Source organism: Streptomyces cacaoi (assembly GCF_006539165.1).
GTDB lineage: Bacteria > Actinomycetota > Actinomycetes > Streptomycetales > Streptomycetaceae > Streptomyces > Streptomyces cacaoi.
In genome coordinates, this window is record NZ_BJMM01000004.1 from 173,014 (window position 1) to 227,527 (window position 54,514).

Here is a 54,514-nt window from a genome sequence, read left to right on the forward strand (position 1 = left end):
AGATCCTCGTGGAGGTCGGCACGGAGAGCTCCGGCGAGCAGCCGCCGGACCCCGGCGGCAGCGGGCGCGGCCTGGCCGGTCTCCGGGAGCGGGTGGACGTCCTGGGCGGCGACTTCCACGCCGGCGGCGGCCCGGACGACCGCTTCGTGGTGCGGGCCCGCATACCCGCGGGGAGCCCGTCGTGACCGCCCCGGTACGGGTCCTGATCTGCGACGACCAGGTGCTGGTCCGCACCGGCCTGGCGACGATCATCGATGCGCAGCCCGACCTGGAGCTGGCGGGCGAGTGCGGGGACGGCCGGACGGCGGTCGACCTGGCCCGCCGGCTGCGTCCGGACGTCGTGGTGATGGACGTCCGCATGCCGGTGCTCGACGGCATCGAGGCCACCCGCCTGCTGGCCGGGTCCGGTGTGCCGCACCCGGTCAAGGTGCTCGTGGTGACGACGTTCAATCTCGACGAGTACGTCTACGAGGCGCTGCGCGCGGGGGCGAGCGGCTTCCTGCTGAAGGACGCGCCGCCGGCCCATCTGCTGCACGGGATCCGGACGGTGGCGGCGGGCGCCGCGCTGCTCGCGCCGGAGGTGACCCGCCGCCTCGTCGGCAGGTACGCCGCCCGCATCCGGCCCGCCGGCGGCACCCCGCCCGAACTGCCGCTGACCCCGCGCGAGCTGGAGGTGCTCCGCCTGATCGCCGAGGGCCTCTCCAACAGCGAGATCGCCGGGAGCCTCCGGATCAGCCAGGAGACGGTGAAGACCTTCGTCTCACGCATCCTCACCAAGCTCGATCTCCGCGACCGCGTCCAGGCGGTCGTCTACGCCTACCGCCAGGGCCTGGTGACCTGACGGGCCCTCGGGCCCCGCGCGGGGAGGCGGCGGCCCGAGGGCGACGCGTCAGCTGCCCGAGACGGCCGCGATGGCCTCGGGGATCGGGGTCCGGCCGCCCACCAGCTCCAGCGTCCGGCCCGCCGTACCGGGCGCGTCCAGCAGCCCGACCAGGACGGCGGCCACATCGTCCCGGGTGATCTCGCCGTACCCGGTGGCGTCGGACAGCAGGACCCGGCCGGTGCCGGTGCCGTCGGTGAGCCGGCCGGGGCGCAGGATCGTCCAGTCGAGCCCCGCGCGGGCCCGTACGTCGTCGTCCGCCGCGCCCTTGGCCCGCAGATAGTCGGCGAAGACCGGGTCCATGCCCTCGGGCGTGCCGGCGAGCGAGGAGTCGGCCCGCATCGCCGAGACGACCAGGAGCCGCCGGACACCGGCCTGTTCGGCCGCGTCCGCGAACAGGACGGCCGCGTCCTCGTCCACCGTCTTCTTCCGGGCGCTGCCGCTGCCCGGGCCGGCCCCGGCCGCGAACACCGCGGCGTCGGCACCCTCCAGATGCCGTGCGACCTCCGCCGTGTCCGCCGACTCCAGATCGCAGACGACGGGCTCGGCGCCCGCGGCGAGCAGGTCGCTCGCCTGTTCGGGGCGGCGGACGATGCCCGCCACCTCGTCCCCGCGCCCGGCGAGCAACCGCTCCAGCCGCAGCGCGATCTGACCGTGTCCACCAGCGATGACTGTGCGCATACGACCGACCGTACGCCCTGACGCCCCGGCCCGGCAGAAGCCCGTCCGCGGACGGCCGTCACCCCTGGGACTGCCGCGGCAGCCCCGGATCGGGCGAGGCCGCCAGATCGCAGTACTCGCGCACCGCGCTGGTACGCGCCACGACCCGGCCGCGGTGCACCACGATCCTGCTGTACGCCAGCGAGAGCGCCCCGGCCAGCTCCGCGCCGCGCACGGCCAGCAGCTCGGCGGGGAACCCCGCCTCCACCCGCACCTCCGGCAGCCCCATCGCGGCCCGCGCCCGGGAGCTGACCGCGTCGTAGGCCCGCTCCGGACGGGCCTCACCGTGCGAGGCCAGCAGAAAGGCCGCCTCCAGCGGATCGCCCCTGCCCACCGGGTTGGCCGCGTCCCGCAGCGCCCCGCTGCCCGCGGCCACGGCGACCCCGGCGGCGGCGAGCACCCGCACCGGCGCCACCCGCGAGGGCGACCCGGGCGACGGCCGCTCCAGCATTCCGCAGTTGCCCTGCGGCAGGCAGACGACGGTGACCCCGGCGGCCGCGAGCCGGTCGGCGGTGCGCAGCGCCACCTGGTGCGGCAGCCGGGCCAGCCCCCCGCACGGCCCGAGCGCGACCCCCGGCCTGAGCCCCCCGGCGGCGGCCGCGAGCCGGGCCAGCCGGGCCGGGTCGTCCCCCTCGGTGTGCAGATCGACGGGGCAGCCGTGCTCGGCGGCGACCTCCAGCACGGCCTCCACGTAGCCACCGGGGTCGGGGTCGAGATCGGGGCAGCCGCCGACCGCGCCCGCGCCCATCTTGACGGCGTCCCGCAGCATGGCCAGGCCCTCGGCGCCCGCGGCCCCGGTCAGCAGCCGCGGTACCGCCACCGCCGTCAGCTCCACCAGCCCGCGCAGCGCCCTGCGCGCCTGGAGCACGGCCTCCAGCGAGCGCAGCCCCGCCACGTCCCCGATGTGCACATGGCTGCGCAGCGCCGTCGCACCGTGCCCGAGCTGGAGCAGCGCGGCCTCGGTGGCGCGGCGCTGCACCTCCTCGGGGCCCGGGGCCGCGGCTCCGGGCGCGGGCGGTTCGGCCGTCAGGGCCGTGTCGTAGTGCGCGTGGGGCTCGGCGGGCGCCGGGAGCAGCAGATAGCCGGCCAGATCGACGCGGGAGCCGCCGTCGTGCGCGGTCCGCAGGCTGCCCGCGGTGCCGACGGCCTCGATGCGGTCGCCGACGAGCCGGACGTCGACGGTGCGGCCGTCCGCGAGCCGGGCGCCGCAGAGCACCAGGGAACGCCCGGGCGCGGTGTCCGTGGTCTCCCGTACGTGGTTCCCCGGCTCCCGCGGCTCACTGTCGGTCATCTCGCCCTCCCGCCCTCCCGTCGCCCGCTACCACCCATCATTGTGGGGTTTCGGCAGCGTCGGGGTTGTCGGGACGAGGGTAGGAGCGGGCGGTGAGGGGAAGGTGGAGGAGGCGAATAGTCGTACCGGCGTGGTGCCAGGGCCTGTTGGGGCAGCGGGGGGCCGGCGGGGGTGCGGACGGTACGGATACCGATTTCACGTTTGGCGGCCAGGCGTGTAATGTCTTCATCGCTCGCCCCAATAGCTCAGTCGGCAGAGCGTCTCCATGGTAAGGAGAAGGTCAACGGTTCGATTCCGTTTTGGGGCTCTGATGTGAAGATGCCGTCCGTCCTCGGGCGGAAGGCTCGCCACATCGTGGCGGTGTAGCTCAGTCGGTAGAGCAAGCGGCTCATAATCGCTGTGTCACCGGTTCAAGTCCGGTCACCGCTACTTCACCGACAGTAGCCGGTTGTGGGGTCGGTCCTCCGATCGGCTACTCTTTCTGCGTTAAAACCCGTCCGTTCGTCAAGGAGCACTCAACGTGGCTGCCACAGACGTCCGCCCGAAGATCACGCTGGCCTGCGTGGAGTGCAAGGAGCGGAACTACATCACCAAGAAGAACCGGCGCAACAACCCGGACCGCCTGGAGATGAAGAAGTTCTGCCCGCGCGACAACAGGCACACCCTGCACCGCGAGACGCGCTGACTTCTTCCGAGCGCTGAGGCCGCCCCCGGAACGCCGGGGTCGGCCTCGTGCTGTTTCCGCTCCGGGGTCCCCGCGCGGTGCGGGGATCGCCCGCACCGATCCCAGGAGGCGCCGCGATGGCCATCGACCAGTCCTTCGTCGGGCGGACGTATCCGCCCTCCCGGCCGTACGAGGTCGGCAGGGAGAAGATCCGCGAGTTCGCGCAGGCCATCGGGGACACCAACCCGGCCTGCACCGACGTCGAGGCGGCCGCGGCGCTCGGCCACCCGGATGTGGTCGCTCCCCCCACCTTCGTCTTCGCGCTCTCCTTCGAGGAGGCGTCGCGCGTGGTGCAGGACCCGCAGCTGGGCCTGGACTACAGCCGGGTGGTCCACCGGGACCAGAAGTTCAGCTACACCCGTCCGGTCCGCGCCGGTGATGTGCTGTCCGTCACCTCGACCATCGAGTCGGTCAAGTCCCTCGCGGGCAACGAGATGGTGGCCGTCCGCGGCGAGGTCGAGGACGGTACGGGGGAGCACGTCGTGACCGTGCACACCACCCTGGTGGCGCGCGCGCTGGAAGAGGAGTGACGCAGATGACAGCGAAGGTCGCCTACGCCGATGTCGAGGCCGGCACCGAACTGCCCGCCTGCTCCTTCCCCGTCGACCGTGCCCGGCTGGTGCGCTACGCCGGAGCCTCCGGGGACTTCAACCCGATCCACTGGAACGAGCGCTTCGCCAAGGAGGTCGGGCTCCCGGACGTCATCGCGCACGGGATGTTCACCATGGCCGAGGCCGGGCGCGTGATCACCGACTGGACCGGCGACCCGGGCGCGCTCGTCGAGTACGGCGTGCGCTTCACCAAGCCGGTCGTGGTGCCGGACGACGAGCAGGGCGCCGTCATCGAGGTCACCGGGAAGGTCGCCGCCAAGCTCGACGACGAGGAGCGCACCGTCCGCGTCGATCTCACGGCCACCAGCGCGGGCCAGAAGGTGCTGGGCCTCGCCCGCGCCGTCGTCCGGCTGGGCTGAGGCACCCGGCGGCGGTCCCGCGCGGCGGGCCCGTCCCGGTGGAGCGGTCCGGGGCCTGCCGGGCCGCTCTCGTACTCTTGAGCGCGTGCAGGAACTTCACGTGGAAACCGGTGTCCCTCTCGCCCCCCTCACCACGCTCCGCCTCGGGGGGCCCGCCGCCCGGCTGGTGACGGCGACCACCGACGAGCAAGTGATCGCGGCGGTGCGCGAGGCCGACGACGCCGGGACGCCGCTGCTGATCGTCGCCGGCGGCAGCAATCTGGTCGTCGCCGACGAAGGCTTCGACGGCACCGTCCTGCGCATCGCGACCTCGGGGCTCACCCTCGGCGGCACCCGGCTGGAGCTGGCGGCGGGCGAGAACTGGTCCCAGGCCGTGGCGCACGCCGTGGAGGCGGGGCTGGCCGGCATCGAGTGCCTGGCCGGGATCCCGGGCTCGGCCGGTGCCACGCCGGTGCAGAACGTCGGCGCCTACGGCCAGGAGGTCTCGCGCACCCTGACCGAGGTCGTCGCCTACGACCGGCGCACCCGCGAGATCGTCACCCTGCCGAACGAGGAGTGCGGTTTCGCCTACCGCGACAGCCGGTTCAAGCAGGACCCGGCGCGCCATGTCGTCCTGCGGGTCCGCTTCGCGCTGGAGGACGCGGGCGGGCTGTCGGCGCCGCTGCGGTACGCCGAGACCGCGCGGGTGCTGGGCGTCGAGCCGGGGGAGCGGGTCCCCGCCGCCACCGCGCGGGAGACGGTGCTCAAGCTGCGGGCCGGCAAGGGCATGGTGCTCGACCCGGAGGACCACGACACCTGGTCGGCCGGCTCCTTCTTCACCAACCCGGTGCTGGACGAGGCGCAGTTCGCGGCCTTCCTGGAGCGGGTGCACGAGCGGCTGGGCCCCGACACCGTGCCCCCCGCCTTCCCCGACGGCGAGGGCCGCACCAAGACCTCGGCGGCCTGGCTCATCGACCGCGCCGGCTTCACCAAGGGCTACGGCAGCGGCCCGGCCCGCATCTCCACCAAGCACACCCTGGCGCTCACCAACCGCGGTGCGGCCACCACGGCCGATCTGCTGGCCCTCGCCCGCGAGGTCCGCGACGGAGTGCGGGCGGCCTTCGGCATCACGCTCACCAACGAGCCGGTGACGGTCGGCTGCGCGCTGTAGCCGTACGCGCGCCCGCCTTCGTGGAAGGGGGCGGGACGGGCCTGCCCCGGCGCGCGCCCGGTGCCTGAGCGCCGCCCTGCGCCGGCTCACGCTCCGGCGAACCCGGCCGTGCGCGGGCTCAGTTGGCAACGCCGTAGATCTTCCGCGCGGTGGAGCCGTCCTGTGCCATGGCCAGCACGGCGCCCGCCAGGTCGGCCCGGGTGATCCGGTGCCGGTGCGGTACGGCCGTTCCCTCGCGCAGCTGCCAGGAGCCGGTGCCGGGCTCGTCCGTCAGCTGGGGCGGGCGCACGATCGTCCACCCCAGCCGGCTGCCGCGGATCTCGTTCTCCATCACGGCGAGGTCCGCGTAGACGTTCTTGAAGGCCCGGCGCACCATCGGCAGCATCGTCGCCCGGAACAGTGCGCTCTCGTCCTGCGGCTGGTCGCCCACGGGCGCGGCGCTCACGGCGACGAACCGTTCCACGCCTTCCGCCTCCAGGGCGCGCAGGATGGCGCGCGTTCCCGTCGAGGCGATGCCGGCGCCCTTGTTCGTGGGCGAACCCAGCCCGGAGACCGCGGCGTCCGCGCCGGCGACGAGCGGCCGCAGCTGTGCGGCATCGGTGACGTCCGCCGTGGCCACCTCCAGCTGTGCGTGACGGATCGGCAGCCGGCCGGGATCGCGTACGACGGCGGTCACTTCGTGGCCGGCCGCCACCGCCTGCTCCACCAGTTGCCGGCCGGTCCCGCCGGTCGCGCCGAAGACCGTGATCCGCATGACGGTTCGCCTCTCGCTGGGCAGTAGGTGGGTGAGTGTTCACTCACCTTTAGGGTGTGCGGATGCCCTCCGAGAAGTCAACGCGGCCGGCGCGGGTGCGGATCATCGACGCCGCCGAGCATCTGCTGCGCACCGTCGGCCTCGCGCGCACCACCACCAAGGAGATCGCCCGCGAGGCAGGCTGCTCGGAGGCCGCGCTGTACAAGCACTTCACCGGCAAGGAGGAGCTGTTCGTCCACGTCCTGCGCGAGCGGCTGCCCCGGCTGAACCCGCTCCTGGACGAACTGCGGGCCGACCCCGGCGGGTCCGGGCACGGCCTGGAGCGCAACCTGCTGGACGTCGCCGAGCACGCCGCCCTCTTCTACGAGCAGAGCGTGCCGATCGCCGCCTCCCTGTTCGCCGAACCGGCGCTCAAACAGCGCCACTTCGAGGGCGTGCGCGAGCTGGGCGAGGGCCCCCGCGCACCGCTGCTCGCGCTGGCCGGCTATCTGCGCGCCGAGCAGGAGCGCGGCGCGATCCGGCCGGACGCCGACCCGGACGCCGCCGCCGCCCTGCTCCTGGGGGCGTGCGCCCACCGCGCGTTCCTCTACGACGTCGCCGGCGGCGAGCGACCGCCCGCGTCCGCCCGGGAGTTCGCGCGCGACGTGGTCCGCACCCTTCTGGACGGCCTGGCGCCCGAGCCGCGGGATTGAGCGCGCCGGCGCCGGAACCCGCCGTGCGGTGGAGCGGAGCCACGGTGCTCCTCAGCCCGCCCGGCCCAGCGGCGGACCGTCCGCTTCCGGCAGGCCGGGCTCGGCGGCCAGCCAGGCGTCGATGTCCGCCAGCGTCCGCTTCCGGACGTCCTCGGGCATGACCGAGGCGCGCACCGACTGCCGGGCCAGCTCGGCCAGTTCGGCGTCGTCGAAGCCGTGTGCGCGCCGGGCCAGCTCGTACTGCGCCGCCAGCCGCGCGCCGAACAGCAGCGGATCGTCGGCCCCGAGCGCCATCGGGACCCCGGCCTCCCACAGCGTGCGCAGCGGCACGTCCTCGTGCTTGTCGTAGACGCCCAGCGCGACGTTCGAGGCCGGGCACACCTCGCAGGTCACCTGCCGCTCGGCGAGCCGGGCGAGCAGCCAGGGGTCCTCCGCTGCACGGACGCCGTGCCCGACGCGGCCGGCCCGCAGATCGTCCAGACAGTCCCGGACGCTGCTCGGCCCGGACAGCTCGCCCCCGTGCGGCGCCGCCAGGAGCCCGCCCTCCCGGGCGATGGCGAAGGCCCGGTCGAAGTCCCGTGCGAATCCACGGCGTTCGTCGTTGGACAGCCCGAAGCCGACGATGCCGCGGTCCCGGTACCGCACCGCGAGCCGTGCGAGAGTACGGGCGTCCAGCGGGTGTTTCATCCGGTTCGCCGCGACGAGCACCCGGATCCCGAGCCCGGTGTCCCGCGAGGCCCGCTCCACGGCGTCCAGGATGATCTCCAGCGCCGGGGTCAGCCCGCCCAGACGCGGCGCGTACGAGGTCGGATCGACCTGGATCTCCAACCAGCGGGACCCGTCCCGCACATCCTCCTCGGCGGCCTCCCGGACGAGCCGCTGGATGTCCTCGGGGGCGCGCAGACACGAACGCGCGATGTCGTACAACCGCTGGAAGCGGAACCAGCCGCGCTCGTCCGTGGCGCGCAGCTTGGGCGGCTCGCCCCCGCTCAGCGCGTCCGGCAGGTGCACGCCGTACTTGTCGGCCAGTTCGAGCAGGGTGCCCGGTCGCATCGACCCGGTGAAGTGCAGATGCAGATGGGCTTTGGGCAGTGTGCGCAGATCCCGCTCTCCTGAAGAGTGCAACATCCCAAGATCCTGCCGCATACTCCGCCGCTGGAACAGCCGGTTCCCCGAGGGCGCCCCACGAACACACGGCCGGGGCCCGGCGAACTCCCGGGCCCCGGCCGTGCGTTCGGGCGCGCTGTGCGCTCCGCTTCCGTGTGCGAACGCCTCAGTCCCGCGCCTCCGCGAGCAGCTTCTGGATCCGCGAGACACCCTCGGTCAGATCCTCGTCACCCAGTGCGTACGACAGCCGCAGATACCCCGGCGTACCGAACGCCTCACCCGGCACCACGGCCACCTCGGCCTCCTCCAGGATCAGCGCCGCCAGCTCCACGCTGGTGGCCGGCCGGCGGCCCCGGATCTCCTTGCCGAGCAGCGCCTTGACCGACGGGTACGCGTAGAACGCGCCCTCGGGCTCCGGGCAGACGACGCCGTCGATCTCGTTCAGCATCCGCACGATCGTGCGCCGCCGCCGGTCGAAGGCCTCCCGCATCCGCTCCACGGCGTCCAGCTCACCCGAGACGGCGGCCAGCGCGGCGACCTGCGAGATGTTGCTGACGTTGGACGTCGCGTGCGACTGGAGGTTGGTCGCCGCCTTGACGACGTCCTCCGGGCCGATGACCCAGCCCACCCGCCAGCCGGTCATCGCGTACGTCTTCGCGACACCGTTGACGATCACGCACTTGTCCCGCAGCTCCGGCACGACGACCGGCATCGAGCTGAACTCGGCGTCGCCGTACACCAGATGCTCGTAGATCTCGTCCGTCAGCACCCACAGCCCGTGCTCGACGGCCCAGCGCCCGATCGCCTCGACCTGCTCGCGCGGGTAGACCGCACCGGTCGGGTTCGACGGCGAGACGAACAGCAGCACCTTCGTCCGCTCGGTGCGCGCGGCCTCCAACTGCTCGACGGAGACCCGGTACCCGGTCGTCTCGTCCGCGACGACCTCCACCGGCACCCCGCCCGCCAGCCGGATCGACTCCGGGTAGGTGGTCCAGTACGGAGTGGGGACGATGACCTCGTCGCCCGGGTCGAGCAGCGTGGCGAACGCCTCGTAGATCGCCTGCTTCCCGCCGTTGGTGACCAGCACCTGGGTGGGCTCGACCGAGTACCCGGAGTCGCGCTGCGTCTTCGCGGCGATGGCGGACTTCAGTTCGGGCAGTCCACCCGCGGGGGAGTACCGGTGGTTCTTCGGATCGCGGGCGGCGGCGACGGCGGCCTCGACGATGTAGTCCGGCGTGGGGAAGTCGGGTTCACCGGCGCCGAACCCGATCACGGGGCGCCCGGCGGCCTTCAGGGCCTTCGCCTTGGCGTCCACGGCCAGCGTCGCGGACTCGGAGATCGCGCTGATACGGGCGGAGAGCCGCCGCTCGGAAGGGGGCTGTGCAGAGGGAGTCGCTGCGGTCATACCGGCATGTTCCCAGACGTGCGAGGCCCCGGACACGGAGGTTTGTCACAGTGGCCGCAGCTCCCTGTTCGACGCCCGGCCGCTGAGCACGTACACTCACACGTCGTTGGCCTTCAGTCCGGACACCGAAGAGCGCACTCCATGCGGTCGGTCGGATGCGGTAAGTTGAAGGAACCACAAAGGGTCGTAGCTCAATTGGTAGAGCACTGGTCTCCAAAACCAGCGGTTGGGGGTTCGAGTCCCTCCGGCCCTGCTACACACACGTCGCCAAGGTGTGTGCTTGCGTACGTACTGAATTGCACCGCCGTGCGGCCGGGCCGGACGCCGCAGGGCCACGACCCGGATCAGGTGAGGACGAGTGACGGAGATCACGGATACCACCGAGGTCCCCGAGCCCGGAGGGTCGTCCGAAGGCAGCGGCAAGAAGCCTCGTAAGGGCGGAAAGCGGGCAAAGAAGGGGCCACTGGCCCGTCTTGCGCTTTTCTACCGGCAGATCATCGCCGAGCTCCGCAAGGTTGTCTGGCCCACGCGGCAGCAGTTGTCGACGTACACGACCGTTGTGATCGTCTTCGTCGTCATCATCATCGCCTTGGTGTTCGTGATTGACTATGGGTTGACCGAAGTCATGAAGCACGTCTTCGGCTGACCTCCCGCGGACCGGCCCCTCGCGGGGCCTTTCCGCATGTTCGACCCCTTTACGCCAGGAAGAAGCAGCCACCGTGTCTGAGCCGAACCTGAACGATGCCGTCGAGCCCAGCGAGGGCGACGACACCGCGCGCGACATCGTCGAGGCAGCGGACAGCAGTGTCGACCGGGCGGAAGCTGCCGAGACCGCCGCTGGCGAGCCGGCCGAGGAGGCCGCCGTCCACACCGAGGACGGAGCGGAAGCCGCCGCCGAGGTCCCCGAGGACGCTCCGGCCGAAGAGGCCGCCGAGGCCGAGGAGGAGCAGGTCGACCCCGTCGCGCAGCTGCGCGAGGAACTGCGCCACCTGCCCGGCGAGTGGTACGTGATCCACACCTACGCCGGCTACGAGAACCGCGTGAAGACCAACCTGGAACAGCGCGCGGTCTCCCTGAACGTCGAGGACTTCATCTTCCAGGCCGAGGTGCCGCAGGAGGAGGTCGTCCAGATCAAGAACGGCGACCGCCGCACCGTCCGCCAGAACAAGCTCCCCGGCTATGTGCTGGTGCGCATGGACCTGACGAACGAGTCCTGGGGCGTCGTCCGCAACACCCCGGGCGTCACCGGCTTCGTGGGCAACGCCTACGACCCGTACCCGCTGACGCTCGACGAGATCGTCAAGATGCTCGCCCCCGAGGCCGAGGAGAAGGCCGCCAAGGCGGCCGCCGCCGAGGAGGAGGGCAAGCCCGCCGGCGGTCCCGGCCGCAAGGTCGAGGTCCAGGTGCTCGACTTCGAGGTGGGCGACTCGGTCACCGTCACGGACGGCCCGTTCGCCACGCTCCAGGCGACGATCAACGAGATCAACGCCGACTCGAAGAAGGTCAAGGGCCTCGTCGAGATCTTCGGCCGCGAGACCCCGGTCGAGCTGAGCTTCGACCAGATCCAGAAGAACTGACCGGAGCCGCACACCGCGGAACCCCCGGCACCACAGCTTCCGGACAGGTCAGGACGGAGCCTTCGGGCCCGTCCTGACCTGCTCGGTTTCAAGCCGCGCGGCAGGAAGAGCTATCGTTGTGCGGTATGCCTCCGCCCGGGTGACGGGCGGGGCACGAATCACCTCTCACCAGGACCCGGAGAGAACATGCCTCCCAAGAAGAAGAAGGTCGCGGGGCTGATCAAGCTCCAGATCCAGGCCGGCCAGGCGAACCCCGCTCCGCCCGTCGGCCCGGCGCTGGGTCAGCACGGCGTCAACATCATGGAGTTCTGCAAGGCCTACAACGCCGCGACCGAGTCGCAGCGCGGGTGGGTCATCCCGGTGGAGATCACGGTCTACGAGGACCGTTCCTTCACCTTCATCACCAAGACCCCGCCGGCCGCCAAGATGATCCTCAAGGCCGCGGGCGTCGAGAAGGGCTCCGGCACCCCGCACAGCACGAAGGTCGCCAAGATCACCCGCGACCAGGTGCGTGAGATCGCCACGACGAAGATGCCCGACCTCAACGCCAACGACATGGACTCCGCGGAGAAGATCATCGCCGGTACCGCCCGTTCCATGGGCGTCACCGTCGAGGGCTGAAACCCGGCCCACGCGGTACCCGTCGTCCCGTACACCGTGGCAGGGCCCTGCGCCGGCCCGGACCACGACTCCCGTCATCAGGAGCAGCAGTGAAGCGCAGCAAGACTCTCCGCGCCGCGGACGAGAAGATCGACCGGACGCGTCAGTACGCGCCGCTCGAAGCCGTCCGTCTCGCCAAGGAGACCTCCACGAAGAAGTTCGACGCGACCGTCGAGGTCGCCATGCGCCTGGGTGTGGACCCGCGCAAGGCCGACCAGATGGTCCGCGGCACCGTCAACCTTCCGCACGGCACCGGTAAGACCGCCCGGGTCCTGGTCTTCGCGACCGGCGACCGTGCTGCGGCAGCGGAGGCCGCGGGCGCCGACATCGTCGGCGCCGACGAGCTGATCGAGGAGGTCGCCGGCGGCCGTCTGGACTTCGACGCCGTCGTCGCCACCCCGGACCTGATGGGCAAGGTCGGCCGCCTCGGCCGCGTGCTCGGTCCGCGTGGCCTGATGCCGAACCCGAAGACCGGCACCGTCACCCCGGACGTGGCCAAGGCCGTGTCCGACATCAAGGGCGGCAAGATCGAGTTCCGCGTCGACAAGCACGCCAACCTGCACTTCATCATCGGCAAGGTGTCGTTCGACGAGAAGCAGCTCGTCGAGAACTACGCCGCCGCCCTTGAGGAGATCAACAGGCTGAAGCCCTCGGCGGCGAAGGGCCGTTACATCAAGAAGGCCACCTTCACCACCACGATGGGCCCCGGCGTCCCGGTCGACGCCAACCGCACCCGCAACCTCCTCACCGAGGAGGACCCGGCGGCGGTCTGACCGCACCCGGCTCACGAAGGCCGGCGTCCGCCCCGACGGGGACCGGACGCCGGCCTTTCGCGTACCGGAAATCCTCCGGCGCCCCCTCGGCGCCGCAGCGGCACGTAAGGTACGGATAAAGATCGTGAGCTGACGTTCGACACAACTGGGGGGATCCCGTGCGGAAGACGCACATAGCCGCGGCAGCGGCCGGAGTCGTGCTGATGACCGGCCTGACGGCCTGCGGCAGCGACGACGGCGGCTCGTCCGCAGACAAGTCCGGGGACAAGTCCGCGAGCAAGGGCGGGGGTTCGCCGGTGCAGGGGGCGCTGGCCGCGCTCCAGAAGGCTTCCACGGCGACGGAGAAGCAGCAGTCGGCGAAGACGGAGGCGCAGCAGACGCAGGTCCTCAACGGCCGGACGCTCAAGACCGAGAACAAGGGCGCCTTCGACTGGTCGTCCGGCGGGATCCGGGGCACGGTCACCGCCACCATGAAGGGCGGGACCGGGGCGCCGATGGACTTCGAGGTCCGCTACCTCGCCGACGGGATGTACATCAAGACGGGCGGGGCCGGAGGCGGCGCCAAGTGGGCCAAGTCCAGCTACGACGAGCTGGGCGACGGCGGCCCGTCCGGCGCGATGCTCAAGGACCAGCTCCAGAACAACAACCCGGCACGCTCCGTGCAGACCCTGCTGGCCAGCCGCAAGGTCGAGGCCGTGGGCAGCGAGACGGTACGCGGCACGAAGACCACGCACTACACCGGCACCCTGACGCTCTCCGAGCTCGTCAAGATGCAGTCCAAGGACCTGAAGGAATCCGACCGGAAGGCCCTTGAGCGCCAGTTCGAGCAGGCGGGGATGAAGAGCGAGAAGATCGATCTGTGGATCGACGGGGACGACCTTCTGATCAAGAAGAAGGAGTCGTCCCAGGGCTCCAAGACCAGCATGAACAACGTCACTTACTACTCGGACTACGGCACCGACGTCGATCTGACGCCGCCGCCGGCCTCGCAGGTCGAGGAGTCCAAGGGCAAGGCACGCCCCGGCCTCGGCTGACGCCGGGACGCTCGGCCGCGTACGGCCCCGGGGGCGATTTGCCGCTCACGGGGCCGTTCCCGTACTCTCATCTGCGAAGCCAAAGACCGCTGGTCGTCGTCGTGCGCGCACAGGGCGCGCGATGGCCGAAGGATTCGCTAGCTGCGGACGACCCGCGTAGGTGACTGAGGAAGCTCCCGTCCCACTCCGTGCGGATGGTCGAGCCACGCCCCATGCGCCTGCGCTGGGGCGTTTGTTTTGTCCAGCCCCTTCCGAGCGGTCCTCATCACCCGGAAGGAGGCCGAGGCTCATGGCGAGGGATCAGGTCGCACCCGACAAGATCGAAGCCGTTGCTGAGATGACGGACAAGTTCCGTACGTCCAGCGCAGCTGTGGTCACCGCGTACACCGGACTCTCCGTGGCTCAGCTCAAGGAGCTGCGCCGTTCGCTCGGTGACAACGCTCAGTACCGTGTGGTGAAGAACACGCTGACCAAGATCGCGGCCAAGGAAGCCGGGATCACCGAGCTCGACGAGTTCCTCACGGGCTCGTCGGCCGTCGCCTTCGTGACCGGTGACTCGGTCGAGGCGGCGAAGGGTCTTCGTGACTTCGCCAAGGAGAACCCCGCCCTCGTGATCAAGGGCGGTGTCGTCGACGGCGCGCTGTACGGCGCCGACGACCTCAAGAAGCTCGCGGACCTCGAGTCCCGCGAGGTGCTGCTCGCCAAGCTGGCCGGCGGTATGAAGGCGTCCATGGCCAAGGCCGCGGCGACCTTCGAGGCCCCGCTCACGAAGTTCGCCCGCACCGCGGACGCCCTTCGCAGCAAGGTCGAGCAGGGCGGTGCCGACACCCCGGCTCCCGCCGAGGCCGAGTAGCGAAACCCACTCGGTCGCAGCGGGCCCGTAAGCCCGCCGAACCATCGATCCGGCACCAGCCGATTCACCGGAAGGACCAGCACCATGGCGAAGCTCAGCCAGGAAGACCTGCTCGCGCAGTTCGAGGAAATGACCCTCATCGAGCTCTCCGAGTTCGTGAAGGCGTTCGAGGAGAAGTTCGACGTCGAGGCCGCCGCCCCGGCCGCCGCCGTCGTCCAGGCCCCCGCCGGCGGTGACGGCGGTGGCGCCGACGCCGCCGAGGAGAAGGACGAGTTCGACGTCATCCTCGCCGGCGCCGGCGACAAGAAGATCCAGGTCATCAAGGTCGTGCGTGAGCTGACCTCCCTGGGTCTGAAGGAGGCCAAGGAGCTCGTGGACAACACCCCGAAGCCCGTCCTCGAGAAGGTCGCCAAGGACGCCGCCGACAAGGCCAAGGAGTCCCTCGAGGGCGCCGGCGCCTCCGTCGAGGTCAAGTGACCTCGTACTGCTGACGACGCACTGACGCATCTGCGTCATCCCGCGTCACCGCCTCCGCCCCGATCCGGGGACCGGAAGCAGCCCAGGGCGGCCACCCGAACGGGTGGTCGCCCTTCGGCGTACCTGTGACGGTTGTGCCCTCCGTCGGTGGGGGCGGGTATGGTGATCTTCGTTGCCTCTGGGGGCCTTGACGTACGGCACGCAGCGCGCAATTCTCGGGACGCGTCGTCACATCGATCCTGGATCCGAGGCATGGATCGCGGACGAAGCGGGAAGTGTTTGCGGCGAGTGGGAAGCGCCGTGACGCGAGCCCGCCCCGGCGATCCGAGGCCGCCGGGCCGGTGGCGCCGATTCGAGAACAACAACCGCAGGAGGTGGGGACCGGAGCGTGAGCCGGTTTCCAGGATTCCGCTCTGGACATCAGTGTGCCTTGTGGCTACACTGACCCTTTGCGCTGCCTATTAGCTGCCCCCTGCCCGTCACCAGGGGCACCGGTATGCGTGTAGAGAGTCCGAGCCCTCGGAAGGACCCCCTCTTGGCCGCCTCGCGCACTGCCTCGACTGCCAATTCGAACAACGGCGCCAGCACTGCCCCGCTGCGTATCTCTTTTGCGAAGATCAAGGAACCGCTGGAGGTTCCGAACCTTCTTGCGCTTCAGACCGAGAGCTTTGACTGGCTGCTCGGCAACGACGCCTGGAAGGCTCGCGTCGAGGCCGCGCTGGACAGTGGACAGGACGTCCCCACCAAGTCCGGTCTGGAAGAGATCTTCGAGGAGATCTCCCCGATCGAGGACTTCTCCGGGTCGATGTCGCTGACCTTCCGCGATCACCGTTTCGAGCCCCCCAAGAACTCGATCGACGAGTGCAAGGAGCGCGACTTCACGTACGCGGCTCCGCTCTTCGTCACCGCCGAGTTCACCAACAACGAGACCGGCGAGATCAAGTCCCAGACGGTCTTCATGGGCGACTTCCCGCTCATGACCAACAAGGGCACTTTCGTGATCAACGGCACCGAGCGTGTCGTCGTCACGCAGCTCGTCCGGTCGCCGGGTGTCTACTTCGACTCCTCGATCGACAAGACGTCCGACAAGGACATCTACTCCGCCAAGGTCATCCCGTCCCGCGGTGCCTGGCTGGAGATGGAGGTCGACAAGCGCGACATGGTCGGCGTGCGCATCGACCGTAAGCGCAAGCAGTCCGTGACCGTTCTGCTCAAGGCGCTCGGGTGGACGACCGAGCAGATCCTGGAGGAGTTCGGCCAGTACGAGTCCATGCGCGCCACCCTGGAGAAGGACCACACCCAGGGTCAGGACGACGCGCTGCTCGACATCTACCGCAAGCTGCGCCCGGGCGAGCCGCCGACGCGTGAGGCCGCGCAGACGCTGCTGGAGAACCTCTACTTCAACCCGAAGCGCTATGACCTGGCCAAGGTCGGCCGGTACAAGATCAACAAGAAGCTCGGCGGGCACGAGCCGCTGGACTCCGGCGTGCTCACCACCGCGGACATCATCGCCACGATCAAGTACCTGGTGAAGCTGCACGCGGGCGAGACGGAGTCCACCTCCGCCGAGGGCGACTCGATCGTCATCGAGACCGACGACATCGACCACTTCGGCAACCGCCGTCTGCGCAACGTCGGCGAGCTGATCCAGAACCAGGTCCGTACGGGTCTCGCCCGTATGGAGCGCGTCGTGCGCGAGCGCATGACCACGCAGGACGTCGAGGCGATCACGCCGCAGACGCTGATCAACATCCGGCCGGTCGTCGCCTCCATCAAGGAGTTCTTCGGCACCAGCCAGCTGTCGCAGTTCATGGACCAGACGAACCCGATCTCGGGTCTCACCCACAAGCGGCGTCTGAACTCGCTCGGCCCGGGTGGTCTGAGCCGTGAGCGGGCCGGCTTCGAGGTCCGTGACGTGCACCCCTCGCACTACGGCCGGATGTGCCCGATCGAGACGCCGGAAGGGCCGAACATCGGTCTGATCGGTTCACTCGCGTCCTACGGCCGGCTCAACCCCTTCGGTTTCGTCGAGACGCCCTACCGCAAGGTGCAGGACGGCGTCGTCACCGACGAGGTGCACTACCTCACGGCCGACGAGGAGGACCGCTTCGTCATCGCGCAGGCGAACGCGCCGCTCACCGAGGACATGCGCTTCGCCGAGGACCGGGTGCTCATCCGCCGCCGTGGCGGCGAGGTCGACCTGATCCCGGGTGACGACGTGGACTACATGGACGTCTCGCCGCGCCAGATGGTGTCGGTCGCGACCGCCATGATCCCGTTCCTGGAGCACGACGACGCCAACCGCGCGCTCATGGGGTCGAACATGATGCGGCAGGCCGTGCCGCTCATCAAGGCCGAGGCGCCGCTGGTCGGCACCGGTATGGAGTACCGCTGCGCGGTCGACGCCGGTGACGTCATCAAGGCCGAGAAGGACGGTGTCGTCCAGGAGGTCTCCGCCGACTACGTCACGGTGGCCAACGACGACGGCACGTACACCACCTACCGCGTCGCCAAGTTCACCCGCTCCAACCAGGGCACCTCCTTCAACCAGAAGGTGCTCGTGGACGAGGGTGCCCGCGTGATCGAGGGCCAGGTCCTGGCGGACGGTCCGTCCACCGACGAGGGCGAGATGGCCCTCGGCAAGAACCTGCTCGTGGCCTTCATGCCGTGGGAGGGCTACAACTACGAGGACGCGATCATCCTCAGCCAGCGGCTGGTGCAGGACGACGTCCTCTCCTCGATCCACATCGAGGAGCACGAGGTCGACGCCCGCGACACCAAGCTCGGCCCGGAGGAGATCACCCGGGACATCCCGAACGTCTCCGAGGAGGTCCTCGCCGACCTCGACGAGCGCGGCATCATCCGCATCGGCGCCGAGGTCGAGGCGGGCGACATCCTCGTCGGCAAGGTGACCCCCAAGGGTGAGACCGAGCTGACCCCCGAGGAGCGGCTGCTGCGCGCGATCTTCGGTGAGAAGGCGCGCGAGGTCCGTGACACCTCGCTGAAGGTGCCGCACGGCGAGACCGGCAAGGTCATCGGCGTCCGCGTCTTCGACCGCGAGGAGGGCGACGAGCTGCCCCCGGGCGTCAACCAGCTCGTGCGGGTCTACGTCGCGCAGAAGCGCAAGATCACCGACGGTGACAAGCTCGCGGGCCGGCACGGCAACAAGGGCGTCATCTCGAAGATCCTGCCGGTCGAGGACATGCCGTTCCTGGAGGACGGCACCCCGGTCGACATCATCCTCAACCCGCTCGGTGTCCCGTCCCGGATGAACCCGGGCCAGGTGCTGGAGATCCACCTCGGCTGGCTGGCCTCCCAGGGCTGGAAGGTCGAGGGCTCCGAGGAGTGGATGCAGCGGCTGAAGGCGATCGGCGCCGACGACGTGTCCCCGAAGACCAACGTCGCCACGCCGGTCTTCGACGGCGCCCGTGAGGACGAGATCGCCGGTCTGTTCGAGTCCACGCTCCCGAACCGTGACGGCGACCGGATGGTCCAGCCGTCCGGCAAGGCGCAGCTGTTCGACGGCCGCTCCGGTGAGCCGTTCCCGGACCCGATCTCCGTCGGGTACATGTACATCCTCAAGCTGCACCACCTGGTCGACGACAAGCTGCACGCCCGTTCGACCGGTCCGTACTCCATGATCACCCAGCAGCCGCTGGGTGGTAAGGCCCAGTTCGGTGGCCAGCGCTTCGGCGAGATGGAGGTGTGGGCGCTGGAGGCGTACGGCGCCGCTTACGCCCTCCAGGAGCTGCTCACCATCAAGTCCGACGACGTCACCGGCCGCGTGAAGGTCTACGAGGCCATCGTCAAGGGCGAGAACATCCCCGAGCCCGGCATTCCGGAGTCCTTCAAGGTGCTCATCAAGGAGATGCAGTCGCTCTGCCTCAACGTCGAGGTGCTGTCCTCGGACGGCATGTCGATCGAGATGCGCGACACCGACGAGGACGTCTTCCGCGCAGCGGAGGAGCTCGGTATCGACCTGTCCCGGCGCGAGCCGAGCAGCGTCGAAGAGGTCTGACGGTGTCGGCCGGGACGCCCGCCGGCGTCCCGGCCTTCCCCGCGACCCCGTTCAGACCATTGACATACGACCCTGAGAGGGATTGACGAGAGTGCTCGACGTCAACTTCTTCGACGAACTGCGAATCGGCCTGGCCACCGCTGACGACATCCGTCAGTGGTCGCACGGCGAGGTCAAGAAGCCGGAGACCATCAACTACCGCACGCTCAAGCCCGAAAAGGACGGACTCTTCTGCGAGAAGATCTTCGGTCCGACCCGGGACTGGGAGTGCTACTGCGGCAAGTACAAGCGCGTCCGCTTCAAGGGCATCATCTGTGAGCGCTGCGGTGTCGAGGTCACCCGCGCCAAGGTGCGCCGTGAGCGGATGGGCCACATCGAGCTGGCCGCACCCGTCACCCACATCTGGTACTTCAAGGGCGTCCCGTCCCGGCTGGGTTACCTGCTGGACCTCGCCCCGAAGGACCTGGAGAAGGTCATCTACTTCGCGGCGTACATGATCACGTACGTCGACGAGGAGCGCCGCACCCGCGACCTGCCCTCCCTGGAGGCGCACGTCGGCGTGGAGCGCCAGCAGATCGAGCAGCGCCGCGACGCCGACCTCGAAGCCCGTGCCAAGAAGCAGGAGAGCGACCTGGCCGAGCTGGAGGCCGAGGGCGCCAAGGCGGATGTGCGCCGCAAGGTGCGCGAGGGCGCCGAGCGCGAGATGAAGCAGATCCGCGACCGGGCCCAGCGCGAGCTGGACCGCCTCGACGAGGTGTGGAACCGCTTCAAGAACCTCAAGGTCCAGGACCTGGAGGGCGACGAGCTGCTCTACCGCGAGCTGCGCGACCGCTTCGGCACCTACTTCGACGGCTCCATGGGCGCCGCTGCCCTGCAGAAGCGCCTGGAGACCTTCGACCTGGACGAGGAGGCGGAGAAGCTCCGCGAGGTCATCCGCACCGGCAAGGGCCAGAAGAAGACCCGCGCGCTGAAGCGGCTGAAGGTCGTCTCCGCGTTCCTGCAGACCAGCAACAGCCCCAAGGGCATGGTGCTGGACTGCGTCCCGGTCATCCCGCCGGACCTGCGTCCGATGGTGCAGCTGGACGGTGGCCGCTTCGCGACCTCCGACCTGAACGACCTGTACCGCCGGGTGATCAACCGGAACAACCGTCTGAAGCGTCTGCTCGACCTCGGTGCGCCCGAGATCATCGTGAACAACGAGAAGCGGATGCTCCAGGAGGCCGTGGACGCGCTGTTCGACAACGGCCGGCGCGGCCGTCCGGTCACCGGTCCGGGCAACCGTCCGCTGAAGTCGCTGTCCGACATGCTCAAGGGCAAGCAGGGCCGCTTCCGGCAGAACCTGCTGGGTAAGCGCGTCGACTACTCGGCCCGTTCCGTGATCGTCGTCGGTCCGCAGCTCAAGCTGCACCAGTGCGGTCTGCCGAAGGCGATGGCGCTGGAGCTGTTCAAGCCGTTCGTGATGAAGCGCCTGGTCGACCTGAACCACGCGCAGAACATCAAGAGCGCGAAGCGCATGGTCGAGCGCGGCCGCACGGTCGTGTACGACGTCCTCGAAGAGGTCATCGCCGAGCACCCGGTGCTGCTGAACCGTGCGCCGACGCTGCACCGCCTCGGTATCCAGGCGTTCGAGCCGCAGCTGGTCGAGGGCAAGGCCATTCAGATCCACCCGCTCGTGTGCACCGCGTTCAACGCGGACTTCGACGGTGACCAGATGGCCGTGCACCTGCCGCTGTCCGCCGAGGCGCAGGCCGAGGCCCGCATCCTGATGCTGTCCTCGAACAACATCCTCAAGCCGGCCGACGGCCGGCCGGTGACGATGCCGACGCAGGACATGGTCCTCGGGCTGTTCTTCCTCACCACCGACGAGGAGCAGCGCGAGACCGTCGGCGACGGGCGCTCGTTCAACTCCACGGCCGAAGCGATCATGGCGTTCGACGCCGGGGAGCTGTCGCTCCAGGCGAAGGTCGACATCCGCTTCCCGGCCGGTACCACCCCGCCGCTGGGCTGGACCCCGCCGCAGGCCGAGGAGGGCGAGCCGGAGTGGCAGCCCGGCGACGGCTTCCGGCTGCGTACGTCCCTGGGCCGCGCGCTCTTCAACGAGCTGCTGCCCGAGGAGTACCCGTTCGTCGACTACACCGTGGGCAAGAAGCAGCTCTCCCAGATCGTCAACGATCTGGCCGAGCGCTACCCCAAGGTGGTCGTCGCCGCGGCGCTGGACAACCTGAAGTCCGCCGGTTACTTCTGGGCGACGCGTTCCGGCGTCACCATCGCCATCTCGGACGTCATCGTCCCGGAGGCGAAGCCGGAGATCCTGGCCGGTTACGAGGCGCAGGACGAGAAGGTCCAGAAGCAGTACGAGCGCGGTCTGATCACCAAGGACGAGCGCACGCAGGAGCTCATCGCCATCTGGACCAAGGCGACGAACGACGTCTCCGAGGCGATGAACGACAACTTCCCGAAGACGAACCCGATCTTCATGATGGTGGACTCGGGCGCCCGAGGGAACATGATGCAGATGCGTCAGATCGCCGGTATGCGTGGTCTGGTGTCGAACGCGAAGAACGAGACCATCCCGCGGCCCATCAAGGCGTCGTTCCGTGAGGGTCTCTCCGTGCTGGAGTACTTCATCGCCACGCACGGTGCCCGTAAGGGTCTCGCCGACACGGCGCTGCGTACCGCCGACTCCGGTTACCTGACGCGTCGACTCGTCGACGTCTCCCAGGACGTGATCATCCGCGAGGAGGACTGCGGCACCGAGCGCGGCCTCAAGCTGTCGATCGCCAGCAAGGGCGCCGACGGCGTGCTGCGCAAGGCGGAGGACGCCGAGACGAGCGTGTACGCGCGCTGCCTCGCCGAGGACATCGTCGTCGACGGCAAGGTGCTGGCCCCGGCCGGCACCGACCTGGGCGACGTGCTCATCGACGAGCTGGTGCGGCACGGCGTCGAGACGGTCAAGACCCGCTCGATCCTCACCTGCGAGTCCCAGGTCGGCACGTGTGCCATGTGCTACGGCCGGTCGCTGGCCACCGGCAAGCTGGTCGACATCGGCGAGGCCGTCGGCATCATCGCCGCCCAGTCGATCGGTGAGCCCGGCACCCAGCTGACGATGCGTACCTTCCACACCGGTGGTGTGGCCGGTGACGACATCACCCAGGGTCTGCCGCGTGTCGTCGAGCTGTTCGAGGCCCGGACGCCGAAGGGTGTCGCGCCGATCTCGGAGTCGGCCGGCCGCTGCCGTATCGAGGAGACGGAGAAGACCAAGAAGGTCATCGTCACCCCGGACGACGGCTCGGACGAGACGTCCTACAGCGTCTCGAAGCGTGCCCGGCTGCTGGTGGGCGAGGGCGACCACGTCGCCGTCGGCCAGAAGCTCACGGTCGGTACGGAGAACCCGCACGACGTGCTCCGCATCCTCGGCCAGCGGGCCGTGCAGGTGCACCTGGTGGGCGAGGTCCAGAAGGTCTACAACTCGCAGGGTGTGTCGATCCACGACAAGCACATCGAGATCATCATCCGGCAGATGCTGCGCCGGGTGACGATCATCGAGTCCGGCGACGCCGAGCTGCTGCCCGGTGAGCTCGTGGAGCGCACGAAGTTCGAGTCCGAGAACCGGCGCGTGGTCCAGGAGGGCGGCCACCCGGCCTCCGGCCGTCCGCAGCTGATGGGCATCACCAAGGCCTCGCTGGCCACGGAGTCCTGGCTGTCGGCGGCGTCCTTCCAGGAGACGACCAGGGTCCTGACCGACGCGGCGATCAACGCCAAGTCGGACTCCCTGATCGGCCTCAAGGAGAACGTCATCATCGGTAAGCTCATCCCGGCCGGTACGGGCCTGTCCCGCTACCGCAACATCCGGGTCGAGCCCACCGAGGAGGCGAAGGCCGCGATGTACTCGGCCGTCGGCTACGACGACATCGACTACTCGCCCTTCGGCACCGGCTCCGGCCAGGCGGTCCCGCTGGAGGACTACGACTACGGCCCGTACAACGCCTGACGTCGGCGCGCCTCGGCGCGCGAGGTGAAGGGGCGGCCATCCCGCGCGGGGTGGCCGCCCTTTCGTGTGCGTTCGGGCCCGAGCCGGCTCTCGTGGGGTCCTGGAGGGTCGTGAAGGCGCTCACAGGCCCGCTTCTCCGGGGCGGCGGAGCCCGGGCCCGGCCGGGCGTCCCGCCGCGGGTACGCCCGCGTGGACGCCCGGGGAGGCGCCCGTCAACCAGTACGGATTACGCTGTGTCCACGCTCTTCGCGTACGGTGAGGAGCTCGGGCGTGATCAACCGCCCTTTCGCAGGTGACAACGCCCCCGCGGCAGCGGGTGCGGCGGGGCATCTGTTTTGACCGGCGCTGGCGTGATAGGTAGTCTCGGTTCCTGTGCCTGGGGTGTCCCCTGCGCTGTTGTATTCCCGCGCAAGCGGTGAAGGTCCGCGCGGCCGGTGACACCGGGATCTGCATGCTTCTCCGTACGAGGAGTTCCTGCCTGAGCGGGATTCTGCAGTCTTCGACACACCCGACCTCGTGGGTCGGGTGATGGCCCGGGTTAGCTTTACCGAGACTGGCACACAGAAACCGGAGAAACGGTGCCTACGATCCAGCAGCTGGTCCGCAAGGGCCGGCAGGACAAGGTCGAGAAGAACACGACGCCCGCACTGGAGGGTTCGCCCCAGCGCCGCGGCGTCTGCACGCGTGTGTTCACGACCACCCCGAAGAAGCCGAACTCGGCCCTGCGTAAGGTCGCCCGTGTGCGCCTGACCAGTGGGATCGAGGTGACCGCCTACATTCCGGGCGAGGGTCACAACCTTCAGGAGCACTCCATCGTGCTCGTTCGCGGTGGCCGTGTGAAGGACCTGCCGGGTGTTCGCTACAAGATCATCCGCGGCTCCCTCGACACGCAGGGCGTCAAGAACCGCAAGCAGGCTCGCAGCCGCTACGGCGCCAAGAAGGAGAAGTAAGCATGCCTCGTAAGGGCCCTGCCCCGAAGCGCCCGGTCATCATCGACCCGGTCTACGGTTCTCCTCTGGTGACCTCCCTGATCAACAAGGTGCTGCTGAACGGCAAGCGCTCCACCGCCGAGCGCATCGTCTACGGCGCCATGGAGGGCCTGCGGGAGAAGACCGGCAACGACCCGGTCATCACCCTCAAGCGCGCGCTGGAGAACGTGAAGCCGACCCTTGAGGTCCGCTCCCGCCGCGTCGGCGGTGCCACCTACCAGGTTCCGGTCGAGGTCCGCCCCGGCCGTTCCTCCACTCTCGCGCTGCGCTGGATCGTGGGCTACTCCCGCGCCCGCCGTGAGAAGACCATGACCGAGCGCCTGATGAACGAGCTGCTCGACGCCTCCAACGGGCTCGGCGCCGCCGTCAAGAAGCGCGAGGACACGCACAAGATGGCCGAGTCCAACAAGGCCTTCGCGCACTACCGCTGGTAGTCGCTCACCCCATCGAGACCGAGAGAAGACTGAAGCCTTATGGCTACCACTTCACTTGACCTGGCCAAGGTCCGGAACATCGGGATCATGGCCCACATCGACGCGGGCAAGACGACGACCACCGAGCGGATCCTGTTCTACACCGGTCGCAGCTACAAGATCGGTGAAGTTCACGACGGCGCCGCCACCATGGACTGGATGGCACAGGAGCAGGAGCGCGGCATCACGATCACGTCGGCCGCGACGACCACTCACTGGCCGCTCGACGACGTCGACTACACCATCAACATCATCGACACCCCGGGCCACGTCGACTTCACCGTCGAGGTGGAGCGTGCGCTGCGCGTGCTCGACGGTGCCGTGACGGTGTTCGACGGTGTCGCCGGTGTGGAGCCGCAGTCCGAGACGGTCTGGCGGCAGGCCGACCGCTACGGTGTGCCCCGTATCTGCTTCGTCAACAAGCTGGACCGCACCGGTGCGGAGTTCCACCGCTGCGTCGACATGATCAGCGACCGCCTGGGCGCGATTCCGCTGGTCATGCAGCTGCCGATCGGCACCGAGTCGGACTTCAAGGGCGTCGTCGACCTCGTGAAGATGAAGGCCCTGGTCTGGTCCGCCGAGACCAAGCTGGGCGAGGCGTACGAGACCGTCGACATCCCCGACACGCACGTCGAGGCCGCCGACGAGTGGCGCGGCAAGCTGCTGGAGGCCGTCGCCGAGAACGACGAAGAGATGATGGAGCTGTACCTGGAGGGCCAGGAGCCCACCGAGGAGCAGCTCTACGCGGCGATCCGCCGCGTCACTCTGGCGTCGACCGGCGCCGAGGGCACGACCACGGTCACGCCGGTGTTCTGCGGTACCGCGTTCAAGAACAAGGGCGTGCAGCCCCTGCTGGACGCGATCGCCCGCTACCTGCCGTCGCCGCTCGACGTCGAGGCCATCGAGGGTCACTCCCCGAAGGACCCCGAAGAGGTCGTCAAGCGCCGGCCTTCCGAGGAAGAGCCGATGTCGGCCCTGGCGTTCAAGATCGCCAGCGACCCGCACCTCGGCAAGCTCACCTTCATCCGGGTCTACTCCGGGCGCCTGCACACCGGCTCCCAGGTGCAGAACTCGGTGAAGGGCCGGAAGGAGCGCATCGGCAAGATCTACCGCATGCACGCCAACAAGCGTGAGGAGATCGAGTCGGTGGGCGCCGGCGACATCGTCGCCGTCATGGGCCTGAAGCAGACGACGACCGGTGAGACGCTCTCGGACGCGTCGAACCCGGTGATCCTGGAGTCCATGGAGTTCCCGGCTCCGGTGATCGAGGTCGCCATCGAGCCGAAGTCCAAGAGCGACCAGGAGAAGCTGGGCGTCGCGATCCAGCGGCTGGCCGAGGAGGACCCGTCCTTCCAGGTCAAGACCAACGAGGACACCGGCCAGACGATCATCTCGGGTATGGGCGAGCTGCACCTCGACGTGCTGGTCGACCGTATGAAGCGCGAGTTCAAGGTCGAGGCCAACGTCGGTAAGCCGCAGGTCGCCTACCGTGAGTCGCTCCGCAAGAAGGTCGAGAAGGTCGACTACACGCACAAGAAGCAGACCGGTGGTTCCGGTCAGTTCGCCAAGGTGCAGATCGACGTCGAACCGCTTGAGGGCGACGGCTACGAGTTCGTCAACCAGGTCACCGGTGGCCGTATCCCCCGGGAGTACATCCCGTCGGTGGACGCGGGCTGCCAGGAGGCCATGGAGTTCGGCGTGCTGGCCGGCTACCCGCTGACCGGTGTGCGCGTGACGCTGCTCGACGGGCAGTACCACGACGTCGACTCCTCCGAGATGGCGTTCAAGATCGCCGGTTCCATGGCGTTCAAGGAGGCCGCTCGGAAGGCGAGCCCGGCTCTGCTGGAGCCGCTGATGAAGGTCGAGGTGACGACGCCCGAGGACTACATGGGCGACGTGATCGGCGACATCAACTCGCGGCGCGGCCAGGTCCAGTCGATGGACGACCGCGGCAACGCGAAGCTCGTGACCGGCCTGGTCCCGCTGTCGGAGATGTTCGGCTACGTCGGGGACCTCCGCAGCAAGACCTCCGGCCGTGCCACGTACTCCATGCAGTTCGACTCCTACGGCGAGGTTCCCAAGAACGTCGCCGAGGAGATCGTCGCGAAGGCCAAGGGCGAGTAGGGCGACCACGCTCACCCTTTAGGCTGGAGCAAAGGCATTCGGGGCACTCCGGTACAGAACGCACCTTCTGCGTGCGCGCTGTGCCGGGTGCCCCGGCCGCCGGCCCACCCAGCGAATGGGTCAAGGGCATCCCCCTCGGGGTCCTGACCCGTTCGGTACGACCACCTGAACCCCTCCGCAAAGTGTGGAGGGTGTACAGCACCAGTCCACAGGAGGACCCCAGTGGCGAAGGCGAAGTTCGAGCGGACTAAGCCGCACGTCAACATCGGCACCATCGGTCACATCGACCACGGCAAGACCACGCTTACCGCGGCGATCACCAAGGTGCTGCACGACAAGTTCCCGGAGCTGAACGAGGCGTCGGCTTTCGAGAACATCGACAAGGCGCCCGAGGAGCGCCAGCGCGGTATCACCATCTCCATCGCGCACGTCGAGTACCAGACGGAGAACCGTCACTACGCCCACGTCGACTGCCCGGGTCACGCGGACTACATCAAGAACATGATCACCGGTGCTGCCCAGATGGACGGCGCCATCCTCGTGGTCGCCGCCACCGACGGCCCGATGCCGCAGACCAAGGAGCACGTGCTCCTGGCCCGCCAGGTCGGCGTTCCGTACATCGTCGTCGCCCTGAACAAGGCCGACATGGTGGACGACGAGGAGATCATGGAGCTCGTCGAGCTCGAGGTCCGTGAGCTGCTCTCCGAGTACGAGTTCCCGGGCGACGAGGTTCCGGTCGTCAAGGTGTCCGCCCTCAAGGCCCTGGAGGGCGACGAGGCGTGGGGCAACTCGATCATGGAGCTCATGAGCGCCGTGGACGAGGCCATCCCGGCCCCGCAGCGTGACACCGACAAGCCGTTCCTCATGCCGATCGAGGACGTCTTCACGATCACCGGTCGCGGTACGGTCGTCACCGGCCGTATCGAGCGCGGTACCCTCAAGGTCAACGAGTCCGTCGACATCATCGGCATCAAGGACACCAAGACCTCGACCACCGTCACCGGTATCGAGATGTTCCGTAAGCTCCTCGACGAGGGCCAGGCCGGTGAGAACGTCGGTCTGCTGCTCCGCGGTATCAAGCGCGAGGACGTCGAGCGCGGCCAGGTCATCATCAAGCCGGGCTCGGTCACCCCGCACACGGAGTTCGAGGCGCAGGCGTACATCCTGTCGAAGGACGAGGGTGGCCGCCACACCCCGTTCTTCAACAACTACCGCCCGCAGTTCTACTTCCGTACCACGGACGTGACCGGCGTCGTGACCCTCCCCGAGGGCACCGAGATGGTCATGCCGGGCGACAACACCGAGATGAGCGTCCAGCTCATCCAGCCGGTCGCCATGGAGGAGGGCCTCAAGTTCGCCATCCGCGAGGGTGGCCGCACCGTGGGCGCCGGCCAGGTCACCAAGATCCTGAAGTGACCTCGTGCCACTGATCCGGGGCTCCGGCCCCGGGTGAGCACTCGGGAAGGGCCCGTACGGCAACTGCCGTACGGGCCCTTCTTCGTGTCCCGTGGCGCCTCCTGCGGGGCTCTTCGGCCGCCCCGTCCGCCGTGCGCGGTGTGGCCCCGCCGTACGCTGGTGGGGTCGGCGCGCACCCCTGTGCAGGGGGCGCGACCCTTCTCTTCGCAGGAGCGACACCGTGCTGCGCACCATGCTCAAGTCCAAGATCCACCGTGCGACGGTGACCCAGGCCGATCTCCACTACGTCGGTTCGGTCACGGTCGATGCCCAACTCATGGGCGAGGCCGACCTGTTGCCGGGTGAACTCGTCCACATCGTCGACGTCACCAACGGGGCGCGGCTGGAGACCTACGTCATCGAGGGCGAACCCGGCAGCGGTGTCCTCGGCATCAACGGGGCCGCGGCGCATCTGATCCACCCCGGCGATCTCGTCATCCTGATCAGTTACGCGCAGGTCGACGACGCCGAGGCACGGCAGTTGGTGCCGCGGGTGGTGCATGTGGACGCGGACAACCAGGTCGTGGGGCTGGGGGCCGACGCCGGGGAGCCGGCGCCCGGTTCGGGTGCCGTGCGGGGGCCCGGCGCCGTGCCGCGCTGAGATGTCGGCCACTTCTCCGGCCGGAGGGGGCCGTGGGGCGGGGTGCCGGGCGCGTCAGGGGTGATCCGTGATAATGCCCGGATTGGCGCGTGCCAATCGGGCTATGGCACACTGTCCAGGTTGCTCGGTTGAGTGCCGATGCTGCGCGCCTCCCGCCGGGAGGACCGGAAGCGAGTCCCAGGTATTCGTCGCTCCTCGTCAGGGGCGGAAGTACGGGAATCTTCCGGGAAGCGTGGGAGGGGCTTCCAGCCAGGCACCCGGTGGGCTTCCTCGCCCGCACCCCTTCTCTCCCGGGAACCCGGGAATTCGCCCTGTGGTGATCTGCGAGAAGGGGTACGACACGCCCGACCGCGTGGGTCGGTCGAGACGGTGAGCGGGGTCCGCGGGTTCCAGAGCGTTACGAGAGACAGGGACTACGAAGTAGCCATGGCGGGACAGAAGATCCGCATCCGGCTCAAGGCCTACGACCACGAGGTCATCGACAACTCGGCGAAGAAGATCGTCGAGACGGTGACCCGCACTGGTGCGTCGGTCGCGGGCCCGGTGCCGCTGCCCACAGAGAAGAACGTGTACTGCGTCATCAAGTCGCCGCACAAGTACAAGGACTCGCGCGAGCACTTCGAGATGCGCACGCACAAGCGTCTGATCGACATTCTCGACCCGACGCCCAAGACCGTTGACTCGCTGATGCGTCTGGACCTCCCGGCCGGCGTCGACATCGAGATCAAGCTCTGAGGGGTGCGGGAAGAAGATGGCTAAGCAGATCAAGGGCGTCCTGGGCGAGAAGCTCGGCATGACCCAGGTCTGGGACGAGAACAACCGTGTCGTCCCCGTGACCGTCGTCAAGGCCGGTCCGAACGTCGTGACCCAGGTCCGCACCGCTGACAGGGACGGCTACGAGGCTGTCCAGATCGCCTTCGGCGAGATCGACCCGCGCAAGGTGAACAAGCCCCTCAAGGGCCACTTCGCGAAGGCCGACGTGACTCCCCGCCGCCACCTGGTGGAGCTCCGCACCTCCGACGCCAGCGAGTACACGCTCGGCCAGGAGATCACCGCGGAGACCTTCGAGGCCGGCTTCAAGGTCGACGTCACCGGCAAGTCGAAGGGCAAGGGCTTCGCCGGCGGTATGAAGCGGCACGGCTTCCGTGGCGGCAAGGCCTCGCACGGTGCCCACCGCATCCACCGCAAGCCCGGCGCCATCGGCGGCTGCGCCACCCCGGGCCGTGTCTTCAAGGGCACCCGCATGGCCGGCCGCATGGGCAACGAGCGGGTCACCACCCAGAACCTGACCGTCCATGCCGTTGACGCGGAGAAGGGCCTGCTGCTCATCAAGGGCGCAGTCCCCGGTCCGAACGGCGGCCTCGTCCTGGTCCGTACCGCGGCCAAGGGGGCCTGAGGGAACAATGAGCACCATTGACATCCTTTCGCCGGCAGGCGACAAGGCCGGGACCGTCGAGCTCCCCGAGGAGATCTTCGACGCGCAGGTCAGCGTTCCGCTGATCCACCAGGTCGTCGTCGCGCAGCTGGCCGCGGCCCGCCAGGGCACGCACAAGACGAAGACCCGCGGCGAGGTCCGTGGCGGCGGCAAGAAGCCGTACCGCCAGAAGGGCACCGGCCGCGCCCGCCAGGGTTCGACCCGCGCTCCGCAGTTCGCCGGCGGTGGCGTCGTGCACGGTCCCGTGCCGCGTGACTACGCGCAGCGCACGCCGAAGAAGATGAAGGCCGCCGCCCTGCGCGGTGCGCTCTCGGACCGCGCCCGCTACGGCCGCGTCCACGTCGTCTCCGGGGTGGTCGAGGGCGACGCGCCGTCGACGAAGTCCGCGCGGACGCTGTTCGCCAAGATCAGCGAGCGCAAGAACGTGCTGCTGGTCGTCGACCGGGCCGACGAGGCCACCTGGCTCTCCGCCCGCAACCTGCCCCAGGTGCACATCCTGGAGCCGGGCCAGCTCAACACGTACGACGTGCTCGTTTCGGACGACGTGGTCTTCACGAAGGCCGCCTTCGAGTCCTTCGTCGCAGCGCGTACGAAGACCGAGGGGAGTGACGCCTGATGGCCACCCGCCACCCGAGCATCGCGCCGAAGGCCGCCAAGGCCGCGAAGGCCGCCCGCGTCGCCAAGGCCGCTCGTCGTGCGGCCGAGGGCCCGGGCCCGCTCGCTCCGGCCGACCCGAGCAAGATCTTCACCGACCCGCGCGACCTGCTGATCAAGCCGGTCGTCTCGGAGAAGAGCTACGGGCTGCTGGACGAGAACAAGTACACGTTCATCGTCGACCCCCGGGCCAACAAGACCCAGATCAAGCAGGCCGTCGAAGAGGTCTTCTCGGTCAAGGTCACCGGGGTCAACACGATCAACCGCCCGGGTAAGCGCAAGCGCACCCGCACCGGTTACGGCAAGCGCGCCGACACCAAGCGCGCCATCGTGACCCTCGCCGAGGGCGACCGTATCGACATCTTCGGCGGTCCGGCCTCCTGAATCGGGAGGTCCGACCGTCCGGAATCGGACGAGGACTGAGAAATGGGTATCCGCAAGTACAAGCCGACGACTCCGGGCCGTCGTGGCGCCAGTGTCGCCGACTTCGTCGAGATCACGCGGTCCACGCCGGAGAAGTCGCTGGTCCGCCCGCTGCACAGCAAGGGCGGCCGTAACAACGCCGGTCGTGTGACCGTTCGCCACCAGGGCGGTGGCCACAAGCGCGCCTACCGCGTGATCGACTTCCGTCGGCACGACAAGGACGGCGTGCCCGCGAAGGTCGCGCACATCGAGTACGACCCGAACCGCACCGCGCGTATCGCGCTGCTGCACTACGCCGACGGCGAGAAGCGCTACATCCTCGCGCCGCGCGGCGTGCGGCAGGGCGACCGGGTGGAGAACGGCCAGGGCGCCGACATCAAGCCGGGCAACAACCTGCCGCTGCGCTACATCCCGGTCGGTACGACGATCCACGCGATCGAGCTCCAGCCGGGCGGCGGCGCCAAGTTCGCGCGCTCCGCCGGTGCTTCGGTGCAGCTGCTGGCGAAGGAGGGCCGCATGGCCCACCTGCGTATGCCGTCCGGTGAGATCCGGCTGGTCGACGTCCGCTGCCGCGCCACCGTCGGCGAGGTCGGCAACGCCGAGCAGTCGAACATCAACTGGGGCAAGGCCGGCCGGATGCGCTGGAAGGGCGTCCGCCCGACCGTGCGCGGTGTGGTCATGAACCCGATCGACCACCCGCACGGTGGTGGTGAGGGCCGGACCTCGGGTGGCCGCCACCCGGTGTCGCCGTGGGGCCAGAAGGAAGGCCGTACGCGCGCGCCGAAGAAGGCCAGCAACAAGTACATCGTCCGCCGCCGCAAGACGAACAAGAAGCGCTAGGAGGCGGGTTTTAGATGCCGCGCAGTCTCAAGAAGGGGCCCTTCGTCGACGACCACCTCGCCAAGAAGGTGGACAGCCAGAACGACGCGGGCACCAAGAACGTCATCAAGACCTGGTCCCGCCGCTCCATGATCGTCCCGGCGATGCTGGGCCACACGATCGCGGTGCACGACGGCCGCAAGCACGTCCCGGTGTTCGTCACCGAGTCGATGGTCGGCCACAAGCTCGGCGAGTTCGCGCCGACCCGCACCTTCCGCGGCCACGTGAAGGACGACCGCAAGTCGCGTCGTCGCTGATCAGCGGGGTGTGAAGACTATGACTGACACCGAAGGGACAACCATGGAAGCCAGGGCCTCCGCGCGCTATGTGCGCGTCACGCCCATGAAGGCCCGCCGGGTGGTGGACCTTGTCCGTGGCATGGATGCCACGGAGGCTCAGGCGGTCCTGCGCTTCGCCCCGCAGGCCGCCAGCGTGCCGGTCGGCAAGGTGCTGGACAGCGCCATCGCCAACGCCGCGCACAACTACGACCACACGGATGTCGACAGCCTCTTCATCTCCGAGGCGTACGTCGACGAGGGCCCGACCCTGAAGCGGTTCCGGCCGCGTGCCCAGGGCCGTGCCTACCGGATCCGTAAGCGGACGAGCCACATCACCGTGGTCGTGAGCAGCAAGGAAGGAACCCGGTAATGGGCCAGAAGGTAAACCCGCACGGGTTCCGGCTCGGCGTGACCACCGACTTCAAGTCCCGCTGGTACGCCGACAAGCTGTACAAGGACTACGTCAAGGAAGACGTCGCGATCCGCCGCATGCTCACCCAGGGCATGGAGCGGGCCGGTATCTCCAAGGTGGAGATCGAGCGCACGCGTGACCGCGTCCGCGTCGACGTCCACACCGCGCGTCCGGGCATCGTCATCGGCCGCCGTGGCGCCGAGGCCGACCGCCTGCGCGGCAACCTGGAGAAGCTCACCGGCAAGCAGATCCAGTTCAACATCCTCGAGGTGAAGAACCCCGAGACGGACGCGCAGCTCGTGGCCCAGGCGGTCGCCGAGCAGCTGTCCTCCCGGGTCTCCTTCCGCCGCGCCATGCGCAAGAGCATGCAGACGGCGATGAAGGCCGGTGCCAAGGGCATCAAGATCCAGTGCGGTGGCCGTCTCGGTGGTGCCGAGATGTCCCGCTCGGAGTTCTACCGCGAGGGCCGTGTTCCGCTGCACACGCTGCGGGCCAACGTCGACTACGGCTTCTTCGAGGCCCGGACGACCTTCGGCCGCATCGGTGTGAAGGTCTGGATCTACAAGGGCGACGTCAAGAACATCGCTGAGGTTCGCGCCGAGAACGCAGCCGCCCGCGCCGGCAACCGCCCGTCGCGCGGTGGCAACGACCGCCCCCGCCGTGGTGGTGGCGAGCGTCGCGGCCGTAAGCCGCAGCAGCAGAGCGCCGCTGCCGAGGCCCCCAAGGCCGAGGCCGCCGCCGCTGCCGCTCCGGCTGAGAGCACCGGAACGGAGGCCTGACCGACATGCTGATCCCTCGCAGGGTCAAGCACCGCAAGCAGCACCACCCCAAGCGCAAGGGCATGGCGAAGGGTGGCACCGAGGTCGCCTTCGGTGAGTTCGGCATCCAGGCCGTGACCGGCGCTTACGTGACGAACCGTCAGATCGAGGCGGCTCGTATCTCGATGACCCGCCACATCAAGCGCGGCGGCAAGGTGTGGATCAACATCTACCCGGACCGCCCGCTGACCAAGAAGCCCGCCGAGACCCGCATGGGTTCCGGTAAGGGTTCGCCGGAGTGGTGGATCGCGAACGTCAAGCCTGGGCGCGTGATGTTCGAGCTGTCCTACCCGAACGAGAAGATTGCTCGTGAGGCGCTCACCCGCGCTGCTCACAAGCTTCCGATGAAGTGCCGCATCGTGCGGCGCGAGGCAGGTGACGCGTGATGGCGGCCGGAACCAAGGCGTCCGAGCTGCGCGAGCTGGGCAACGAGGAGCTCGTCGGCAAGCTCCGCGAGGCCAAGGAAGAGCTGTTCAACCTCCGCTTCCAGGCGGCGACCGGGCAGCTCGAGAACCACGGCCGGCTGAAGGCCGTCCGCAAGGACATCGCCCGGATCTACACCCTGATGCGTGAGCGCGAGCTGGGCATCGAGACGGTGGAGAGCGCCTGATGAGCGAGACGAATGTGACAGAGAACAAGCAGGAGCGCGGCTTCCGGAAGACCCGTGAGGGTCTGGTCGTCAGCGACAAGATGGACAAGACCGTCGTCGTCGCCGTCGAGGACCGTGTCAAGCACGCGCTGTACGGCAAGGTCATCCGCCGTACCAACAAGCTCAAGGCGCACGACGAGCAGAACGCTGCCGGTGTCGGCGACCGCGTTCTCCTGATGGAGACCCGGCCGCTGTCCGCCACCAAGCGCTGGCGCATCGTCGAGATCCTCGAAAAGGCCAAGTAGGCAATCCCCGCAAGGGGATTGGCAAGTCAATGCTGCCCGGGGGGTTTCCCCCGGGTTCGTTCCGCCAGGCTCGCCGGGGTGCCTCCGCTCATGAGCGGGGCCACCCCGGCGGGAACCGGCAGACATACAGGAGATAGACGTGATCCAGCAGGAGTCTCGGCTTCGCGTCGCCGACAACACGGGTGCGAAGGAGATCCTCACCATCCGTGTGCTCGGTGGCTCGGGTCGACGCTACGCGGGCATCGGTGACGTCGTCGTCGCTACCGTCAAGGACGCGATCCCCGGCGGGAACGTGAAGAAGGGCGACATCGTCAAGGCCGTCATCGTGCGCACCGTCAAGGAGCGCCGCCGGCCCGACGGCTCGTACATCCGCTTCGACGAGAACGCGGCCGTCATCCTCAAGAACGATGGCGACCCCCGCGGCACCCGCATCTTCGGCCCGGTGGGTCGTGAGCTGCGCGAGAAGAAGTTCATGAAGATCATCTCGCTCGCGCCGGAGGTGCTGTGACCATGAAGATCAAGAAGGGCGACCTGGTCCAGGTCATCACCGGCAAGGACAGGGGCAAGCAGGGCAAGGTCATCAAGGCCATGCCCCGCGAGGACCGTGTCCTGGTCGAGGGTGTCAACCGGGTCAAGAAGCACACGAAGGCCGGCCAGACCGCGCGCGGTTCGCGGACCGGCGGCATCGTGACGACCGAGGCCCCCGTCCACGTGAGCAACGTTCAGCTCGTCGTGGAGAAGGACGGCAAGAAGGTCGTCACCCGCGTCGGCTACCGCTTCGACGACGAAGGCAACAAGATCCGCGTTGCCAAGCGGACCGGTGAGGACATCTGATGACTGCCACCACCGAGGCCCCGCGCCTCAAGCAGCGCTACCGCGCCGAGATCCAGGGCAAGCTGCAGGACGAGTTCTCCTACGAGAACGTCATGCAGATCCCGGGTCTGACCAAGATCGTGGTCAACATGGGTGTGGGCGACGCCGCCCGCGACTCCAAGCTGATCGAGGGTGCCGTCAAGGACCTCACCACGATCACCGGCCAGAAGCCGGCCGTGACCAAGGCCCGTAAGTCCATCGCCCAGTTCAAGCTGCGCGAGGGTCAGCCGATCGGTGCCCACGTGACCCTGCGTGGCGACCGGATGTGGGAGTTCCTGGACCGCCTGCTGTCGCTCGCGCTGCCGCGCATCCGCGACTTCCGCGGGCTGTCGTCGAAGCAGTTCGACGGCCGGGGCAACTACACGTTCGGTCTCACGGAGCAGGTGATGTTCCACGAGATCGACCAGGACAAGATCGACCGGGTCCGGGGCATGGACATCACCGTGGTCACCACGGCGAGCACCGACGACGAGGGTCGTGCACTGCTTCGTCACCTCGGCTTCCCGTTCAAGGAGAACTGATCATGGCGAAGAAGGCTCTGATCTCGAAGGCCAGCCGTAAGCCGAAGTTCGCCGTGCGTGCCTACACGCGCTGCCAGCGCTGCGGCCGTCCGCACTCCGTCTACCGCAAGTTCGGCCTGTGCCGCGTGTGCCTCCGCGAGATGGCGCACCGCGGCGAGCTGCCGGGCGTCACCAAGAGCTCCTGGTGATCCCTCCCGTCGCCCGGGCGTGCACCGGGCGACGGGGGTGACCCAGGGCTCTCGGTAAGCTGAACAGTCGCTTACTACGCCGAAGGTCCCCCGCGACGCACCCGTCCCGTCGCCGGCTCCGTCTCCACGGAAGCCGACGGACGGGGAGAGGGACGACGCAGACAGGGAAACCCCGGCGAGAGAGGCCGAAGGCCATCACATGACCATGACCGATCCGATCGCAGACATGCTCACGCGTCTGCGGAACGCGAACTCGGCGTACCACGACACCGTCGAGATGCCGCACAGCAAGATCAAGTCGCACATCGCGGAGATCCTCCAGCAGGAGGGCTTCATCACCGGCTGGAAGACCGAGGACGCCCGCGTGGGCAAGAACCTCGTCCTCGAGCTGAAGTTCGGCCCGAACCGCGAGCGTTCGATCGCCGGCATCAAGCGGATCTCGAAGCCGGGTCTGCGGGTCTACGCAAAGTCCACCAACCTGCCGAAGGTGCTCGGCGGCCTGGGCGTGGCGATCATCTCCACGTCGCACGGTCTCCTCACCGACAAGCAGGCCAGCAAGAAGGGTGTGGGCGGGGAAGTCCTCGCCTACGTCTGGTAACGGAAGGGAACGGAGGTAAAGCAATGTCGCGTATCGGCAAGCTCCCCATCCAGGTTCCCGCCGGTGTGGACGTCACCATCGATGGCCAGACGGTCGCGGTGAAGGGCCCCAAGGGTTCCCTCGCGCACACCGTTGCCGAGCCCATCGAGATCGCGAGGAACGAGGACGGCGCCATCGTCGTCACCCGTCCCAACGATGAGAGCCGGAACAGGGCCCTGCACGGTCTGTCCCGCACGCTGGTGGCGAACATGATCACTGGCGTGACCGACGGGTTCAGCAAGGACCTGGAGATCAGCGGCGTGGGTTACCGCGTCCAGGCCAAGGGCACCGATCTGGAGTTCTCCCTGGGCTACAGCCACCCGGTCCTCGTCAAGGCCCCCGAAGGGATCTCCTTCAAGGTCGAGTCCCCGACCAAGTTCACTGTCGAGGGCATCGACAAGCAGCAGGTCGGCGAGGTCGCCGCGAACATCCGCAAGCTGCGCAGGCCCGACCCCTACAAGGCCAAGGGCGTGAAGTACGCCGGCGAGGTCATCCGCCGCAAGGTCGGAAAGGCTGGTAAGTAAGCCATGGCATACGGCGTGAAGATCGCCAAGGGCGACGCCTACAAGCGTGCCGCCACCAAGCGCCGTCACATCCGGATCCGCAAGAAGGTTTCGGGTACGCCCGAGCGTCCCCGCCTCGTGGTGACGCGCAGCAACCGCGGCATCACCGCCCAGGTCATCGACGACATCGCGGGCCACACGCTGGCCTCGGCGTCGCACCTGGACGGCTCGATCCGCGGCTCCGAGGGCGGCAAGGGCGAGCAGGCCAAGCAGGTCGGCGCGCTCGTCGCGGAGCGCGCGAAGGCAGCGGGCATCGAGGCCGTCGTCTTCGACCGCGGTGGCAACAAGTACGCAGGGCGGATTGCCGCTCTGGCCGACGCCGCCCGTGAGGCCGGGCTCAAGTTCTGAGTTCGCCCGTCGCGGCAGCGACCGAAACGTCGCTGCGTAGCTAGCGGACGTAAACGAGAGAGGTAATTCCAATGGCTGGACCCCAGCGCCGCGGTGGCGGCGCCGGTGGCGGCGAGCGGCGGGACCGTAAGGGCCGGGACGGCGGCGCGGGCGCCGAGAAGACCGCGTACGTCGAGCGCGTCGTTGCGATCAACCGAGTCGCCAAGGTTGTGAAGGGTGGTCGTCGCTTCAGCTTCACCGCGCTGGTCGTGGTGGGCGACGGTGACGGCACCGTGGGTGTCGGGTACGGCAAGGCCAAGGAGGTGCCGGCCGCCATCGCCAAGGGCGTTGAGGAGGCCAAGAAGCACTTCTTCAAGGTCCCGCGTATCCAGGGCACCATCCCGCACCCGATCCAGGGTGAAGAGGCCGCGGGTGTCGTGCTGCTGAAGCCGGCTTCGCCCGGTACCGGTGTCATCGCCGGTGGCCCGGTGCGTGCCGTGCTGGAGTGCGCGGGCATCCACGACGTGCTGAGCAAGTCGCTCGGCTCGGCCAACCCGATCAACATCGTGCACGCCACGGTGGCCGCTCTCCGGGGGCTTCAGCGCCCCGAGGAGATCGCCGCCCGCCGTGGCCTGCCGCTGGAGGACGTGGCTCCCGCCGCTCTGCTGCGGGCGCGTGCAGGGGTGAACGCGTAATGGCACGCCTGAAGATCACGCAGAACAGGTCCGTCATCGGGACGAAGCAGAACCACCGTGACACGCTGCGGACCCTCGGTCTCAAGCGCGTCAACGATGTGGCCGTTCGCGAGGACAGCGCCGTCGTGCGCGGTCAGGTGCACTCCGTGCGCCACCTCGTGACGGTCGAGGAGGTCGACTGACATGGCTGAGCCCCAGGGCAACCCCCTGAAGGTGCACAACCTGCGTCCGGCCCCCGGAGGCAAGACCGCCAAGACCCGCGTGGGTCGCGGTGAGGCCTCCAAGGGCAAGACGGCCGGTCGCGGCACCAAGGGCACGAAGGCCCGCTACCAGGTTCCGGAGCGCTTCGAGGGTGGGCAGATGCCGCTGGTCATGCGGCTGCCCAAGCTCAAGGGCTTCAACAACCCGGCGCACAAGCAGTTCCAGGTCGTGAACCTGGACAAGCTGGCCGCTCTCTACCCGGAGGGCGGGGAGGTCACGGTGGCCGACCTGGTCGCCAAGGGCGCCGTGCGCAAGAACGAGCTCGTCAAGGTGCTCGGCTCGGGTGACATCTCCGTGGCCCTGACGGTGACCGTCGACAAGGTCTCCGGCTCCGCCAAGGAGAAGATCACCGCCGCCGGCGGCACCGTCACCGAACTCATCTGAGTTCGTTGACCGGGTGAACGACAGGCCGGGGATGTCCCAACGGGGCATCCCCGGCTGGTCGTTTGCCAAGCTGTCGTTTCTCGCTCGTGCCGTCGCCGGTAAGGTGGCGTGCACTGTTGATATCTGTCGATCCTCAAGACCGTCACCTCTCGCGCCAGTAGACCGCGGGGGGCGCAGGAGGCACCGTGCTCACCGCGTTCGCCCGGGCGTTCCAGACGCCCGACCTGCGCAAGAAGCTGCTGTTCACGCTCGGCATCATGGTGCTCTTCCGGATCGGAGCGCACGTCCCGGTGCCGGGCGTCAGCTATGAGAACGTCCAGGCGTGTATGGACGAGGCCAAGGGCGCGCAGGGCCTGTTCGGCCTGGTCAACATGTTCAGTGGCGGTGCGCTGCTCCAGATCACGATCTTCGCTCTCGGGATCATGCCGTACATCACGGCGAGCATCATCCTGCAGCTGCTGGTCGTGGTCATTCCCCGCCTCGAAGCGCTGAAGAAGGAGGGGCAGGCCGGTCAGGCCAAGATCACGCAGTACACGCGGTACTTGACCGTCGCGCTCGCCATCCTCCAGGCCACCGGCCTCGTCGCCACCGCGCGCAGCGGCTCGCTCTTCCAGAACTGCAGCGTCGCCACCCAGATCATTCCGGACCAGTCCATCTTCACCACGGTCGTGATGGTCCTGACGATGACCGCCGGCACCGGCCTCATCATGTGGCTGGGTGAGCTGATCACCGACCGCGGTATCGGCAACGGCATGTCGATCCTCATGTTCGTCTCGATCGCGGCCGGCTTCCCGGGCGCGCTGTGGGCCATCAAGAAGCAGGGCAAACTGGCCGACGGCTGGATCGAGTTCGGGGCCGTGATCGTCTGCGGGCTCGCGATGGTCGCGCTCGTGGTCTTCGTCGAGCAGGCCCAGCGCCGTATTCCCGTGCAGTACGCGAAGCGCATGATCGGGCGCCGGAGTTACGGCGGAACGTCGACGTACATTCCGCTGAAGGTCAACCAGGCCGGTGTGATTCCCGTCATCTTCGCGTCGTCGCTGCTCTACATTCCGGCGCTCATCGTGCAGTTCAGCGGTTCGCAGGCCGGGTGGGCGCAGTGGATCCAGGCGCACTTCGTGAAGGGTGACCACCCGCTCTACATCGCCACGTACTTCCTGCTGATCGTCTTCTTCGCGTTCTTCTACGTGGCCATCTCCTTCAACCCCGAAGAAGTGGCCGACAACATGAAGAAGTATGGTGGCTTCATCCCGGGCATCCGGGCGGGCCGTCCCACGGCGGAGTACCTGAGTTACGTGCTGAACCGCATCACGTGGCCGGGCTCTCTGTATCTGGGTCTGATCGCTCTGGTGCCGACCGTCGCGCTGATCTTGTTCAACGCCAACCAGAACTTCCCGTTCGGCGGGACGAGCATCCTGATCATCGTGGGCGTCGGGCTTGAGACCGTGAAGCAGATCGAGAGCCAGCTTCAGCAGCGCCATTACGAAGGGTTCCTCCGCTGATGCGTATCGTCCTCGTCGGGCCGCCGGGTGCGGGCAAGGGAACGCAGGCGTCATTCCTCGCCGAGAACCTGTCGATTCCGCACATCTCCACGGGTGACCTCTTCCGCGCCAACATCAGCCAGGGCACTCCGCTCGGGCAGAAGGCGCAGGAGTACATGCGAGCCGGCCAGCTGGTGCCGGACGAGGTCACCATCGGTATGGCCAAGGACCGCATGCAGGAGCCCGACGCGGCATCCGGTTTCCTGCTCGACGGCTTCCCCCGCAACATCGCCCAGGCCGAGGCGCTCGACGCCTACCTGGCGGAGACGGGCCAGAAGCTGGACGCGGTGCTGGACCTGGAGGTCCCCGAGGACGAGGTCGTCAAGCGGATCGCCGGCCGGCGCATCTGCCGCAACGACAGCAGCCATGTCTTCCACGTCGAGTACAGCCCCCCGAAGCAGGACGGCGTGTGCGACGTGTGCGGCGGCGAGCTGTACCAGCGGGACGACGACCGTGAGGAGACGGTGCGCAAGCGGCTCGCCGTCTACCACAGCGAGACGGAGCCGATCATCGACCACTACAAGGCGCAGGATCTCGTGACGACGATCTCCGCGCTGGGTGAGGTCGGCGAGGTCACGGCCCGCGCGATGCAGGCCCTCCGGCGCGACTGACGCGCACACAGCGTGAATCCCGGGGCCGGACCTTTCGGGTCCGGCCCCGACGCATGCTGGCAGACTTGAAGCAGTAGTCCGAGGCAGGAAGGCGGCAGCCGACATGGTGGAGCTCAAGACCCCCGAGCAGATCGCGAAGATGCGCGAGGCGGGGCTGGTGGTGGCCGCCATGCACAAGGCGTGCGCCGAAGCGGCGGTGCCCGGCGCGACGACGAAGGACCTCGACGAGGTCGCCGCCAAGGTCCTCGCCGACCACGGAGCCAAGCCCAACTTCCTGGGCTACGGCGGCTTCCCCGGCAACATCTGCACCTCGGTGAACGACGTCGTCGTGCACGGCATCCCGTCCGCCGACACCGTCCTCAAGGCCGGCGATCTGCTCTCCATCGACGCGGGCGCCATCATCGACGGCTGGCACGGGGACGCCGCGCTCACCGTCTTCGTCGGCGACGGGCACTCCGCCGAGCTGCACGAGCTGAGCCGGGTCACCGAGGAGTCCATGTGGGCCGGCATCGCCGCCATGCGCAAGGGCAACCGCCTCGTGGACGTCTCCAAGGCCATCGAGGGCTACATCCGGCGACAGCCGCGGCCCTCCTCCGGCAAGTACGGGATCATCGAGGACTACGGCGGGCACGGCATCGGCTCCCAGATGCACATGGACCCGCACCTGCTCAACTACGTCGAGCGGCGGCGGGGCCGCGGTCCGAAGCTGGTGCCCGGGATGTGCCTGGCCATCGAGCCGATGGTGAGCCTGGGCACGGCGAAGACGCATGTCCTGTCCGACGACTGGACGGTCAAGACCAATGACGGTACGTGGTCGTCGCACTGGGAGCACTCCGTGGCGCTGACCGAGCAGGGCCCGCTGGTGCTGACCGCGCCCGACGGCGGCCGGGCCAAGCTGGCCGAGCTGGGCGTCCAGACCGCCCCGGACCCGCTGGGCTGACGTCCGCGCCGACTTCCGCTCCCGCGGCATAACGATCGCGGGGAGTGGGCACAATCCCGGATTCGTCTTTCCGGGCGGGGTGACGTAGACTGGCTCGTCGGCCCAGGTGTACCCGTATGCAGTCGTCCTCCGGACTTCCGCCAGGTGCGCCGGGTCACCCCAGGTAGCCGATCCCGGAAGGTGAAGCGCTCAAGCATGGCCAAAAAACAAGGGGCCATCGAGATCGAGGGCACCGTCGTCGAGTCCCTCCCGAACGCCATGTTCAAGGTGGAGCTCCAGAACGGGCACCAGGTTCTCGCGCACATCAGCGGCAAGATGCGGATGCACTACATCCGTATTCTTCCCGACGACAGGGTCGTCGTGGAGCTGTCTCCGTACGACCTGACGCGCGGGCGGATCGTCTACCGCTACAAGTAGATCGACAGATCGTGCCGTCCGTCTCCCTCCCGGGTGGGGCGGCCAGACCCGGAGAACCTCACCATGAAGGTCAAGCCGAGCGTCAAGAAGATCTGCGACAAGTGCAAGGTGATCCGCCGTCACGGCCGGGTCATGGTCATCTGCGACAACCTGCGCCACAAGCAGCGCCAGGGCTGAAGCACGACCTGCCTTTCGCAGTTCTTCGCGCGACGCGAGCAACAGACAACACAGCAGAGCCCGGCACCTGAGCGTGCCGACACCCCCGGTCGGAGGCCGGGGACCTTCCCCGGAGCCCGTCGGCAGGGGACGGGAGCGGCGCTGCTGCAGACCTCCGACGAAATCATCAGGAGCCACATTCATGGCACGCCTCGCAGGCGTCGACCTCCCGCGTGAGAAGCGCGTCGAGGTCGCCCTCACCTACGTCTTCGGCATCGGCCGCACGCTGTCCAGGGAGACCCTGGCCGCGACCGGTGTCAGCCCGGACACCCGCGTGCGGGACCTGGCCGAGGAGGAGCTGGTCAAGCTCCGCGAGTACGTGGACAACAACCTGCGCGTCGAGGGTGACCTCCGCCGCGAGATCCAGGCCGACATCCGCCGCAAGGTCGAGATCGGCTGCTACGAGGGTCTGCGCCACCGGCGTGGTCTCCCCGTCCACGGCCAGCGCACCAAGACCAACGCCCGCACCCGTAAGGGCCCGCGTCGCGCGATCGCCGGCAAGAAGAAGCCGGGCAAGAAGTAGTCCGCACCGGACACGCTGCAAGCGGTCCGCGTTGTAGGACCGACCACCTCACGGGAGTTATCTCTATATGCCTCCGAAGGGCCGTACGGCCGGCGCCAAGAAGGTGCGCCGCAAGGAGAAGAAGAACGTCGCCCACGGGCACGCTCACATCAAGAGCACGTTCAACAACACGATCGTCTCGATCACCGACCCGACCGGGAACGTGATCTCGTGGGCCTCGGCCGGCCACGTCGGCTTCAAGGGCTCGCGCAAGTCCACGCCGTTCGCCGCGCAGATGGCCGCGGAGAACGCCGCGCGCCGCGCCCAGGAGCACGGCATGCGCAAGGTCGACGTCTTCGTGAAGGGCCCCGGCTCCGGCCGTGAGACCGCGATCCGCTCGCTCCAGGCCACCGGCCTCGAGGTCGGGTCCATCCAGGACGTCACCCCGACCCCGCACAACGGCTGCCGCCCGCCGAAGCGTCGCCGGGTCTGAGACAACTGAAGTAGGAGATCAACGACACATGGCGCGTTACACCGGGGCCGACTGCAAGCGTTGCCGTCGGGAGAAGCAGAAGCTCTTCCTCAAGGGGAGCAAGTGCGAGAGCGCGAAGTGCCCGATCGAGATCCGTCCTTACCCCCCGGGTGAGCACGGTCGCGGGCGCACCAAGGACTCCGAGTACCTGTTGCAGAAGCGTGAGAAGCAGAAGGCAGCGCGTATCTACGGCGTCCTGGAGAAGCAGTTCCGCGGGTACTTCAACGAGGCGAACCGCCAGCAGGGCAAGACGGGTGAGAACCTGCTGCGCATCCTGGAGACCCGGCTGGACAACGTGGTGTACCGGGCGGGCTTCGCCAAGTCCCGTGACCACGCACGTCAGTTGGTTAAGCACGGCCACATCGCGCTGAACGGTCGCAAGACCGACATCCCCTCGGCGCGGGTGTCCGTGAACGACATCGTCGAGGTCCGCCCCTCCTCCCGCAACCTCACGCCTTTCCAGGTGGCGGCTGCGGAGGCCGGCGAGAAGACGGTTCCGGCCTGGCTGGAGTCGATTCCGTCGAAGATGCGGATCCTCGTCCACTCGCTGCCCGAGCGCCAGGTGATCGACACCCAGGTGCAGGAGCAGCTGATCGTCGAGCTGTACTCGAAGTAATCCGGGTCACACAGCTCTGCTGGGGCGGGCGGTCGGGGTCCATCGGGCCCGGCCGCCCGTACCCTTGCAGTGACGGCATCAAATAGCGGTTGCCGAAAACTGGAGGCACACATCTCATGCTGATTGCTCAGCGCCCCTCTCTGACCGAAGAGGTCGTCGACGAGTTCCGGTCCCGGTTCGTGATCGAGCCGCTGGAGCCGGGCTTCGGCTACACCCTCGGTAACTCCCTGCGTCGTACGCTCCTCTCCTCGATCCCCGGTGCGGCCGTGACCAGCATCCGGATCGACGGTGTCCTGCACGAGTTCTCGACCGTGCCGGGCGTCAAGGAGGACGTCACCGACCTCATCCTCAACATCAAGAGCCTGGTCGTCTCCTCGGAGCACGACGAGCCGGTCGTGATGTACCTGCGCAAGCAGGGCCCCGGCCTGGTGACCGCCGCGGACATCGCGCCGCCGGCCGGTGTCGAGGTGCACAACCCGGACCTGGTCCTCGCCACGCTCAACGGCAAGGGCAAGCTGGAGATGGAGCTGACCGTCGAGCGCGGTCGCGGCTACGTCTCCGCCGTGCAGAACAAGCAGGTCGGGCAGGAGATCGGCCGGATTCCGGTCGACTCGATCTACTCGCCGGTGCTCAAGGTGACCTACAAGGTCGAGGCGACCCGTGTCGAGCAGCGCACCGACTTCGACAAGCTGATCGTCGACGTCGAGACCAAGCAGGCCATGCGGCCGCGGGACGCCATGGCGTCCGCCGGTAAGACGCTGGTCGAGCTGTTCGGCCTGGCGCGGGAGCTGAACGTCGACGCCGAGGGCATCGACATGGGCCCGTCGCCGACGGACGCGGCGCTCGCCGCGGATCTGGCGCTGCCGATCGAGGAGCTGGAGCTGACGGTCCGCTCCTACAACTGCCTCAAGCGTGAGGGCATCCACTCCGTGGGCGAGCTGGTGGCCCGCTCGGAGGCGGACCTGCTGGACATCCGCAACTTCGGTGCCAAGTCCATCGACGAGGTGAAGGCCAAGCTCGCGGGCATGGGCCTCGCCCTCAAGGACAGCCCTCCCGGGTTCGACCCGACCGCCGCCGCCGACGCGTTCGGTGCGGAGGACGACGCGGACGCCGGCTTCGTGGAGACCGAGCAGTACTGATCTGTGGGCCTGCGCGCCTCCGGCCGGGGGCGCGGGGGTCGTCCCCCGCGCGGCTGGAGTGTGGAGACCGAGCAGTACTGATCCGTCGGTCTGCGCGTCCCTCTCTGCGGGCCCGCTGTGGCTGGCCGCGCAGTTCCCCGCGCCCCTTCCGGGGCGCGGGTTCGTGAGCCCGGTACCTGGTACGGCCGGGGCTGCCGCCGGTTCCTGATACGGCCGGCGCAGGAACAAGACAAGGAGAAGGATCATGCCGAAGCCCACCAAGGGTCCCCGTCTGGGCGGCAGCGCCTCGCACCAGAAGGCGATGCTGGGCAACCTGGCGACCGCGCTGTTCGAGCACGGCCGCATCACGACGACCGAGGCCAAGGCCCGTCGTCTGCGTCCGGTCGCGGAGCGGCTGATCACCAAGGCGAAGAAGGGCGACCTGCACAACCGCCGGCAGGTCATGCGCACGATCCTCGACAAGAGCGTCGTGCACACCCTCTTCACCGAGATCGGTCCGCGCTACGAGAACCGTCCCGGTGGCTACACCCGCATCACCAAGATCGGCCCGCGTCGTGGCGACAACGCCCCGATGGCGGTCATCGAGCTGGTCGAGGCCCTGACCGTGCAGCAGACCGCTGTCGGCGAGGCCGAGGCGGCGACGAAGCGGTCCGCGAAGGACGCCGCCGGTGACGAGGCCGTGGCCGACCTCAAGAAGGGCGAGGCCGAGGGCGAGTCCGCCGAGGGCGAGTCCAAGGACGCCTGAGACGTTCGTCTCGTGAAGCGGGTCCGTCCCTTCGGGGGCGGGCCCGCTTTCGTCGTCGGGGAACACCGGGGAAGGAAGCACAGACAGTGAGCGACGAGGCAGCTCCTGGTTTCACGCGGGTCCGGCTGGATCTCGCCTACGACGGCCGGGAGTTCTCCGGCTGGGCGAAGCAGAAGGGCGGCCGGCGGACCGTCCAGGGTGAGCTGGAGGACGCGCTGCGGGTCGTGATGCGGCTGGGGGAGGCGCCCGAGCTGACCGTCGCGGGCCGGACGGACGCGGGCGTGCACGCGCGCGGGCAGGTGGCGCACGTCGATCTGCCGGACGAGGTGTGGGCCGAGCACGGCCCGCATCTGCTGCGGCGGCTGGCCGGCCGGCTGCCGATGGATGTCCGGGTGTTCCGCGTCGCCGTGGCGCCGCCGCACTTCAACGCCCGGTTCTCGGCGATCTGGCGGCGGTACGCCTACCGCGTCACCGACCATCCGGGGGGCGCGGACCCGCTCCAGCGCGGTCATGTGCTGTGGCACAACTGGCCGTTGGACCTCGATGCGATGAACGAGGCCGCGCGCGGCCTGCTGGGGGAGCACGACTTCGCCGCCTACTGCAAGAGGCGGGAGGGCGCGACGACGATCCGTACGCTCCAGGAGCTGTCCTGGACGCGGCGTCCCGACGGGGTGCTGGAGGCGACGGTGCGTGCGGACGCGTTCTGCCACAACATGGTGCGCTCGCTGGTCGGCGCGATGCTGTTCGTCGGTGACGGGCACCGCCCGCCGGAGTGGCCGGCGAAGGTGCTGGCCGCCGGGGTCCGGGACTCGGCGGTGCATGTGGTGCGCCCGCACGGGCTCACCCTGGAGGAGGTCGGCTACCCCGCCGACGACGCCCTGGCGGCCCGCAATCTGGCCTCGCGCAGCCGGCGTTCGCTGCCGGGGGACCCGCCGGGCGGCTGCTGCTGACCGGCGGGAGCGCGGTCTCCCGTGCGCCCGGGCGGGGGCGCGCCCGGAGCCGCCGGGCTCCGCGTGCCCGGCGGGGTCCGGACGAGGAGCGCCGGACGTCGGGGAGACGGCTCAGCGGATGGGTACCGTGCCGTCGTCGTCGTGCGGGGCACGGGGTGCGGGCGAGGCCGGGCCCGTGGCGGCCGGGGTGCCCAGGTTCTGCTTGACCGTGTCGAGGATCGTCAGGCCCTGGCTGACCAGCCCGGCGGCGACCTCGCCGAGGCCGTCCGCCCCGTTGAGCACGTTGACGTTGGCCTGGGAGAGGCCGGACGCGGCCTCCTTGACGATCTGCGGGAGCTGGTCGATGAGGAGCTGGTCCAGGGCCACCCGGTCGTGCGAGGCCGCGGCCTCCGCCTGGATCTTCATCCGCTCGGCCTCGGCGAGGGCCAGCGTCTTGATCCGCTGGGCGTCGGCCTCCGCCGGCTTGACGACCTCGGCGACCAGTTCCTGCTGGCGCAGCTGGGCGGCGCGCTCGGCCAGCTCCGTCTGCGCGGCGAGCACCTCCTGCTGGGCGTGTGCGTCGGCCAGCGGGCCCGCCTGCGCCGACTGTGCCTGGACGCGGTCGACCTCGGCCTTGTACTCGGCCTCCACGATGGCGGTCTGCCGCTCGTACTCGGCCTGGTTGCGGGCCGCTTCCTGCTGGGCCTCGACGGACGCCTGGGTGGCCTGGGCCTCGGCGATCTTCGCCTGGCGCTGGATGGCGGCCTTGTGCGGGGCCGACATGGCCTCGATGTAGCCGGTGTCGCCGTCGTCGATGGACTGGATCTGGAGCGAGTCGACGATCAGGCCGATCTTGCTCATCTCCGCCTTGGAGGTCTCCAGCACCTCCGTGGCGAGCTTCTGCCGCTCCGTGACGATCTCCTCCACCGTCATCGAGCCGATGATGGAGCGCAGATGACCGGAGAAGATCCGGCCGGTCAGCACGGACATCTGCTCCTGCTCGGAGAGGAAGCGCTGGCCGGCGTTGACGATGCTCTCGGTGTCGTTGCCGACCTTGAAGGCGATCACGGCGCGCACCGTGAGCACGATGCCCTGCCGGGTGACGCAGGACTCGGTCACCTCGGCCTCCCGCATGGCCAGGGTCAGAAAGCGGGTCTTGCGGAAGATCGGCAGCACGAACTTGCCGTGCCCGGTGACCACCCGGAAGGGCGCGCCCTTCAGGCCCCGCCTGCCTCCGGAGATCAGCATGGCCTCGTCGGGTGCGGGGACGCGGTATCCGAACAATGTTCACTCCTCAACTGACGTGGTCCGCACCGTCGTCGAGGGCGTCCAGGGGGTCGCGCCAGGCGCTCACCCGGACCTGCCGGGTGCCGCTGGAGTCGATCACCAGCACGGTCGTGCCGAGGGGCAGCGGCTCGTCGGACCAGGCGATGTAGGTCTCCGTGCCGCCGCGGATCCGGACCAGGACCTCGCCGGGGCCGGCCTCCCCGCGGGTCCCGATGACCAGTTCGCCGACGCAGCCGATCACGGCCTGCTCCGGGCCCATCCGCGCGCCTCCCCCTTGTCCGCCCCGGTGGTGTGCCGGTGACACTAGTCCTCCCGGCCGCAACTCCGTGGTGCGCGCGGCCACTTGTTACCTACCCGGGACGGGCCGGTCAGGAGCCGGGTTCCTCCGCCGCGGCCGAGGACTGCGCCCGGCCGCGCTGGAGCACCCGCGCGTAGCCGTAGTTCGAGCCGTCCAGCGCGGCCCGCTGGGCGGCCTCGTCCTCGGGGCCGGACGCCTTGCCGTCGGTGCGGCCCGCGATGGTGAAGTAGGCGTAGCGGCCCAGGGAGTTGGCCGTCGTACGGCAGGTGACCGTGCGGCAGAAGTCCGGGACGCCGCCGCCGGGCAGGGCGACCAGGTTGGGCTGGTACTCCTTCTTGACCTGGGCGGCGGCGCGGGTGTCGGAGAAGGCGGCGATACCGACGGTGACGGCGAGGCCGTCCCGGGTGAACGTGGCCCGGTACAGGGCGCGGCAGCCGTGCCGCTTCAGGACCGGGCCGAGGCCCGAGTGGGCCGCGTCGGTGCAGCTGTCGCTGGTGCTGGTGGCCGTGCGCCGGTAGGGGCGGCCGTTGATGGTGACCTTCTCGCTCGGGTACAGCGTCTTCGCGCTGAGCGGCGCCTTGTCGTGCTCGGCGTCCGCGATGAAGTCCTTGGGCGGCGGCGGGGGCGGCGGCTCGTCCTTGAAGGTGGGCTGCGGGGGAGAGGAGGACGGCAGGTCCGAGGAGGGCGGCAGGGAGTCGGAGGGCTTGGCGGAGGGATCGCCGCCGCCCTCGTTGACGACGGCGAAGGCGACGATGCCCGCGATCGCGGCCGTGGCGAGCGCGCCCCCGCCCGCCAGCAGCCACCGCCTGCGCCGTGTACGGTCGCGTTCGGCCTCCTCGGCCAGCGCGGCCCAGTCGGGGGTGGACGATCCCCCGGAACCCCACTCGGGTCCCCCCTGCCCAAAGCTCATGCGCGCATCTTATGTGCTCGTGCGCGGGCGGTGACGGCTCGGTCGCCGGATATCCGGCGGGGGCGGGCCCGCGCCCGGCCCCGGGAGCACGGGGCGGCCGGGAGGTGCGGGCCGGGGGAGCGTACAGCCGGTTTTGACCCTCTCGGGGGAGGGTCGGTATCCTCTTGCTTCGTTGTGTGTATTGGCTTGCCTGTTCTCACGTGGGGGGTCTTTACACCGGCCTACCGGTCGATGACCAGGGGTCCCGCGCGGTTGCGTCACCGCGGGGGAGCCGGCCTGTCGTGATCGCGCTGGTGGCCTTGTCAGGACCAGTCCCCCGAGTCCTCACGGATCCGGGGCGCTCCCATTCACTGAAGAAGCGAAGGCTACGACCGTGCGTACGTACAGCCCCAAGCCCGGCGACGTCCAGCGCCAGTGGCACATCATCGACGCGCAGGACGTCGTCCTGGGCCGTCTGGCCTCCCAGGCCGCCACCCTCCTCCGGGGTAAGCACAAGCCGGTGTACGCGCCCCACGTCGACACCGGCGACTTCGTCGTCATCATCAACGCCGACAAGGTGCACCTGTCCGGTAACAAGCGCATCCAGAAGATGGCCTACCGCCACTCCGGTTACCCGGGTGGTCTGCGTTCGGTGCGCTACGACGACCTGCTGCGCAACAACCCGGAGAAGGCCGTGGAGAAGGCCGTCAAGGGCATGCTCCCGAAGAACTCCCTGGGTCGTCAGATGCTCTCGAAGCTGAAGGTCTACTCGGGCGATCAGCACCCGCACGCTGCGCAGCAGCCGGTGCCGTTCGAGATCAGCCAGGTCGCGCAGTAAGTCCGGCCACCCCCTAAGACGAAGAGAAGCTGAGGAGAATCGTGGCCGAGACCACCGCTGAGACCCCCGTCGAGGGCGTCGAGGAGTACACGACCGAGACCCCCGCGGCCCCCGAGGAGTACACCTCGGAGTCGCTGGCGTCCCGCTTCGGCGAGCCGCAGCCGGCCGCCGGTGTCGGGCGCCGCAAGAACGCCATCGCCCGTGTCCGGATCATCCCGGGCAGCGGCAAGTGGAAGATCAACGGCCGCACCCTTGAGGGCTACTTCCCCAACAAGGTGCACCAGCAGGAAGTCAACGAGCCGTTCAAGGTGCTGGAGCTGGACGAGCGCTACGACGTGGTCGCCCGTATCTCCGGCGGCGGCATCTCGGGCCAGGCCGGCGCGCTGCGCCTGGGTGTGGCCCGTGCGCTGAACGAGGCGGACGTGGACAACAACCGCGGCCCGCTGAAGAAGGCCGGCTTCCTGACCCGCGACGCGCGTGCCGTCGAGCGGAAGAAGGCCGGTCTCAAGAAGGCCCGCAAGGGCACGCAGTACAGCAAGCGCTGACCCCGCGCTGGCTGGAGCCTTCACGGATGCCCCGTCGGCACCTCGGTGCCGACGGGGCATCCGTCTATCGGGCGGCAGCGCGCCCTCCGGCCGCGGGGGGCGGCGTGCCGCCACGGGGTGAACGGGGCGTATACCTGGGATAACGGGAAATACCCGAGGTACCCGCATACCCGGTGTCCCCACTTCGGGCCTGGGCGGTCCCGCTCCCCGCCTGCCCTCGCAATCCCGCTGAACTCGGAGGAACGACTGTGGCACGACTCTTCGGTACGGACGGTGTACGTGGCGTCGCCAACGAGGGGCTGACGGCCGAGCTGGCGCTCGGGCTGTCGGTCGCGGCTGCGCACGTGCTGACCGGGGTGGGCGCCCAGGGCGCCGGAACTGCCGGAGCCGTCGAAGGCGCTGCCGCGACGCCGGGGGAGGCGGCCCGGCCGGTGGCCGTCGTCGGGCGCGATCCGCGGGCCTCCGGGGAGTTCCTGGAGGCGGCCGTCGTGGCCGGGCTGGCCAGTGCCGGGGTGGATGTGCTGCGGGTGGGCGTGCTGCCGACGCCGGCGGTGGCCTATCTGACGGGTTCGCTCGGGGCCGACCTGGGCGTGATGCTGTCGGCCAGCCACAACCCCATGCCGGACAACGGCGTGAAGTTCTTCGCGCGCGGTGGGCACAAGCTCGCCGACGAGCTGGAGGACCGGATCGAGGCGCTGTACCGGGAGCACGCGGCGGGCGAGCCGTGGGAGCGGCCGACGGGAGCGGGCGTGGGCCGGGTCAAGGACTACGACGAGGGCTTCGACAACTATGTCGCGCACCTGGTCGGGGTGCTGCCGAACCGGCTGGACGGGCTCAAGGTCGTCATTGACGGTGCGCACGGCGCGGCGGCGCGGGTCTCGCCGGAGGCGTTCGCGCGGGCCGGCGCCGAGGTCGTCACGATCGGCACCGATCCGGACGGGCTCAACATCAACGACGAGTGCGGCTCGACGCATCTGGCCGCGCTCCGTGCCGCCGTCGTCCGGCACGGCGCCGACCTCGGTGTGGCGCACGACGGCGACGCGGACCGCTGCCTCGCGGTGGACGCGGCGGGCGAGGAGATCGACGGCGACCAGATCCTGGCCGTCCTCGGGCTGGCGATGAAGGAGGCCGGCCAGCTGCGCAAGGACACGGTCGTGGCGACGGTCATGTCCAACCTCGGCTTCAAGCTGGCGCTGGAGCGGGCGGGGCTCTCGTTGCAGCAGACGGCGGTGGGCGACCGCTATGTGCTGGAGGAGATGAAGCGCGGCGGCTACTCCCTCGGCGGTGAGCAGTCCGGGCACGTCATCGTCCTGGACCACGCCACGACCGGGGATGGCACGCTCACCGGGCTGATGCTGGCCGCGCGGGTCGCGGCGACCGGTACGCCGCTCGCCGAGCTGGCCGCCGTCATGGAGCGGCTGCCGCAGGTGCTGGTCAATGTGCCGGACGTGGACAAGTCCCGGGTGGGCACGGCCGCCGAGGTCGTCACCGCCGTCGCCGAGGCCGAGGCGCAGCTCGGGGAGACCGGCCGGGTGCTGCTGCGGCCCTCGGGGACCGAGCCGCTCGTGCGGGTGATGGTGGAGGCCGCCGACATCGAGCACGCCCGTACCGTCGCGGGGCGGCTGGCCGATGTGGTGAAGAGCGCGCTGGGCTGAGGACGGAGCCGGTCGGGGCGGGGGCCGGGCCGGTCCCCGCCCCGACCGCTGTGTTCCGCTGGTTTCCGGCTTCTCCCGCTCCCCTCCCGGTCGGGGCGCCCGGTCGGAACGCCCGGTCAGAACTTCCGCAGGGAGAGGCGCTCGACCTTGTGGTCGGGGCCCTTGTGGAGCTGGAGCGTGGCCCGGCCGCGGGTGGGCGCTATGTTGCGGCGCAGATTGGGCTCGTTGATCGTCCGCCAGGTGTTGCGGGCGTAGTCCAGCGCCTCCTCCTCGCTGACCTGCGTGTACCGGTGGAAGTACGAGCGGGGGTTCTGGAAGGCCGTCGCGCGCAGCTGGCGGAAGCGGCTGAGGTACCAGCGGCGGATGTCGTCGGTGCGGGCGTCCACGTACAGCGAGAAGTCGAAGTGGTCGGAGACCGCGAGCCCGGTGCGGCCGTCCTTGCCGGGCATGGCCGGCTGGAGCACGTTGAGGCCCTCGACGATGAGCACGTCGGGGCGGCGCACGGTCAGCGTCTCGCCCGGCACGATGTCGTAGATCAGATGTGAGTAGACCGGGCCCGACACCTCGGGCTTGCCCGCCTTCACCTCGGCGACGAAGCGGGTCAGGGCGCGGCGGTCGTAGGACTCGGGGAAGCCCTTGCGGGACATCAGGCCGCGGCGTTCGAGTTCGGCCTTGGGCAGCAGGAAGCCGTCCGTCGTCACCAGGTCGACCCGTCGGCGCTCCGCGGCGCGTGTGCCGTCCGACCCGTCCGGTGCCTCGTGCGGGAAGGAGAGCAGCGCCTGGAGCAGCCGCGCGACCGTCGACTTGCCGACGGCCACGCTCCCGGCGATGCCGATCACGAACGGGGTGCCGGCGCGGGCCTCGGGCGGTGCGCCCAGGAAGGTGTTGAGGGCGTCGCGCCGGCGGTGAGCAGCGCCGATGTAGAGGTTCAGCAGGCGCGAGAGCGGCAGATAGATCTCCCGGACCTCGTCCAGGTCGATCACATCGCCCAGGCCGCGCAGCTCCTCGACCTCGGCGGCCGTGAGCGGCAGCGGTGTGCGCTCGCGCAGCGCGCTCCACTCGGCGCGGCTGAGGTTGACGTAGGGCTTCGTGGACACGGGGCCATTCTGCTCCCCGGGCGCCGACGGCTCCTGGGCGGGAGGCAGAGGGGAGCCTGCGGGGGTCCGGGGGAGGCAGGGACGTCGGGAGCGGGGGGTGCGGGACGTCCGGGAATGGCCGGGAGTTGAAGCCGGCGTGGGTGAAAGGTGTACGCGCCGTGTGAAAGCCGTTATGTTCCGCCCATGTCGCACCCTTTGAGCCGCATACGCCCCGCGCTCACCCGTTCCGCACGCGCCGCCAAGCGCCGCCCCGCATCCCTCGACGGCCCCGCCGGCCGGGTCTACGACGACCTCGCCGACGGCCTTCCCGAGGAGGATCTGGCCGAGGACCTCACCGAGTCCCTGGAGCTGTACGTCATGGGCAGCAAGCCCCGCTGCGAGGAGTCGGAGTATCTGGAACTGGTCGAGGACGCCATAGAGCGGATGGCGCGCGGCGCCTGAGCCCCGCCCTCCGCCGCGCCCCACGGGCGGCCCTCGCCCGCGGCCCCTACCGGCAGCAGCGCACCTCTCGCTCGTTAGGCTCGACGCACGGGTCAGCGGGCTGGAAGGGGCATCCATGGGCGCAATCGCCGGCTACGTGGGCGGAGGACCCGCTCTCGACGTCGTACTGGAGGGCCTGCGGCGGCTGGACGGCGCCGGTGAGGGCGCCGGGTTCGACTCGGCGGGGGTCGCGGTCGTCGCCGACGGGGGGATCGCCGCGGCCACCAGGGCCGGTGGCCTCGCCGACCTCGACAAGGAGCTGGCCGACCGGCCGCTGCCC

Annotated in this window: 66 protein-coding genes, 3 tRNA genes and 1 pseudogene (2 of these 70 running past the window's edge); 61 read left to right on the forward strand and 9 right to left on the reverse strand. The window is 69.2% G+C overall.

Going from position 1 to position 54,514, the window contains the following annotated elements; all coding sequences use genetic code 11:
* On the forward strand, positions 1–185 hold the final stretch of the coding sequence (locus SCA03_RS06115) for a sensor histidine kinase (RefSeq protein ID WP_212767479.1). It extends 1,006 nt beyond the left edge of the window; only the last 185 of its 1,191 coding nucleotides appear in the window; its start codon lies off the left edge, out of view; its stop codon occupies positions 183–185.
* Entirely contained in the window at positions 182–841 is a 660-nt protein-coding gene (locus tag SCA03_RS06120) for a response regulator (RefSeq protein WP_030883791.1), read from the forward strand. Before SCA03_RS06115 ends, SCA03_RS06120 begins: the two co-directional genes overlap by 4 nt.
* Positions 842–889: 48 nt before the next feature.
* Here the strand turns inward: SCA03_RS06120 and SCA03_RS06125 are convergent, their stop codons facing one another.
* Together SCA03_RS06125 and SCA03_RS06130 are read right to left on the reverse strand one after the other, a co-directional pair.
* Positions 890–1,561 carry an NAD(P)H-binding protein gene (locus SCA03_RS06125; RefSeq protein ID WP_086818096.1) on the reverse strand — a complete coding sequence of 224 codons (672 nt, stop codon included), beginning with the start codon at positions 1,559–1,561 and terminating at the stop codon, positions 890–892.
* Positions 1,562–1,619: 58 nt separating this feature from the next.
* Positions 1,620–2,891 (reverse strand): amidohydrolase family protein, encoded by a 1,272-nt coding sequence (locus SCA03_RS06130; RefSeq protein WP_141275245.1) that lies wholly within the window; start codon positions 2,889–2,891, stop codon positions 1,620–1,622.
* 234 nt (positions 2,892–3,125) lie between these two features.
* Here SCA03_RS06130 and SCA03_RS06135 point away from each other — a divergent pair.
* The 6 genes from SCA03_RS06135 to SCA03_RS06160 all read left to right on the forward strand — a co-directional run bounded on the left by SCA03_RS06135 (position 3,126) and on the right by SCA03_RS06160 (position 5,735).
* Positions 3,126–3,198, forward strand: a tRNA-Thr gene (locus SCA03_RS06135).
* A gap of 49 nt (positions 3,199–3,247) precedes the next feature.
* Positions 3,248–3,320, forward strand: a tRNA-Met gene (locus SCA03_RS06140).
* 91 nt (positions 3,321–3,411) lie between these two features.
* Positions 3,412–3,576, forward strand: a complete 165-nt coding sequence (gene rpmG / locus SCA03_RS06145; RefSeq protein ID WP_030883799.1) for a 50S ribosomal protein L33 — start codon at positions 3,412–3,414, stop codon at positions 3,574–3,576.
* Between the two features lie 116 nt (positions 3,577–3,692).
* A complete protein-coding gene (locus SCA03_RS06150; RefSeq protein ID WP_030883804.1) occupies positions 3,693–4,145 on the forward strand; it encodes a MaoC family dehydratase N-terminal domain-containing protein in 453 nt (150 codons plus the stop codon).
* A gap of 5 nt (positions 4,146–4,150) precedes the next feature.
* Positions 4,151–4,585, forward strand: coding sequence for a MaoC family dehydratase (locus tag SCA03_RS06155; RefSeq protein ID WP_030883807.1), 435 nt, complete (start codon positions 4,151–4,153; stop codon positions 4,583–4,585).
* Between the two features lie 85 nt (positions 4,586–4,670).
* The gene (locus SCA03_RS06160) at positions 4,671–5,735 is read left to right on the forward strand and encodes a UDP-N-acetylmuramate dehydrogenase (protein ID WP_086815865.1); all 1,065 of its coding nucleotides are present in this window, start codon (positions 4,671–4,673) and stop codon (positions 5,733–5,735) included.
* A 118-nt stretch (positions 5,736–5,853) separates the two neighbouring features.
* Here the strand turns inward: SCA03_RS06160 and SCA03_RS06165 are convergent, their stop codons facing one another.
* Positions 5,854–6,489: an NAD(P)-dependent oxidoreductase gene (locus tag SCA03_RS06165; protein WP_086815863.1), complete on the reverse strand. Its 636-nt coding sequence runs from the start codon at positions 6,487–6,489 to the stop codon at positions 5,854–5,856.
* Between the two features lie 62 nt (positions 6,490–6,551).
* Here SCA03_RS06165 and SCA03_RS06170 point away from each other — a divergent pair, with 62 nt between their 5' ends.
* The gene (locus SCA03_RS06170; protein ID WP_086815861.1) at positions 6,552–7,181 is read left to right on the forward strand and encodes a TetR/AcrR family transcriptional regulator; all 630 of its coding nucleotides are present in this window, start codon (positions 6,552–6,554) and stop codon (positions 7,179–7,181) included.
* Between the two features lie 51 nt (positions 7,182–7,232).
* Here the strand turns inward: SCA03_RS06170 and SCA03_RS06175 are convergent, their stop codons facing one another.
* Both SCA03_RS06175 and SCA03_RS06180 read right to left on the reverse strand, forming a co-directional pair.
* Positions 7,233–8,309, reverse strand: coding sequence for an adenosine deaminase (locus SCA03_RS06175; protein ID WP_086815859.1), 1,077 nt, complete (start codon positions 8,307–8,309; stop codon positions 7,233–7,235).
* Between the two features lie 145 nt (positions 8,310–8,454).
* On the reverse strand, positions 8,455–9,693 hold the full coding sequence (locus SCA03_RS06180) for a pyridoxal phosphate-dependent aminotransferase (RefSeq protein ID WP_086815857.1): 1,239 nt from the start codon (positions 9,691–9,693) through the stop codon (positions 8,455–8,457).
* Between the two features lie 180 nt (positions 9,694–9,873).
* Between SCA03_RS06180 and SCA03_RS06185 the strand changes: the two genes are divergently transcribed.
* From SCA03_RS06185 to truA, 47 genes are all read left to right on the forward strand, one after another.
* Positions 9,874–9,946 (forward strand) — tRNA-Trp (locus SCA03_RS06185).
* A 105-nt stretch (positions 9,947–10,051) separates the two neighbouring features.
* On the forward strand, positions 10,052–10,339 hold the full coding sequence (gene secE, locus SCA03_RS06190; RefSeq protein WP_030883823.1) for a preprotein translocase subunit SecE: 288 nt from the start codon (positions 10,052–10,054) through the stop codon (positions 10,337–10,339).
* Between the two features lie 73 nt (positions 10,340–10,412).
* On the forward strand, positions 10,413–11,270 hold the full coding sequence (nusG, locus tag SCA03_RS06195) for a transcription termination/antitermination protein NusG (RefSeq protein ID WP_086815855.1): 858 nt from the start codon (positions 10,413–10,415) through the stop codon (positions 11,268–11,270).
* Between the two features lie 186 nt (positions 11,271–11,456).
* Entirely contained in the window at positions 11,457–11,891 is a 435-nt protein-coding gene (gene rplK, locus SCA03_RS06200) for a 50S ribosomal protein L11 (protein WP_030883829.1), read from the forward strand.
* Positions 11,892–11,980: 89 nt separating this feature from the next.
* Complete coding sequence (gene rplA / locus SCA03_RS06205) at positions 11,981–12,703, forward strand: 50S ribosomal protein L1 (RefSeq protein ID WP_030883833.1); 723 nt, start codon at positions 11,981–11,983, stop codon at positions 12,701–12,703.
* A gap of 158 nt (positions 12,704–12,861) precedes the next feature.
* Positions 12,862–13,737, forward strand: coding sequence for an SCO4651 family lipoprotein (locus SCA03_RS06210; protein ID WP_086815853.1), 876 nt, complete (start codon positions 12,862–12,864; stop codon positions 13,735–13,737).
* Positions 13,738–14,026: 289 nt separating this feature from the next.
* Positions 14,027–14,590, forward strand: a complete 564-nt coding sequence (gene rplJ / locus SCA03_RS06215) for a 50S ribosomal protein L10 (RefSeq protein ID WP_030883837.1) — start codon at positions 14,027–14,029, stop codon at positions 14,588–14,590.
* 84 nt (positions 14,591–14,674) lie between these two features.
* Positions 14,675–15,067 carry a 50S ribosomal protein L7/L12 gene (gene rplL, locus SCA03_RS06220; protein ID WP_030883841.1) on the forward strand — a complete coding sequence of 131 codons (393 nt, stop codon included), beginning with the start codon at positions 14,675–14,677 and terminating at the stop codon, positions 15,065–15,067.
* Positions 15,068–15,602: 535 nt separating this feature from the next.
* Positions 15,603–19,085, forward strand: coding sequence for a DNA-directed RNA polymerase subunit beta (gene rpoB, locus SCA03_RS06225; RefSeq protein WP_030883846.1), 3,483 nt, complete (start codon positions 15,603–15,605; stop codon positions 19,083–19,085).
* 91 nt (positions 19,086–19,176) lie between these two features.
* Positions 19,177–23,076, forward strand: a complete 3,900-nt coding sequence (locus SCA03_RS06230) for a DNA-directed RNA polymerase subunit beta' (RefSeq protein WP_030883849.1) — start codon at positions 19,177–19,179, stop codon at positions 23,074–23,076.
* 578 nt (positions 23,077–23,654) lie between these two features.
* Positions 23,655–24,026: a 30S ribosomal protein S12 gene (gene rpsL, locus SCA03_RS06235; RefSeq protein ID WP_016909650.1), complete on the forward strand. Its 372-nt coding sequence runs from the start codon at positions 23,655–23,657 to the stop codon at positions 24,024–24,026.
* A gap of 2 nt (positions 24,027–24,028) precedes the next feature.
* The gene (rpsG, locus tag SCA03_RS06240) at positions 24,029–24,499 is read left to right on the forward strand and encodes a 30S ribosomal protein S7 (protein WP_019354980.1); all 471 of its coding nucleotides are present in this window, start codon (positions 24,029–24,031) and stop codon (positions 24,497–24,499) included.
* Positions 24,500–24,538: 39 nt separating this feature from the next.
* Complete coding sequence (gene fusA / locus SCA03_RS06245; RefSeq protein ID WP_030883851.1) at positions 24,539–26,662, forward strand: elongation factor G; 2,124 nt, start codon at positions 24,539–24,541, stop codon at positions 26,660–26,662.
* 222 nt (positions 26,663–26,884) lie between these two features.
* Positions 26,885–28,078 carry an elongation factor Tu gene (tuf, locus tag SCA03_RS06250; RefSeq protein ID WP_030883852.1) on the forward strand — a complete coding sequence of 398 codons (1,194 nt, stop codon included), beginning with the start codon at positions 26,885–26,887 and terminating at the stop codon, positions 28,076–28,078.
* A 220-nt stretch (positions 28,079–28,298) separates the two neighbouring features.
* On the forward strand, positions 28,299–28,718 hold the full coding sequence (gene panD / locus SCA03_RS06255) for an aspartate 1-decarboxylase (protein ID WP_086815851.1): 420 nt from the start codon (positions 28,299–28,301) through the stop codon (positions 28,716–28,718).
* A 426-nt stretch (positions 28,719–29,144) separates the two neighbouring features.
* On the forward strand, positions 29,145–29,453 hold the full coding sequence (gene rpsJ, locus SCA03_RS06260; RefSeq protein ID WP_016473429.1) for a 30S ribosomal protein S10: 309 nt from the start codon (positions 29,145–29,147) through the stop codon (positions 29,451–29,453).
* A gap of 16 nt (positions 29,454–29,469) precedes the next feature.
* A complete protein-coding gene (rplC, locus tag SCA03_RS06265) occupies positions 29,470–30,114 on the forward strand; it encodes a 50S ribosomal protein L3 (RefSeq protein ID WP_030883854.1) in 645 nt (214 codons plus the stop codon).
* Between the two features lie 7 nt (positions 30,115–30,121).
* The gene (gene rplD / locus SCA03_RS06270; protein ID WP_030883856.1) at positions 30,122–30,769 is read left to right on the forward strand and encodes a 50S ribosomal protein L4; all 648 of its coding nucleotides are present in this window, start codon (positions 30,122–30,124) and stop codon (positions 30,767–30,769) included.
* Positions 30,769–31,191, forward strand: a complete 423-nt coding sequence (gene rplW, locus SCA03_RS06275) for a 50S ribosomal protein L23 (protein WP_030883860.1) — start codon at positions 30,769–30,771, stop codon at positions 31,189–31,191. The genes rplD and rplW overlap by 1 nt, the downstream gene beginning before the upstream one ends.
* Before the next feature lie 42 nt (positions 31,192–31,233).
* On the forward strand, positions 31,234–32,070 hold the full coding sequence (rplB, locus tag SCA03_RS06280) for a 50S ribosomal protein L2 (protein WP_030883864.1): 837 nt from the start codon (positions 31,234–31,236) through the stop codon (positions 32,068–32,070).
* A 14-nt stretch (positions 32,071–32,084) separates the two neighbouring features.
* A complete protein-coding gene (gene rpsS, locus SCA03_RS06285; RefSeq protein WP_030883866.1) occupies positions 32,085–32,366 on the forward strand; it encodes a 30S ribosomal protein S19 in 282 nt (93 codons plus the stop codon).
* A gap of 43 nt (positions 32,367–32,409) precedes the next feature.
* Positions 32,410–32,757 carry a 50S ribosomal protein L22 gene (gene rplV / locus SCA03_RS06290; RefSeq protein ID WP_037850285.1) on the forward strand — a complete coding sequence of 116 codons (348 nt, stop codon included), beginning with the start codon at positions 32,410–32,412 and terminating at the stop codon, positions 32,755–32,757.
* On the forward strand, positions 32,757–33,578 hold the full coding sequence (gene rpsC / locus SCA03_RS06295) for a 30S ribosomal protein S3 (RefSeq protein WP_030883877.1): 822 nt from the start codon (positions 32,757–32,759) through the stop codon (positions 33,576–33,578). The genes rplV and rpsC overlap by 1 nt, the downstream gene beginning before the upstream one ends.
* A 5-nt stretch (positions 33,579–33,583) precedes the next feature.
* Complete coding sequence (gene rplP, locus SCA03_RS06300; RefSeq protein WP_030883879.1) at positions 33,584–34,003, forward strand: 50S ribosomal protein L16; 420 nt, start codon at positions 33,584–33,586, stop codon at positions 34,001–34,003.
* A complete protein-coding gene (gene rpmC / locus SCA03_RS06305; protein ID WP_023531026.1) occupies positions 34,003–34,227 on the forward strand; it encodes a 50S ribosomal protein L29 in 225 nt (74 codons plus the stop codon). Before rplP ends, rpmC begins: the two co-directional genes overlap by 1 nt.
* Positions 34,227–34,511 carry a 30S ribosomal protein S17 gene (gene rpsQ / locus SCA03_RS06310; protein ID WP_030883902.1) on the forward strand — a complete coding sequence of 95 codons (285 nt, stop codon included), beginning with the start codon at positions 34,227–34,229 and terminating at the stop codon, positions 34,509–34,511. Before rpmC ends, rpsQ begins: the two co-directional genes overlap by 1 nt.
* A 139-nt stretch (positions 34,512–34,650) precedes the next feature.
* Positions 34,651–35,019 (forward strand): 50S ribosomal protein L14, encoded by a 369-nt coding sequence (gene rplN, locus SCA03_RS06315; protein ID WP_019354942.1) that lies wholly within the window; start codon positions 34,651–34,653, stop codon positions 35,017–35,019.
* A gap of 2 nt (positions 35,020–35,021) precedes the next feature.
* Positions 35,022–35,345, forward strand: coding sequence for a 50S ribosomal protein L24 (gene rplX, locus SCA03_RS06320; protein ID WP_030883908.1), 324 nt, complete (start codon positions 35,022–35,024; stop codon positions 35,343–35,345).
* A complete protein-coding gene (gene rplE / locus SCA03_RS06325; RefSeq protein WP_030883913.1) occupies positions 35,345–35,905 on the forward strand; it encodes a 50S ribosomal protein L5 in 561 nt (186 codons plus the stop codon). The genes rplX and rplE overlap by 1 nt, the downstream gene beginning before the upstream one ends.
* Before the next feature lie 2 nt (positions 35,906–35,907).
* Complete coding sequence (locus SCA03_RS06330) at positions 35,908–36,093, forward strand: type Z 30S ribosomal protein S14 (protein ID WP_030883916.1); 186 nt, start codon at positions 35,908–35,910, stop codon at positions 36,091–36,093.
* A 199-nt stretch (positions 36,094–36,292) separates the two neighbouring features.
* Positions 36,293–36,691, forward strand: coding sequence for a 30S ribosomal protein S8 (rpsH, locus tag SCA03_RS06335; protein ID WP_030883919.1), 399 nt, complete (start codon positions 36,293–36,295; stop codon positions 36,689–36,691).
* A gap of 23 nt (positions 36,692–36,714) precedes the next feature.
* The gene (gene rplF / locus SCA03_RS06340) at positions 36,715–37,254 is read left to right on the forward strand and encodes a 50S ribosomal protein L6 (RefSeq protein WP_030883922.1); all 540 of its coding nucleotides are present in this window, start codon (positions 36,715–36,717) and stop codon (positions 37,252–37,254) included.
* 3 nt (positions 37,255–37,257) lie between these two features.
* A complete protein-coding gene (rplR, locus tag SCA03_RS06345) occupies positions 37,258–37,641 on the forward strand; it encodes a 50S ribosomal protein L18 (protein WP_030883924.1) in 384 nt (127 codons plus the stop codon).
* Positions 37,642–37,712: 71 nt separating this feature from the next.
* A complete protein-coding gene (gene rpsE, locus SCA03_RS06350; RefSeq protein ID WP_030883926.1) occupies positions 37,713–38,315 on the forward strand; it encodes a 30S ribosomal protein S5 in 603 nt (200 codons plus the stop codon).
* On the forward strand, positions 38,315–38,497 hold the full coding sequence (rpmD, locus tag SCA03_RS06355; protein ID WP_030883930.1) for a 50S ribosomal protein L30: 183 nt from the start codon (positions 38,315–38,317) through the stop codon (positions 38,495–38,497). The genes rpsE and rpmD overlap by 1 nt, the downstream gene beginning before the upstream one ends.
* Position 38,498: 1 nt before the next feature.
* Positions 38,499–38,960 carry a 50S ribosomal protein L15 gene (rplO, locus tag SCA03_RS06360; protein WP_030883933.1) on the forward strand — a complete coding sequence of 154 codons (462 nt, stop codon included), beginning with the start codon at positions 38,499–38,501 and terminating at the stop codon, positions 38,958–38,960.
* Between the two features lie 185 nt (positions 38,961–39,145).
* The gene (gene secY, locus SCA03_RS06365) at positions 39,146–40,459 is read left to right on the forward strand and encodes a preprotein translocase subunit SecY (protein WP_030883936.1); all 1,314 of its coding nucleotides are present in this window, start codon (positions 39,146–39,148) and stop codon (positions 40,457–40,459) included.
* Positions 40,459–41,109 (forward strand): adenylate kinase, encoded by a 651-nt coding sequence (locus tag SCA03_RS06370; protein ID WP_030883939.1) that lies wholly within the window; start codon positions 40,459–40,461, stop codon positions 41,107–41,109. Before secY ends, SCA03_RS06370 begins: the two co-directional genes overlap by 1 nt.
* Before the next feature lie 103 nt (positions 41,110–41,212).
* Positions 41,213–42,049, forward strand: a complete 837-nt coding sequence (map, locus tag SCA03_RS06375; RefSeq protein WP_030883941.1) for a type I methionyl aminopeptidase — start codon at positions 41,213–41,215, stop codon at positions 42,047–42,049.
* 195 nt (positions 42,050–42,244) lie between these two features.
* On the forward strand, positions 42,245–42,466 hold the full coding sequence (gene infA / locus SCA03_RS06380) for a translation initiation factor IF-1 (RefSeq protein WP_003948620.1): 222 nt from the start codon (positions 42,245–42,247) through the stop codon (positions 42,464–42,466).
* Between the two features lie 63 nt (positions 42,467–42,529).
* Entirely contained in the window at positions 42,530–42,643 is a 114-nt protein-coding gene (rpmJ, locus tag SCA03_RS06385) for a 50S ribosomal protein L36 (RefSeq protein WP_003956441.1), read from the forward strand.
* A gap of 181 nt (positions 42,644–42,824) precedes the next feature.
* A complete protein-coding gene (rpsM, locus tag SCA03_RS06390) occupies positions 42,825–43,205 on the forward strand; it encodes a 30S ribosomal protein S13 (protein ID WP_030883943.1) in 381 nt (126 codons plus the stop codon).
* Positions 43,206–43,272: 67 nt separating this feature from the next.
* Positions 43,273–43,677 carry a 30S ribosomal protein S11 gene (rpsK, locus tag SCA03_RS06395; protein WP_016473404.1) on the forward strand — a complete coding sequence of 135 codons (405 nt, stop codon included), beginning with the start codon at positions 43,273–43,275 and terminating at the stop codon, positions 43,675–43,677.
* Between the two features lie 28 nt (positions 43,678–43,705).
* Entirely contained in the window at positions 43,706–44,332 is a 627-nt protein-coding gene (gene rpsD, locus SCA03_RS06400; protein ID WP_030883947.1) for a 30S ribosomal protein S4, read from the forward strand.
* Between the two features lie 116 nt (positions 44,333–44,448).
* The gene (locus SCA03_RS06405; protein WP_030883950.1) at positions 44,449–45,471 is read left to right on the forward strand and encodes a DNA-directed RNA polymerase subunit alpha; all 1,023 of its coding nucleotides are present in this window, start codon (positions 44,449–44,451) and stop codon (positions 45,469–45,471) included.
* A 244-nt stretch (positions 45,472–45,715) separates the two neighbouring features.
* A complete protein-coding gene (rplQ, locus tag SCA03_RS06410; RefSeq protein ID WP_030883952.1) occupies positions 45,716–46,216 on the forward strand; it encodes a 50S ribosomal protein L17 in 501 nt (166 codons plus the stop codon).
* Positions 46,217–46,302: 86 nt separating this feature from the next.
* The gene (truA, locus tag SCA03_RS06415) at positions 46,303–47,166 is read left to right on the forward strand and encodes a tRNA pseudouridine(38-40) synthase TruA (RefSeq protein WP_086816115.1); all 864 of its coding nucleotides are present in this window, start codon (positions 46,303–46,305) and stop codon (positions 47,164–47,166) included.
* A gap of 111 nt (positions 47,167–47,277) precedes the next feature.
* Here the strand turns inward: truA and SCA03_RS06420 are convergent, their stop codons facing one another.
* The 3 genes from SCA03_RS06420 to SCA03_RS06430 all read right to left on the reverse strand — a co-directional run bounded on the left by SCA03_RS06420 (position 47,278) and on the right by SCA03_RS06430 (position 49,640).
* Positions 47,278–48,429: a flotillin family protein gene (locus SCA03_RS06420; RefSeq protein WP_030883957.1), complete on the reverse strand. Its 1,152-nt coding sequence runs from the start codon at positions 48,427–48,429 to the stop codon at positions 47,278–47,280.
* A 10-nt stretch (positions 48,430–48,439) separates the two neighbouring features.
* Positions 48,440–48,691 carry an NfeD C-terminal domain-containing protein gene (locus SCA03_RS06425; RefSeq protein ID WP_030883959.1) on the reverse strand — a complete coding sequence of 84 codons (252 nt, stop codon included), beginning with the start codon at positions 48,689–48,691 and terminating at the stop codon, positions 48,440–48,442.
* A gap of 109 nt (positions 48,692–48,800) precedes the next feature.
* Positions 48,801–49,640, reverse strand: a complete 840-nt coding sequence (locus SCA03_RS06430; RefSeq protein WP_030883973.1) for an LIM domain-containing protein — start codon at positions 49,638–49,640, stop codon at positions 48,801–48,803.
* A gap of 373 nt (positions 49,641–50,013) precedes the next feature.
* On the opposite strand from SCA03_RS06430, the gene rplM reads away from it, so the two are divergent.
* The 3 genes from rplM to glmM all read left to right on the forward strand — a co-directional run bounded on the left by rplM (position 50,014) and on the right by glmM (position 52,657).
* Positions 50,014–50,457, forward strand: a complete 444-nt coding sequence (gene rplM, locus SCA03_RS06435) for a 50S ribosomal protein L13 (RefSeq protein ID WP_030883975.1) — start codon at positions 50,014–50,016, stop codon at positions 50,455–50,457.
* A gap of 41 nt (positions 50,458–50,498) precedes the next feature.
* Positions 50,499–51,002 (forward strand): 30S ribosomal protein S9, encoded by a 504-nt coding sequence (gene rpsI, locus SCA03_RS06440; RefSeq protein WP_030883977.1) that lies wholly within the window; start codon positions 50,499–50,501, stop codon positions 51,000–51,002.
* Positions 51,003–51,250: 248 nt separating this feature from the next.
* On the forward strand, positions 51,251–52,657 hold the full coding sequence (glmM, locus tag SCA03_RS06445; protein ID WP_030883979.1) for a phosphoglucosamine mutase: 1,407 nt from the start codon (positions 51,251–51,253) through the stop codon (positions 52,655–52,657).
* A gap of 116 nt (positions 52,658–52,773) precedes the next feature.
* On the opposite strand, the gene coaA is transcribed toward glmM, so the two are convergent.
* The gene (gene coaA / locus SCA03_RS06450) at positions 52,774–53,754 is read right to left on the reverse strand and encodes a type I pantothenate kinase (protein ID WP_030883981.1); all 981 of its coding nucleotides are present in this window, start codon (positions 53,752–53,754) and stop codon (positions 52,774–52,776) included.
* A 183-nt stretch (positions 53,755–53,937) separates the two neighbouring features.
* Between coaA and SCA03_RS06455 the strand changes: the two genes are divergently transcribed.
* Complete coding sequence (locus SCA03_RS06455; protein WP_030883983.1) at positions 53,938–54,195, forward strand: hypothetical protein; 258 nt, start codon at positions 53,938–53,940, stop codon at positions 54,193–54,195.
* Between the two features lie 115 nt (positions 54,196–54,310).
* Positions 54,311–54,514 (forward strand): annotated as a pseudogene (locus SCA03_RS06460) (glutamine--fructose-6-phosphate aminotransferase); its annotated part runs 534 nt beyond the window's last position; the annotation flags it as partial.

Coding starts and splice junctions, on each gene's coding strand:
- SCA03_RS06125 (WP_086818096.1), bottom strand. CDS start 1,561: ATGCGCACAGTCATCGCTGGTGGACACGGTCAGATCGCGCTGCGGCTG.
- SCA03_RS06130 (WP_141275245.1), bottom strand. CDS start 2,891: ATGACCGACAGTGAGCCGCGGGAGCCGGGGAACCACGTACGGGAGACC.
- SCA03_RS06150 (WP_030883804.1), top strand. CDS start 3,693: ATGGCCATCGACCAGTCCTTCGTCGGGCGGACGTATCCGCCCTCCCGG.
- SCA03_RS06155 (WP_030883807.1), top strand. CDS start 4,151: ATGACAGCGAAGGTCGCCTACGCCGATGTCGAGGCCGGCACCGAACTG.
- SCA03_RS06165 (WP_086815863.1), bottom strand. CDS start 6,489: ATGCGGATCACGGTCTTCGGCGCGACCGGCGGGACCGGCCGGCAACTG.
- SCA03_RS06170 (WP_086815861.1), top strand. CDS start 6,552: ATGCCCTCCGAGAAGTCAACGCGGCCGGCGCGGGTGCGGATCATCGAC.
- SCA03_RS06175 (WP_086815859.1), bottom strand. CDS start 8,309: ATGTTGCACTCTTCAGGAGAGCGGGATCTGCGCACACTGCCCAAAGCC.
- SCA03_RS06180 (WP_086815857.1), bottom strand. CDS start 9,693: ATGACCGCAGCGACTCCCTCTGCACAGCCCCCTTCCGAGCGGCGGCTC.
- rplK (WP_030883829.1), top strand. CDS start 11,457: ATGCCTCCCAAGAAGAAGAAGGTCGCGGGGCTGATCAAGCTCCAGATC.
- rplJ (WP_030883837.1), top strand. CDS start 14,027: ATGGCGAGGGATCAGGTCGCACCCGACAAGATCGAAGCCGTTGCTGAG.
- rplL (WP_030883841.1), top strand. CDS start 14,675: ATGGCGAAGCTCAGCCAGGAAGACCTGCTCGCGCAGTTCGAGGAAATG.
- rpsG (WP_019354980.1), top strand. CDS start 24,029: ATGCCTCGTAAGGGCCCTGCCCCGAAGCGCCCGGTCATCATCGACCCG.
- fusA (WP_030883851.1), top strand. CDS start 24,539: ATGGCTACCACTTCACTTGACCTGGCCAAGGTCCGGAACATCGGGATC.
- rpsJ (WP_016473429.1), top strand. CDS start 29,145: ATGGCGGGACAGAAGATCCGCATCCGGCTCAAGGCCTACGACCACGAG.
- rplC (WP_030883854.1), top strand. CDS start 29,470: ATGGCTAAGCAGATCAAGGGCGTCCTGGGCGAGAAGCTCGGCATGACC.
- rplD (WP_030883856.1), top strand. CDS start 30,122: ATGAGCACCATTGACATCCTTTCGCCGGCAGGCGACAAGGCCGGGACC.
- rplW (WP_030883860.1), top strand. CDS start 30,769: ATGGCCACCCGCCACCCGAGCATCGCGCCGAAGGCCGCCAAGGCCGCG.
- rplB (WP_030883864.1), top strand. CDS start 31,234: ATGGGTATCCGCAAGTACAAGCCGACGACTCCGGGCCGTCGTGGCGCC.
- rpsS (WP_030883866.1), top strand. CDS start 32,085: ATGCCGCGCAGTCTCAAGAAGGGGCCCTTCGTCGACGACCACCTCGCC.
- rplV (WP_037850285.1), top strand. CDS start 32,410: ATGGAAGCCAGGGCCTCCGCGCGCTATGTGCGCGTCACGCCCATGAAG.
- rpsC (WP_030883877.1), top strand. CDS start 32,757: ATGGGCCAGAAGGTAAACCCGCACGGGTTCCGGCTCGGCGTGACCACC.
- rplP (WP_030883879.1), top strand. CDS start 33,584: ATGCTGATCCCTCGCAGGGTCAAGCACCGCAAGCAGCACCACCCCAAG.
- rpmC (WP_023531026.1), top strand. CDS start 34,003: ATGGCGGCCGGAACCAAGGCGTCCGAGCTGCGCGAGCTGGGCAACGAG.
- rpsQ (WP_030883902.1), top strand. CDS start 34,227: ATGAGCGAGACGAATGTGACAGAGAACAAGCAGGAGCGCGGCTTCCGG.
- rplX (WP_030883908.1), top strand. CDS start 35,022: ATGAAGATCAAGAAGGGCGACCTGGTCCAGGTCATCACCGGCAAGGAC.
- rplE (WP_030883913.1), top strand. CDS start 35,345: ATGACTGCCACCACCGAGGCCCCGCGCCTCAAGCAGCGCTACCGCGCC.
- SCA03_RS06330 (WP_030883916.1), top strand. CDS start 35,908: ATGGCGAAGAAGGCTCTGATCTCGAAGGCCAGCCGTAAGCCGAAGTTC.
- rpsH (WP_030883919.1), top strand. CDS start 36,293: ATGACCATGACCGATCCGATCGCAGACATGCTCACGCGTCTGCGGAAC.
- rplF (WP_030883922.1), top strand. CDS start 36,715: ATGTCGCGTATCGGCAAGCTCCCCATCCAGGTTCCCGCCGGTGTGGAC.
- rplR (WP_030883924.1), top strand. CDS start 37,258: ATGGCATACGGCGTGAAGATCGCCAAGGGCGACGCCTACAAGCGTGCC.
- rpsE (WP_030883926.1), top strand. CDS start 37,713: ATGGCTGGACCCCAGCGCCGCGGTGGCGGCGCCGGTGGCGGCGAGCGG.
- rpmD (WP_030883930.1), top strand. CDS start 38,315: ATGGCACGCCTGAAGATCACGCAGAACAGGTCCGTCATCGGGACGAAG.
- rplO (WP_030883933.1), top strand. CDS start 38,499: ATGGCTGAGCCCCAGGGCAACCCCCTGAAGGTGCACAACCTGCGTCCG.
- SCA03_RS06370 (WP_030883939.1), top strand. CDS start 40,459: ATGCGTATCGTCCTCGTCGGGCCGCCGGGTGCGGGCAAGGGAACGCAG.
- map (WP_030883941.1), top strand. CDS start 41,213: ATGGTGGAGCTCAAGACCCCCGAGCAGATCGCGAAGATGCGCGAGGCG.
- infA (WP_003948620.1), top strand. CDS start 42,245: ATGGCCAAAAAACAAGGGGCCATCGAGATCGAGGGCACCGTCGTCGAG.
- rpmJ (WP_003956441.1), top strand. CDS start 42,530: ATGAAGGTCAAGCCGAGCGTCAAGAAGATCTGCGACAAGTGCAAGGTG.
- rpsM (WP_030883943.1), top strand. CDS start 42,825: ATGGCACGCCTCGCAGGCGTCGACCTCCCGCGTGAGAAGCGCGTCGAG.
- rpsK (WP_016473404.1), top strand. CDS start 43,273: ATGCCTCCGAAGGGCCGTACGGCCGGCGCCAAGAAGGTGCGCCGCAAG.
- rpsD (WP_030883947.1), top strand. CDS start 43,706: ATGGCGCGTTACACCGGGGCCGACTGCAAGCGTTGCCGTCGGGAGAAG.
- SCA03_RS06405 (WP_030883950.1), top strand. CDS start 44,449: ATGCTGATTGCTCAGCGCCCCTCTCTGACCGAAGAGGTCGTCGACGAG.
- rplQ (WP_030883952.1), top strand. CDS start 45,716: ATGCCGAAGCCCACCAAGGGTCCCCGTCTGGGCGGCAGCGCCTCGCAC.
- SCA03_RS06425 (WP_030883959.1), bottom strand. CDS start 48,691: ATGGGCCCGGAGCAGGCCGTGATCGGCTGCGTCGGCGAACTGGTCATC.
- SCA03_RS06430 (WP_030883973.1), bottom strand. CDS start 49,640: ATGAGCTTTGGGCAGGGGGGACCCGAGTGGGGTTCCGGGGGATCGTCC.
- SCA03_RS06455 (WP_030883983.1), top strand. CDS start 53,938: ATGTCGCACCCTTTGAGCCGCATACGCCCCGCGCTCACCCGTTCCGCA.